54 protein-coding genes (2 of these 54 only partly in view) are annotated in these 56373 nt (G+C 64.1%); 23 read left to right on the plus strand and 31 right to left on the minus strand.

Annotated elements, in window-relative coordinates; translation table 11 throughout:
* The 7 genes from FURADRAFT_RS06670 to FURADRAFT_RS06695 all read left to right on the plus strand — a co-directional run.
* Positions 1-638, plus strand: the 3' portion of a protein-coding gene (locus FURADRAFT_RS06670) for an inositol monophosphatase family protein (protein ID WP_008953370.1). Its footprint begins 151 nt before the window's first position; the window shows 638 of its 789 coding nt (coding positions 152-789); the start codon falls outside the window, past its left edge; its stop codon occupies positions 636-638.
* Positions 639-932: 294 nt separating this feature from the next.
* Positions 933-1292, plus strand: coding sequence for a type 2 periplasmic-binding domain-containing protein (locus FURADRAFT_RS21000; RefSeq protein ID WP_008953371.1), 360 nt, complete (start codon positions 933-935; stop codon positions 1290-1292).
* An 11-nt stretch (positions 1293-1303) separates the two neighbouring features.
* Positions 1304-1900 (plus strand): ABC transporter substrate-binding protein, encoded by a 597-nt coding sequence (locus FURADRAFT_RS21005; RefSeq protein ID WP_008953372.1) that lies wholly within the window; start codon positions 1304-1306, stop codon positions 1898-1900.
* Between the two features lie 8 nt (positions 1901-1908).
* Complete coding sequence (locus FURADRAFT_RS06680; protein ID WP_008953373.1) at positions 1909-2676, plus strand: ABC transporter permease; 768 nt, start codon at positions 1909-1911, stop codon at positions 2674-2676.
* 11 nt (positions 2677-2687) lie between these two features.
* On the plus strand, positions 2688-3485 hold the full coding sequence (locus FURADRAFT_RS06685; RefSeq protein WP_008953374.1) for an ABC transporter ATP-binding protein: 798 nt from the start codon (positions 2688-2690) through the stop codon (positions 3483-3485).
* A gap of 19 nt (positions 3486-3504) precedes the next feature.
* On the plus strand, positions 3505-5379 hold the full coding sequence (locus FURADRAFT_RS06690) for a sensor histidine kinase (RefSeq protein ID WP_008953375.1): 1875 nt from the start codon (positions 3505-3507) through the stop codon (positions 5377-5379).
* Entirely contained in the window at positions 5376-6719 is a 1344-nt protein-coding gene (locus tag FURADRAFT_RS06695; protein ID WP_008953376.1) for a sigma-54-dependent transcriptional regulator, read from the plus strand. The genes FURADRAFT_RS06690 and FURADRAFT_RS06695 overlap by 4 nt, the downstream gene beginning before the upstream one ends.
* A 41-nt stretch (positions 6720-6760) precedes the next feature.
* Here the strand turns inward: FURADRAFT_RS06695 and FURADRAFT_RS06700 are convergent, their stop codons facing one another.
* Complete coding sequence (locus FURADRAFT_RS06700) at positions 6761-7660, minus strand: LysR family transcriptional regulator (protein ID WP_008953377.1); 900 nt, start codon at positions 7658-7660, stop codon at positions 6761-6763.
* A 185-nt stretch (positions 7661-7845) separates the two neighbouring features.
* Here FURADRAFT_RS06700 and FURADRAFT_RS06705 point away from each other — a divergent pair, with 185 nt between their 5' ends.
* Positions 7846-9066, plus strand: coding sequence for an alpha-hydroxy acid oxidase (locus FURADRAFT_RS06705; RefSeq protein WP_008953378.1), 1221 nt, complete (start codon positions 7846-7848; stop codon positions 9064-9066).
* Positions 9067-9320: 254 nt separating this feature from the next.
* Here FURADRAFT_RS06705 and FURADRAFT_RS06710 read toward each other — a convergent pair whose 3' ends face one another.
* From FURADRAFT_RS06710 to FURADRAFT_RS06740, 6 genes are all read right to left on the minus strand, one after another.
* Positions 9321-10814: a CoA-acylating methylmalonate-semialdehyde dehydrogenase gene (locus FURADRAFT_RS06710; RefSeq protein WP_008953379.1), complete on the minus strand. Its 1494-nt coding sequence runs from the start codon at positions 10812-10814 to the stop codon at positions 9321-9323.
* A gap of 118 nt (positions 10815-10932) precedes the next feature.
* Complete coding sequence (locus FURADRAFT_RS06715; RefSeq protein WP_008953380.1) at positions 10933-11226, minus strand: cupin domain-containing protein; 294 nt, start codon at positions 11224-11226, stop codon at positions 10933-10935.
* A gap of 1 nt (position 11227) precedes the next feature.
* Entirely contained in the window at positions 11228-12571 is a 1344-nt protein-coding gene (locus FURADRAFT_RS06720) for an aspartate aminotransferase family protein (protein WP_008953381.1), read from the minus strand.
* A gap of 313 nt (positions 12572-12884) precedes the next feature.
* Positions 12885-13895, minus strand: a complete 1011-nt coding sequence (locus FURADRAFT_RS06730) for a cytochrome d ubiquinol oxidase subunit II (protein ID WP_008953382.1) — start codon at positions 13893-13895, stop codon at positions 12885-12887.
* Positions 13892-15235 carry a cytochrome ubiquinol oxidase subunit I gene (locus FURADRAFT_RS06735; RefSeq protein WP_008953383.1) on the minus strand — a complete coding sequence of 448 codons (1344 nt, stop codon included), beginning with the start codon at positions 15233-15235 and terminating at the stop codon, positions 13892-13894. The genes FURADRAFT_RS06730 and FURADRAFT_RS06735 overlap by 4 nt, the downstream gene beginning before the upstream one ends.
* 3 nt (positions 15236-15238) lie before the next feature.
* Positions 15239-15808, minus strand: a complete 570-nt coding sequence (locus FURADRAFT_RS06740; RefSeq protein WP_008953384.1) for a GbsR/MarR family transcriptional regulator — start codon at positions 15806-15808, stop codon at positions 15239-15241.
* Between the two features lie 211 nt (positions 15809-16019).
* Here FURADRAFT_RS06740 and mutS point away from each other — a divergent pair, with 211 nt between their 5' ends.
* Both mutS and FURADRAFT_RS06750 read left to right on the plus strand, forming a co-directional pair.
* Positions 16020-18566, plus strand: coding sequence for a DNA mismatch repair protein MutS (mutS, locus tag FURADRAFT_RS06745; protein ID WP_008953385.1), 2547 nt, complete (start codon positions 16020-16022; stop codon positions 18564-18566).
* A gap of 68 nt (positions 18567-18634) precedes the next feature.
* Complete coding sequence (locus FURADRAFT_RS06750) at positions 18635-19069, plus strand: hypothetical protein (protein WP_008953386.1); 435 nt, start codon at positions 18635-18637, stop codon at positions 19067-19069.
* Between the two features lie 71 nt (positions 19070-19140).
* Here FURADRAFT_RS06750 and aceK read toward each other — a convergent pair whose 3' ends face one another.
* Both aceK and FURADRAFT_RS06760 read right to left on the minus strand, forming a co-directional pair.
* Positions 19141-20943 (minus strand): bifunctional isocitrate dehydrogenase kinase/phosphatase, encoded by a 1803-nt coding sequence (gene aceK, locus FURADRAFT_RS06755; RefSeq protein WP_008953387.1) that lies wholly within the window; start codon positions 20941-20943, stop codon positions 19141-19143.
* An 84-nt stretch (positions 20944-21027) separates the two neighbouring features.
* Positions 21028-21705 (minus strand): pseudouridine synthase, encoded by a 678-nt coding sequence (locus FURADRAFT_RS06760; protein ID WP_008953388.1) that lies wholly within the window; start codon positions 21703-21705, stop codon positions 21028-21030.
* A gap of 522 nt (positions 21706-22227) precedes the next feature.
* On the opposite strand from FURADRAFT_RS06760, the gene FURADRAFT_RS06765 reads away from it, so the two are divergent.
* Both FURADRAFT_RS06765 and icd read left to right on the plus strand, forming a co-directional pair.
* Entirely contained in the window at positions 22228-24465 is a 2238-nt protein-coding gene (locus tag FURADRAFT_RS06765; protein ID WP_008953389.1) for an NADP-dependent isocitrate dehydrogenase, read from the plus strand.
* Positions 24466-24751: 286 nt separating this feature from the next.
* The gene (gene icd, locus FURADRAFT_RS06770) at positions 24752-25996 is read left to right on the plus strand and encodes an NADP-dependent isocitrate dehydrogenase (RefSeq protein ID WP_008953390.1); all 1245 of its coding nucleotides are present in this window, start codon (positions 24752-24754) and stop codon (positions 25994-25996) included.
* Positions 25997-26217: 221 nt separating this feature from the next.
* On the opposite strand, the gene FURADRAFT_RS06775 is transcribed toward icd, so the two are convergent.
* Complete coding sequence (locus tag FURADRAFT_RS06775) at positions 26218-26421, minus strand: cold-shock protein (RefSeq protein ID WP_008953391.1); 204 nt, start codon at positions 26419-26421, stop codon at positions 26218-26220.
* Between the two features lie 231 nt (positions 26422-26652).
* On the opposite strand from FURADRAFT_RS06775, the gene clpS reads away from it, so the two are divergent.
* Together clpS and clpA are read left to right on the plus strand one after the other, a co-directional pair.
* Positions 26653-26961: an ATP-dependent Clp protease adapter ClpS gene (gene clpS / locus FURADRAFT_RS06780; protein ID WP_008953392.1), complete on the plus strand. Its 309-nt coding sequence runs from the start codon at positions 26653-26655 to the stop codon at positions 26959-26961.
* Positions 26961-29240, plus strand: coding sequence for an ATP-dependent Clp protease ATP-binding subunit ClpA (gene clpA, locus FURADRAFT_RS06785; RefSeq protein ID WP_008953393.1), 2280 nt, complete (start codon positions 26961-26963; stop codon positions 29238-29240). Before clpS ends, clpA begins: the two co-directional genes overlap by 1 nt.
* 55 nt (positions 29241-29295) lie before the next feature.
* On the opposite strand, the gene xerD is transcribed toward clpA, so the two are convergent.
* The 7 genes from xerD to FURADRAFT_RS06820 all read right to left on the minus strand — a co-directional run bounded on the left by xerD (position 29296) and on the right by FURADRAFT_RS06820 (position 35422).
* Positions 29296-30186, minus strand: coding sequence for a site-specific tyrosine recombinase XerD (xerD, locus tag FURADRAFT_RS06790; protein WP_008953394.1), 891 nt, complete (start codon positions 30184-30186; stop codon positions 29296-29298).
* Positions 30170-30637 carry a methylated-DNA--[protein]-cysteine S-methyltransferase gene (locus tag FURADRAFT_RS06795; RefSeq protein WP_008953395.1) on the minus strand — a complete coding sequence of 156 codons (468 nt, stop codon included), beginning with the start codon at positions 30635-30637 and terminating at the stop codon, positions 30170-30172. The genes xerD and FURADRAFT_RS06795 overlap by 17 nt, the downstream gene beginning before the upstream one ends.
* A gap of 67 nt (positions 30638-30704) precedes the next feature.
* The gene (rplS, locus tag FURADRAFT_RS06800; protein WP_008953396.1) at positions 30705-31073 is read right to left on the minus strand and encodes a 50S ribosomal protein L19; all 369 of its coding nucleotides are present in this window, start codon (positions 31071-31073) and stop codon (positions 30705-30707) included.
* Position 31074: 1 nt separating this feature from the next.
* Positions 31075-31845 (minus strand): tRNA (guanosine(37)-N1)-methyltransferase TrmD, encoded by a 771-nt coding sequence (trmD, locus tag FURADRAFT_RS06805; protein ID WP_008953397.1) that lies wholly within the window; start codon positions 31843-31845, stop codon positions 31075-31077.
* Positions 31845-32351, minus strand: coding sequence for a ribosome maturation factor RimM (gene rimM / locus FURADRAFT_RS06810; protein WP_008953398.1), 507 nt, complete (start codon positions 32349-32351; stop codon positions 31845-31847). The genes trmD and rimM overlap by 1 nt, the downstream gene beginning before the upstream one ends.
* A gap of 35 nt (positions 32352-32386) precedes the next feature.
* Entirely contained in the window at positions 32387-32635 is a 249-nt protein-coding gene (gene rpsP / locus FURADRAFT_RS06815) for a 30S ribosomal protein S16 (RefSeq protein ID WP_008953399.1), read from the minus strand.
* Between the two features lie 105 nt (positions 32636-32740).
* Positions 32741-35422 carry a bifunctional acetate--CoA ligase family protein/GNAT family N-acetyltransferase gene (locus FURADRAFT_RS06820; protein WP_008953400.1) on the minus strand — a complete coding sequence of 894 codons (2682 nt, stop codon included), beginning with the start codon at positions 35420-35422 and terminating at the stop codon, positions 32741-32743.
* Positions 35423-36027: 605 nt separating this feature from the next.
* Here FURADRAFT_RS06820 and nadA point away from each other — a divergent pair.
* The 5 genes from nadA to rpoS all read left to right on the plus strand — a co-directional run bounded on the left by nadA (position 36028) and on the right by rpoS (position 40607).
* Positions 36028-36945, plus strand: a complete 918-nt coding sequence (nadA, locus tag FURADRAFT_RS06825; RefSeq protein WP_008953401.1) for a quinolinate synthase NadA — start codon at positions 36028-36030, stop codon at positions 36943-36945.
* Positions 36946-37058: 113 nt separating this feature from the next.
* Complete coding sequence (surE, locus tag FURADRAFT_RS06830) at positions 37059-37802, plus strand: 5'/3'-nucleotidase SurE (RefSeq protein ID WP_008953402.1); 744 nt, start codon at positions 37059-37061, stop codon at positions 37800-37802.
* Positions 37787-38455 (plus strand): protein-L-isoaspartate(D-aspartate) O-methyltransferase, encoded by a 669-nt coding sequence (locus FURADRAFT_RS06835; protein WP_008953403.1) that lies wholly within the window; start codon positions 37787-37789, stop codon positions 38453-38455. Before surE ends, FURADRAFT_RS06835 begins: the two co-directional genes overlap by 16 nt.
* A 74-nt stretch (positions 38456-38529) precedes the next feature.
* Positions 38530-39615, plus strand: a complete 1086-nt coding sequence (locus FURADRAFT_RS06840; protein WP_008953404.1) for a peptidoglycan DD-metalloendopeptidase family protein — start codon at positions 38530-38532, stop codon at positions 39613-39615.
* A 41-nt stretch (positions 39616-39656) separates the two neighbouring features.
* Positions 39657-40607 carry an RNA polymerase sigma factor RpoS gene (gene rpoS, locus FURADRAFT_RS06845; RefSeq protein ID WP_008953405.1) on the plus strand — a complete coding sequence of 317 codons (951 nt, stop codon included), beginning with the start codon at positions 39657-39659 and terminating at the stop codon, positions 40605-40607.
* A 57-nt stretch (positions 40608-40664) separates the two neighbouring features.
* On the opposite strand, the gene FURADRAFT_RS06850 is transcribed toward rpoS, so the two are convergent.
* The 3 genes from FURADRAFT_RS06850 to FURADRAFT_RS06860 are packed head-to-tail and all read right to left on the minus strand — an operon-like array spanning position 40665 to position 44462.
* Positions 40665-42617 (minus strand): transglutaminase TgpA family protein, encoded by a 1953-nt coding sequence (locus FURADRAFT_RS06850; protein WP_008953406.1) that lies wholly within the window; start codon positions 42615-42617, stop codon positions 40665-40667.
* Complete coding sequence (locus FURADRAFT_RS06855; RefSeq protein ID WP_150105025.1) at positions 42614-43561, minus strand: DUF58 domain-containing protein; 948 nt, start codon at positions 43559-43561, stop codon at positions 42614-42616. The genes FURADRAFT_RS06850 and FURADRAFT_RS06855 overlap by 4 nt, the downstream gene beginning before the upstream one ends.
* Positions 43548-44462 (minus strand): AAA family ATPase, encoded by a 915-nt coding sequence (locus FURADRAFT_RS06860; protein WP_008953408.1) that lies wholly within the window; start codon positions 44460-44462, stop codon positions 43548-43550. Before FURADRAFT_RS06860 ends, FURADRAFT_RS06855 begins: the two co-directional genes overlap by 14 nt.
* Before the next feature lie 74 nt (positions 44463-44536).
* On the opposite strand from FURADRAFT_RS06860, the gene FURADRAFT_RS06865 reads away from it, so the two are divergent.
* The gene (locus FURADRAFT_RS06865) at positions 44537-45496 is read left to right on the plus strand and encodes a histone deacetylase family protein (protein ID WP_008953409.1); all 960 of its coding nucleotides are present in this window, start codon (positions 44537-44539) and stop codon (positions 45494-45496) included.
* 74 nt (positions 45497-45570) lie between these two features.
* On the opposite strand, the gene plsY is transcribed toward FURADRAFT_RS06865, so the two are convergent.
* Positions 45571-46215 (minus strand): glycerol-3-phosphate 1-O-acyltransferase PlsY, encoded by a 645-nt coding sequence (plsY, locus tag FURADRAFT_RS06870; protein ID WP_008953410.1) that lies wholly within the window; start codon positions 46213-46215, stop codon positions 45571-45573.
* Positions 46216-46286: 71 nt separating this feature from the next.
* On the opposite strand from plsY, the gene folB reads away from it, so the two are divergent.
* Positions 46287-46646, plus strand: a complete 360-nt coding sequence (gene folB / locus FURADRAFT_RS06875) for a dihydroneopterin aldolase (RefSeq protein WP_008953411.1) — start codon at positions 46287-46289, stop codon at positions 46644-46646.
* A 69-nt stretch (positions 46647-46715) separates the two neighbouring features.
* Here folB and FURADRAFT_RS06880 read toward each other — a convergent pair whose 3' ends face one another.
* The 10 genes from FURADRAFT_RS06880 to mutY form a co-directional block, all read right to left on the minus strand.
* On the minus strand, positions 46716-47024 hold the full coding sequence (locus tag FURADRAFT_RS06880) for a hypothetical protein (RefSeq protein WP_008953412.1): 309 nt from the start codon (positions 47022-47024) through the stop codon (positions 46716-46718).
* 98 nt (positions 47025-47122) lie between these two features.
* Positions 47123-47509: a group II truncated hemoglobin gene (locus FURADRAFT_RS06885; protein ID WP_008953413.1), complete on the minus strand. Its 387-nt coding sequence runs from the start codon at positions 47507-47509 to the stop codon at positions 47123-47125.
* 74 nt (positions 47510-47583) lie between these two features.
* Complete coding sequence (locus FURADRAFT_RS06890) at positions 47584-48843, minus strand: D-amino acid dehydrogenase (protein ID WP_008953414.1); 1260 nt, start codon at positions 48841-48843, stop codon at positions 47584-47586.
* Between the two features lie 82 nt (positions 48844-48925).
* Positions 48926-49792 carry a CheR family methyltransferase gene (locus FURADRAFT_RS06895; RefSeq protein ID WP_008953415.1) on the minus strand — a complete coding sequence of 289 codons (867 nt, stop codon included), beginning with the start codon at positions 49790-49792 and terminating at the stop codon, positions 48926-48928.
* Positions 49793-49849: 57 nt separating this feature from the next.
* Positions 49850-50200 (minus strand): iron-sulfur cluster insertion protein ErpA, encoded by a 351-nt coding sequence (erpA, locus tag FURADRAFT_RS06900; RefSeq protein ID WP_008953416.1) that lies wholly within the window; start codon positions 50198-50200, stop codon positions 49850-49852.
* Between the two features lie 179 nt (positions 50201-50379).
* Positions 50380-51423 (minus strand): N-acetyl-gamma-glutamyl-phosphate reductase, encoded by a 1044-nt coding sequence (gene argC / locus FURADRAFT_RS06905; protein ID WP_008953417.1) that lies wholly within the window; start codon positions 51421-51423, stop codon positions 50380-50382.
* 124 nt (positions 51424-51547) lie between these two features.
* Positions 51548-51940, minus strand: coding sequence for a 30S ribosomal protein S9 (gene rpsI / locus FURADRAFT_RS06910; RefSeq protein ID WP_008953418.1), 393 nt, complete (start codon positions 51938-51940; stop codon positions 51548-51550).
* Between the two features lie 14 nt (positions 51941-51954).
* The gene (rplM, locus tag FURADRAFT_RS06915) at positions 51955-52383 is read right to left on the minus strand and encodes a 50S ribosomal protein L13 (RefSeq protein ID WP_008953419.1); all 429 of its coding nucleotides are present in this window, start codon (positions 52381-52383) and stop codon (positions 51955-51957) included.
* A 353-nt stretch (positions 52384-52736) separates the two neighbouring features.
* Positions 52737-54938 carry a RelA/SpoT family protein gene (locus FURADRAFT_RS06920; RefSeq protein WP_008953420.1) on the minus strand — a complete coding sequence of 734 codons (2202 nt, stop codon included), beginning with the start codon at positions 54936-54938 and terminating at the stop codon, positions 52737-52739.
* A 62-nt stretch (positions 54939-55000) separates the two neighbouring features.
* Positions 55001-56041, minus strand: a complete 1041-nt coding sequence (mutY, locus tag FURADRAFT_RS06925) for an A/G-specific adenine glycosylase (protein WP_008953421.1) — start codon at positions 56039-56041, stop codon at positions 55001-55003.
* Here mutY and FURADRAFT_RS21230 point away from each other — a divergent pair.
* Both FURADRAFT_RS21230 and FURADRAFT_RS21295 read left to right on the plus strand, forming a co-directional pair.
* A complete protein-coding gene (locus FURADRAFT_RS21230) occupies positions 56040-56171 on the plus strand; it encodes a hypothetical protein (RefSeq protein ID WP_268869728.1) in 132 nt (43 codons plus the stop codon). The two genes, mutY and FURADRAFT_RS21230, sit on opposite strands and share 2 nt — an antisense overlap.
* 17 nt (positions 56172-56188) lie before the next feature.
* On the plus strand, positions 56189-56373 hold the start of the coding sequence (locus tag FURADRAFT_RS21295; RefSeq protein ID WP_008953422.1) for a THUMP domain-containing protein. It continues 2350 nt past the right edge of the window; the window shows 185 of its 2535 coding nt (coding positions 1-185); the start codon lies at positions 56189-56191; its stop codon lies beyond the right edge, outside the window.

Here is a 56373-nt window from a genome sequence, read left to right on the forward strand (position 1 = left end):
TCATCTCGACCATTCTCGACGCCTACCCCAAGCATGGGATTCTAGCAGAAGAGTCCGGCGCCCAAGGCCTGGGTAACGCCGAGTTCGAGTGGATCATCGATCCGCTGGACGGCACCACCAACTTCCTGCACGGCCACCCGCAGTACTCGATCTCGATCGGTCTGCTGCACAAGGGCCAGATCCAGCAGGCCGTAGTGTATGACCCCAACCGCAACGACCTGTTCACCGCCTCGCGCGGCGTCGGCGCCTTCCTCAACGACCGCCGCATCCGCGTCTCCAAGCGCATCGCCATGAACGAATGCGTCATCGCCACCGGCTTCCCGGTGACCGACCAGAGCTACATCGACCAGTATCTCGGCATGCTGAAGGACGTGCTGGCCAAGACCGCCGGCGTACGCCGCGAAGGCTCGGCGGCGCTCGACCTGTGCAACGTGGCCTGCGGCCGCGTCGACGGCTTCTGGGAGCTCAACCTCAAGCCGTGGGACATCGCGGCAGGCAGCCTGATCGTGCAGGAAGCCGGCGGCATCGTCACCGACCTGAAGGGCGAGGACGGCTGGCTGGAATCCGGCGATATCGTCGCCGGCAGCCCGAAAGTGCTGGCGCAGCTGCTGCACACCCTGGCCCCGCACGTCGGCTGATCGTTCTCCCGACACGGCCCTCCAACGCCCCGCCCGCCGGGGCGTTGTCGTTTCTGCCGGCTTCGGCCAACCTTTTCCCCTTCTCCCCGCCGACCGGTTCCCCTTTGTGCGAAAAACCGCACAACACTCCCGCCCTTGTCTGGGCTTTCGCCCTGCCCTCCGCTGAAACGAAAAACTTACCCCATAATATTCAATAGTTTACAAAACACCACGGCATGGCACGCTTCCTGCAAACCAGTACGGCAAGGGCGCCGCCGAGCGCTCTGTTCAGTTCGATAACTCAGGAGACAAACCATGCTGCGTCATTCCACCGCCATCGCCGTGTTCTGCGCCCTGGCCGCGAGCCAGGCCGCCAGCGCCCAGGACACCGTGCGCCTGGGCAACCTCAAGTTCGCCCACTACGGCGCCGTGTCGTACATGAAGGAAATCTGCGGCAAGTACAACATCAAGCTGGAAGAGCGCCTGTTCGCCAAGGGCACCGACATCATGCCGGCCATCATCGCCGACGAGGTCGACCTCGCCGCCTCCGGCGCCGACGCCTCGATTTCCGGCCGCGCCAACGGCGTACCCATCTACGTCGTCGCAGGCTTCGCCAAGGGCGGGACGCGCATCGTGGCCCAGGCCGAATCCGGCATCAAGACCCTGCGCGACTGAAGGGCAAGAAGGTGGGCGTCACCCGCGGCAGCCCGCAGGAACTACTGCTCTTGGCCGAACTGGAGAAGAACGGCCTGACCTGGTCGGACAAGCCGGGCAAGGACGTGCAGCTGGTCTATCTCTCCTACCCCGACCTCAACCAGGCGCTGGCAGGCAAGCAGATCGACGCCATGAGCCAGTCCGAACCGCAGTCGTCGCAGGCGATCCGGAAGCAGTTCGGCCGTGAGCTGATGAAACCCTACGACACCCCGATGGGCGAGCCGGTACGCACGCTGGTGATGAGCGAAAAGCTGTACAACAAGCGCGATGTCGCCACACGGCTGATGAAGTGCTTCGTCGAATCCACCAGCACCTTCAACAAGAACCCGCCGCTGGCCGAGAAGTACGTGCGCGAGAACCTGTTCAAGGGGCAGCTGAGCGCCGAGGACTTCCGCGACGCGATGGACAACGCCGACTACACCTACGACGTCACCCCGCTCCACCTCGACGTCACCACCCACTTCATGCAGAAGTTCGGCATCGGCCACTGGGCCAAGACGCCCAAGGCGGTGGACTGGGTCAAGCTCGACCTGCTGCAGCAGGCCAAGAACGAACTGAAAGTGAAGTGAGGGCCATCATGCAACAACACCTGAAATCCTTCGTGCGCGGGGCCATCGTCCCGGTGGTCGTGCTGCTGGTCTGGGAGGCCTGCGCCCGCACCGGGCTGGTTTCGCCCATCGTGCTGCCGGCGCCGTCGGCGGTGGCCGCCAAGTGGTGGGAGGCGCTGCTGTCCGGCGAGCTGGTGCACGACTCCATCGCCAGCCTGTACCGCGTGGTGGTGGGCTTCGTGGCCGGTGCCGCGCTGGCGCTGCCGCTGGGCCTGACCATGGGCTCGAGCCCGCGTCTCTACGGCCTGTTCAACCCCATGCTGCAGCTGTTGCGGCCGATCCCGCCGATCGCCTACATCCCGCTCGCCATCCTCTGGTTCGGCCTCGGCAACCCGCCGTCGGTGTTCCTGATCGCCATCGGCGCCTTTTTCCCGGTGTTGATGAACACCATCTCCGGGGTGCGCCACGTCGACGGCATCTACCTGCGTGCGGCGCGCAACCTCGGCGTGGGACGGCTGGCGCTGTTCACCCGCGTGATGCTGCCGGCGGCCACCCCCTACATCCTGACCGGGGTGCGCATCGGCATCGGCACCGCCTTCATCGTGGTCATCGTCTCCGAGATGATCGCGGTCAACGACGGCCTGGGCTATCGCATCCTGGAAGCACGCGAGTTCATGTGGTCGGACAAGATCATCGCCGGCATGATCACCATCGGCCTATTGGGCCTGGCGCTCGACAGCGCGATGAACGCGCTCAACAACCACCTGCTGCGCTGGCATCGCGGCCTGGAACACTGAGGAACAGCACCATGCAAAACCCGCAAATCGTCGTCAGCGACGTCCAGAAAGTCTTTCGCACCCAGGAACGCGACGTGGTGGCGCTGAAGGACATCAACCTCACCATCAAGCAGGGCGAGTTCGTCTGCCTCTTGGGGCCGTCCGGCTGCGGCAAGTCCACCCTGCTCAACGCCATCGCCGGCTTCTCGCTGCCCTCGTCCGGCTCCATCCAGGTGGACGGCCAGGCAGTCACCGCGCCGGGGCCGGAGCGCGGCATGGTGTTCCAGGAGTACGCGCTGTTCCCGTGGATGACCGTGGCGCAAAACGTCGCCTTCGGGCTGGAGGTCAAGGGCATGAGCAAGGGCGCCATGGCGGAGCGCGTCGACAGCCTGCTCGACAAGCTGCACCTGAAGGACTTCCGCAACCGCTTCCCCAAGGATCTGTCCGGCGGCATGCGCCAGCGCGTGGCGATCGCCCGGGTACTGGCGATGGATTCGCCGATCATGCTGATGGACGAGCCGTTCGGCGCGCTCGACGCGCTCACACGGCGCAACCTGCAGGACGAGCTCTTGCGCATCTGGGCCGAGTTCGGCAAGACCATCATCTTCGTCACCCACAGCATCGAGGAGTCGATCTACCTGGCCGACCGCATCGTGGTAATGACCTACCGCCCGGGCACGGTCAAGCGCGACCACCGCGTCGCCATTCCGCGCCATCGCGACCCGTCTTGCGCCGAGTTCAACGAGCTCAAGCGCGAGCTGGGGAGCCTGGTGATGGAGGAGCAGCAGCGCCACGCCGCGGCGGAGATGAAGCTGGCCGCCGTGGATTGATTGCCGCACAATCCACGGCATGCCAGCCCTGTCGCTTCCCTCCGTCCTGCCCATCCTGAACCGGCCCCGCCATCGCACCGTACTGGTGGCGCTGGCGGGACTGGCGCTGTGCGCGCTGGTGGCGCTGACGGCCTACACCCTGCTGCTGCGCGGCCAGCTGGCGGCGCAGCGCCAGGCCAACGCCCAGCGTCTCGGCGCCTACGCCCTCAGCCTGGACAACCTGCTCGCCCGCCACGAGGCGCTGCCCTACGTGCTGAGCCTGGACGGGCGGCTGGCCAGGCTGCTGGCGCAGCCCAGCGATGCGGCACTGACGGCGGAAGTGAACCATTACCTCGAAGGGGTGCAGCAGCGCGCCGGGGTGGCGCAGGCCTTTCTGCTAGACCGCAGCGGCCGCACCCTGGCCTCGTCCAACTGGCACTCACCACTGAGCCTGGTCGGTAATTCCTACGCCTACCGCCCCTACTTCCAGGGCGCCATCAACGGGAGGCCGAGCCGCTTTTACGGCATCGGCAGCACCACCCGCGAGCCCGGGGTGTTTCTGGCCGCCCCGCTGCCCAGCCCGACCGGGCCGATCGGCGTGGTGGTGGTCAAGGTCAAGCTCGACAGCATCGAACGCGCCTGGCAGGCCAGCGGCGACCACCTCGCCCTGGCCGACCGAGACGGTGTACTGTTTCTCGCCACCGAGTCCGCCTGGCAATATCACACCCTCGCCCCCTTGCCGCCCGCGGTACGCCACCGGCTACATGCCGAGCGCCAGTACGGCGACTACCCCCTGCCACCGCTCGCCGCCGACACCGCCCTGCGCGGCCACGGCGAGCAGCGGCGCCTGCCGCTGGGGAACGCCCGGCGCGAGCTGCTGGTGCAGTCCCACCCTGCCGGCCTGCTGGGCTGGCGCGTGCTGCTGTTCAGCGAGTTGGCCGAAGCGCGCCAGAACGCCGCCGGCGGCGCTGCCGCGCTGGGTTTCGCCACCGCCTTCGTGCTGGCGCTGACGGTGTATTGGCAGCAGCGCCGGCGCCGCCTGGCGGAACGGCGCGCGGCCCAGGCCGAGCTGCGCCGCGTCGAGGCCGGGCTCGAGGCGCGTATCGTCGAGCGCACCGCCGCGCTGCAGGCCGCCAACACCACGCTGGGACAGCGCGTGGACGAACTCAAGCGCACCGAAAGCATCCTGCGCGAGACGCGCGACAGCGCGGTACAGGCCGGCAAGCTGGCGGTGTTGGGGCAGATGGCCGCCGGCGTCACCCATGAACTGAACCAGCCGCTCGCCGCGCTCAACACCCTGTCCGACAACGCCGTGAAGCTGATCGAACTGGCGCGCTACGACGAGGCGCGCGACAACCTCACCCTGATCGGCCAGCTCACCGGCCGCCTCGGCCGCATCCTCGGCCAGCTCAAGTCGTTCGCGCGCCAGGCGCCGGCCGATACCGCCGCGGTGCACGTGGCGCAGGCGGTGGAGCACGCCTGCCTGATCGTCGAGCCGCGCCGGCGCGAACTCGATGCGGTGATCGCGACCGACATCGCCCCGGAACTGCAGGCCTGGGCCGACGTGGTGCGGCTGGAACAGGTGCTGGTGAACCTGCTGCGCAACGGCCTCGACGCCATGGCCGGGCAGGCTGCGCCGCGCCTCGAACTCCACGCCGTGCGTCACGGCACGCGGTTGCGGCTGACGGTGCGCGACCACGGCCCCGGCCTGCCGGCCGAGGCGCTGGAGCGGCTGTTCGAACCCTTCTACACCACCAAGCCGGCGGGCCAGGGGCTGGGTCTCGGCCTGGCCATTTCGCTGGCCATCGTCGAGAGCTTCGGCGGCACGCTCACCGCCGGCAACGCCGACGGTGCCGGCGCCGTGTTCCGGCTCGACCTGCCGGCGGCCCCCACTTCAGGAGAATCCCTCTCATGACCGACCTCTCGCTGCCGGTGTTCCTGGTCGAGGACGACCCGGTGGTGCGCCACGGCTGCGCCCAGGCGCTGCGGCTGGCGGGCTTTGCCGTGACCGACTTCGGCGACGCCGAGAGCGCGCTGGCAGCGCTCGAACAGGCCTCGCCCGGGGCGCTGGTGAGCGACGTGCGCTTGCCCGGACAAGACGGCCTGGCGCTGCTGCAACAGGCGCGCCGGCTCGATCCGGAATTGCCGGTGATCCTGATCACCGGCCACGGCGACGTCACGCTGGCGGTGCAGGCGATGCGCGAAGGCGCCTACGATTTCATCGAGAAGCCATTCCCATCCGAGCGGCTGGCCGACGTCACGGGGCGGGCGCAGGAAAAGCGCGCGCTGCAGTTGGAAAACCGCCGCCTGCGCGAGCAGTTGCAGGCCAGCGGCGATTCCCCGCTGATCGGCCAGACCCCGGCGATGCAGAACCTGCGCCGGCTGGTGACTGCGCTCGCCCCCACCGGGGTCGACATCCTGCTCAACGGCGAGACCGGCTGCGGCAAGGAGGTAGTGGCACGCTCCATCCATGCCGCCAGCGGCCGGCGCGGGCGCTTCGTCGCGCTCAACTGCGGCGCGCTGCCGGAGAGCGTGTTCGAAAGCGAGATCTTCGGCCACGAGAGCGGCGCCTTTACCGGTGCCGCCAAGCGCCGCATCGGCAAGTTCGAGCTGGCGCACGGCGGCACGCTGTTTCTCGACGAGATCGAGAGCATGCCGCTCACGCTGCAGATCAAGCTGCTGCGGGCGCTGCAGGAACGCACCATCGAGCGCCTGGGCGGCAACGAAGCGATCCCGGTGGAATGCCGGGTGATCGCCGCCAGCAAGGCCGACCTCAAGGCCGAATCCGACGCCGGACGGTTCCGCAGCGACATGTACTACCGCCTCAACGTGGCGCGCCTCGACCTGCCGCCGTTGCGCGAGCGCAAGGCCGACATCCCGCTCCTGATGGCGTATTTCCTGCAACAGGCCGCGACCCGCTTCAACCGCCCGCTGCCGGAGTGGAGCGCGGCCGATCTGGCGCGCTGGCAGCGCCACGATTGGCCGGGCAACGTACGCGAGTTGCGCAACGTCGCCGAACGCTACTGCCTGGGCCTGGGCGACGGCCTGGAGGCGGAGATGGCACCCGCTGCGGCTGGCGGCGAGGTCTCGCTCGCCGCCGTGGTGGAGGCGGCGGAGAAAGCCTGCATCGAGACCGCGCTCATCCGCAGCGGCGGCCAGGTGATCAAGGCCGCCGAGCTGTTGCAACTGCCGCGCAAGACGCTGTACGACAAGCTGCACCGCCACGGTCTCGACCCGGAGCGATATCGCCGCTGATCCAGCGTCATCCTCGAAACAGGCACCGCACCCGCCGCCACTCAGAACAGCCCGCTGGTCGCCGAGAAATCGGCGACGCGGCTTACCATGTCGCGCAGCTTCAGCACCACCAGGCGGGTGTCGTCCCGCCGCGACTGGAAGGTGTAGTGGAGTGGGGCCAGCGCCGGCTGACTCTCCACGATGCACAGCTGGCCACGCCGCGACAGGGCATGCGCCCACCCCTCCGGCAGAAAGCCGATCCCGACGCCGTCAACCAGCATCCCCGCCACCGCCCCCCAGCCATTGCAGGTCAGCCGTCGCTCAATCTCGACCGGCTGGGTGCCGAGCCAGTCGTCCAGCAAGCGCGTCGTGCCGGCGCCGAGGTGCAGGGTGATCAGCGGCAGCGCGCGCAGCAGCTCGGCACTCAGCACCCGGCTCGCCCCCACCAGGGCGGGAGACGCCACCCACAGGAAATGGGCCTGGCCCACCGGCTGCGACAGCACGGTGCTGCGCGACGAGCGTCCCGCCACCACCGCGAAGTCCAGCTCACCGTCGCTGACGCGTTGTTCCAGCACGGTGCCGATGTCGACGTAGGGCTCCAGCACCAGGCGGGGAAACGCCTCGCGGGCCTGCGTCAGCAGCTTGGGCAACCACGTCAGCGCTGCCAGCTCGCCCACACCAAAACGGCAGCGCCCGGTCAACCCGCTGTCCTTGCCCAGCGCAAGCACTAGCCGGTCGGCGGACTGCAGCACCTCGGCGGCATGAGGCAGCAGGCGGGCCCCGGCCGGGGTCAGCACGGCGCGATGGCCGCTACGATCGAACAGGCTCTCGCCAAGCGATTGCTCCAGCTCCGCGATACGTTTCGACAGCGAAGAGAGCGACAGATGCAGCCGTTCGGCCGCGACGGCGAAGCTGGTGCAGGTCGCGGCACAGAAGAAGGCGTCGAGTTGCTTCAGGGTCATGGAGGGGAAAGGCCGAGGGTTGGAGATGAAAAACTATATCAAAAAAGCGAACAAACAATCTGAAATTTATTCGCTTTATTGAATCAACAGGATTGTCTAGTCTGGCTCCTGACAACCTTGCCGCGTCAGGCCGGCGTCGCGCCGGAACGCGGCGCCACCGAGTGCAACCGGAGTCCCCGACCACCATGACACACACCCCTACCCTCTCCCTGCCCGAGTGCCGCGCGGCGACCAGCGCGCCCGCCCGGCTGCCACGCTCCTTGCGTGGCGTGCTGGCACTGGATGACTTCGAGGCGCTGGCCAGACAGCGTCTGCCACGTCCCATTTTCGGCTACGTCGCCGGCGCGGCGGAAGACAATGCCTCGCTGGCGGACAACCGCGCCGCCTTTGGCGATTACGGTTTCCAGACCCGGGTGCTGGTCGACGTGTCGCAACGCAATCAGAGCGTGGAACTGTTCGGCCGCCGCTATGCCGCGCCGTTCGGCATCGCCCCGATGGGGATCAGCGCGCTGTCGGCCTATCGCGGCGACATCGTGCTGGCCCGCGCCGCTCAGGCCGCCAACATCCCCGCCATCCTCAGCGGCACCTCCCTGATCCCGCTGGAGGAGGTCATCGAGCAGGCGCCGGGCACCTGGTTCCAGGCCTATCTGCCGGGCGATCCGGCACGCATCGACGCCCTGGTGCAACGCGTGGCCAGGGCCGGAGTGGAGACGCTGGTGCTGACCGTGGACATACCGGTGTCGGCCAACCGTGAAAACAACGTGCGCACCGGCTTCTCCACCCCCTTGCGCCCCAGTCTGGCGCTGGCGTACCAGGGGCTGACGCACCCGCGCTGGCTGCTGGGGGTGTTGTTGCGCACCCTGCTGAAGCACGGCATGCCGCACTTCGAAAACTCGTTTGCGACGCGCGGCGCGCCGATCATCTCCGCCAGCGTGCTGCGCGACTTCTCCGCGCGCGACCACCTGAGCTGGCCCCACTTCGACCGCATCCGCCGCCAGTGGAAGGGGCCGCTGATCATCAAGGGCATCCTGAGCGCGGAGGATGCGCGGCAAGCACGGCTGCACGGGGCTGACGGCATCATCGTCTCCAACCACGGCGGCCGGCAGCTGGACGGCGCCGTCTCCCCGCTGCGCGTGCTGCCGGACATCGTCGATGTGGCGCAGGACATGACCGTCATGATGGACAGCGGCGTGCGCCGCGGCAGCGACGTGCTGAAAGCCCTGGCGCTGGGCGCACGCTGCGTGTTCGTCGGCCGTCCGTTCAACTACGCGGCGGCCGTGGCCGGCGAGGCCGGGGTGGCACATGCCTGCCGCCTGCTCTACGACGAGGTCGATCGCAATATGGCGATGCTGGGTGTCAACAGCTGCGCGGAGCTGCACGCCGGCCTGCTGCACAGGAAGGCTTAGCCCCGCCTTCACCGCTCACACCGACCAAAAAAGAAGCCCAACCGAGGTTGGGCTTATCAAGTTCACACCGTGTGGGTCTTCAATCTGTTCAGGGTCTTGCTGCGCGTTCCTGATCGGGGCTCATGCGCTGTTCTGCGCGTGCAAATCTCCGATTTGCTCAGCCATGATCCTCATTCATGTACTCCAGTACGTTCCCGTTCCGTGCTGCTCTTCGCCCCACTGAGGGCCGCTCGCGACAGACCGAGAGCCGATTCTTACAAACTGGGGAAGGCGAACTGCGACGCCTCGTGGCTGGCGCGTTGCGGCCAGCGCTGGGTGATGGCCTTGCGACGGGTGTAGAAGCGCACGCCGTCCGGGCCGTAGGCGTGCAGGTCGCCGAACAGCGAACGCTTCCAGCCGCCGAAGCTGTGGTAGGCCACCGGCACCGGCAGCGGCACGTTGATGCCGACCATGCCGACTTCGATCTGGTCGGCGAACAGCCGCGCCGCCTCGCCGTCGCGGGTGAAGATGCAGGTGCCGTTGCCGTATTCGTGGGCGTTGATCAGGGCGATGGCCTCTTCCAGGCTGTTGACGCGTACCACGCACAGTACTGGCCCGAAGATCTCTTCCTTGTAGATGCGCATGTCCGGGGTAACGCGGTCGAACAGCGTGCCGCCCACGAAGTAGCCATTGTCGTGGCCGGCCACGCGGTAGTCGCGACCATCCACCACCAGCTCTGCACCGGCAGCCACGCCGTCATCGATATAGCCCACCACCTTGTCGCGGGCGGCAGCGGTCACCAGCGGGCCCATGTCGAGGCCGCAGGTGGTGCCGGCGCCGATCTTCAGCGCCTGGATTTGCGGGGTGAGCTTGGCGATCAGCGCGTCGGCCACCTGGTCGCCGACGCACACCGCCACCGAGATCGCCATGCAGCGCTCGCCGCAGGAGCCGTAGGCGGCACCCATCAGCGCGTTCACCGCATTGTTCAGGTCGGCATCCGGCATCAGTACGGCGTGGTTCTTGGCGCCGCCCAGAGCCTGCACGCGCTTGCCGCGCTTGGTGCCTTCGGCATAGATGTACTCGGCGATCGGGGTGGAGCCGACGAAGCTCAGCGCCTTCACTTCCGGCGCTTCGATCAGCGCGTCCACCGCTTCCTTGTCGCCGTGCACCACGTTCATCACGCCCTTCGGCAGACCGGCTTCGTGCAGCAGCTGCGCGATCAGCAGGGTGGAGCTGGGGTCGCGCTCGGACGGCTTGAGGATGAAGGTGTTGCCGCAGGCGATGGCGAGCGGGTACATCCACAGCGGCACCATGGCCGGGAAGTTGAACGGGGTGATGCCGGCCACCACGCCGAGCGGCTGGAAATCGCTCCAGGCGTCGATGTTGGGGCCGACGTTGCGGTTGTACTCGCCCTTGAGCAGTTCCGGCACGCCGCAGGCGTACTCGACGTTCTCGATGCCGCGCTTGAGTTCGCCGGCGGCGTCTTCCAGGGTCTTGCCGTGTTCCTCGCTGATGAGCTGGGCGATGCGTGCTTCGTTAGCTTCCAACAGTTGCTTGAAGCGGAACATCACCTGCGCGCGCTTGGCGGGAGGGGTGTTGCGCCAGGCCGGGTAGGCGGCCTGGGCGGCGGCGATGGCCTGCTGCACGGTGGCGACGTCGGCCAGCGGCAACTGGCGGATGGCCTCGCCGGTAGAGGGGTTGAATACCGCTGCGGTGCGGCTGCCGCCCGCGCTCAGTTCGCCGTTGATCAGATGATTGAGGATGCTCATGGTCGGTTTCTATCTCGCTAAATAGGGTCGGGACGGGGCGTGCGCAGCCCCCCCCCTTTGGCCTCTCGCTTCCCGAGAGGACGTTGTTCCATGCTGGCCCTGCTGCCAGCCGACGCGCTCACCGTGGCTTGAGTTCGATCTCGATGAACGCGACTTCGTGCGCGCAGGGGTTGATCACGTTGTGCTCGGTGCCGATCAGGCGGGTATAGCTCTGGCCTGGAACCAGCGCCGCACGCCGTTCGCCGTCAGGGGTTTGCAGCAGCAGCTCGCCGTGAGTGATCGGCACCACGACGTATTCCATGCCGTGGCGGTGGTAGCCGGTTTCGGCACCGGGGGCAAAGCGCCACTCGGTCACCACCACCTTGTCGTTGTCGATCTGCACCGTGGGGACGGCCTGGGGACGTTCCGTCATCTCAGGCCACCTCGTTGAGGGCTTCGCCCACGGCGTCGAACAGGCGGTCGAGCTCGGCCGGGGTGCTGGTGAACGGAGGGCCGAACTGCAGGCAGTCGCCGCCGTAGCGCACGTAGAAGCCTTTTTTCCACAACTTCATCGCCGCCTCGAACGGACGCACGATGGCGTCGCCGTCGCGCGGGGCGAGCTGGATCGCGCCCGCCAGGCCGCAGTTGCGGATGTCCACCACGTGCTGGCTGCCCTTGACGCCGTGGATGGCGTTCTCGAAGTGCGGCGCCAGCTCGGCGACGCGCGCCACCAGGTTTTCGCGCTCCAGGATGTCGAGCGCGGCCAGCCCGGCGGCGCAGGCCACCGGGTGCGCCGAGTAGGTGTAGCCCTGGGTGAACTCCACCGCGTACTCGGGGATGTTCTGGTTCATGAAGGTGTTGTAGATCTCGTTGCTCGCCACCACCGCGCCCATCGGCACGGCGCCGTTGGTGAGCTGCTTGGCGAGGTTCATGATGTCCGGCACCACGCCGAAATAGTCCGCCCCGAACAGCGAACCGGTGCGGCCGAAACCGGTGATCACCTCGTCGAAGATCAGCAGGATGTTGTGCTGGTCGCAGATCTGGCGCAGGCGCTGCAGGTAGCCCGCCGGCGGCACGATCACGCCGGCCGAGCCCGCCATCGGCTCGACGATGACGGCGGCGATGTTGGAAGCGTCGTGCAGCTCGATCAGGCGCAGCAGGTCGTCGGCCAGTTCGATGCCGTGCTCGGGCAGGCCGCGGCTGAAGGCGTTCTGCGGCAGCAGCGTGTGCGGCAGGTGGTCGACGTCGAGCAGCTGGCCGTAGGCCTTGCGGTTGCCGTTGATGCCGCCGAGGCTGGTGCCGGCGATGTTGACGCCGTGGTAGCCACGGGCGCGGCCGATCAGCTTGGTCTTGCTGGCCTGCCCTTTCAGGCGCCAGTAGGCGCGCGCCATCTTCACCGCGGTGTCGGCGCACTCCGAGCCGGAGTTGGTGAAGAACACGTGGTCGAGGCCCGCTGGAGTCATGCTGGCGACTTTTTCGGCCAACCTGAACGACAGCGGGTGGCCGAACTGGAACGCAGGGGAGTAGTCCAGCGTGCCGAGCTGCTGGTACACCGCCTCGGCGATCTCCTTGCGGGCATGGCCGGCGCCGCAGCACCACAGGCTCGACAGGCTGTCGAAGATCTGGCGGCCATCGGCATCGGTCAGGTAGTTGCCGCTGGCGGCGACGATCAGGCGCGGGTCGCGTTGGAAATTGCGGTTGGCGGTGAATGGCATCCAGTGCGCACGCAGATCGAGACCGGCGGCGACAGGCGGAACGGCAGGCTGGGGGGAATTCATGGCACGGCTCCCGAAACGGTAAAGTGGCACAGGAAGTGGAAGAAGCGGTGCCTAGCTTGCACCAAGCCGCAAGGCGAGTTAAATCACATTCTTCTTATGTTCAGTTTTGACTTTACTCACCCATCAGCAAGACACACTCCCTCGCCCGGGTCAGCGATGCCGACCTCCGCCTGTTGCGCCTGTTCAAGACCGTGCTGGAATGCGGCAGATTCTCCGCTGTCGTGCCACGCCTGGGACGCCGCCCCAACCTGATCCTGGAGCGATTGCTCGAGGAGCTGGCGGGGACATCCCAAGCCCCCGCCCGCGACCCCGTTCACGAGTAGCTCAAGCCCTCCGCCTTGCCCCAGAACACGCGATAGGCGTACACGGTGTAGCCGACGATGGTAGGCAGCACCACCGCCGCGCCCCACAGGATCACGGAGAGCGCCTCGGGGCTGGAGGCCGCCTGCCAGATGGTGAGGCGGCCGATGACGATATCGGGGAACACGCTGTAGGCCAGCCCCCAGAACGACAGCAGCACGATGCCGACGGTGGCGGCAAACGGCAGCCAGCACAGCGTGTCGTTGCCGGCGGCCTGGCGCCGCGCCAGCCGCGGCAGGCTCAGGGCGAGCAGCACGAACAGCGCCAGCGAACCCAGCGGCAACGGCAACAGCAGCAGGAAATCGGGCAGCACGAACCACTTGGCGGCGATGTGCGAGCTCGCCAGCGGTGTGGCGATGGACACCGCCAGCACCGCCAGCCCGGTACCGTACAGCGCGCGGCGCGCCCAGCCGATGGCGCGCGCCTGCAGCGCCCCGCGTGTTTTCATGATCAGCCAGCCGGCGCCGAGCAAGGCGTAGGCCGCCGCCAGCCCAACCCCGGCCAGGAGCGCGAAGCCCCACGCCGCCGCGCCCGGCGCGAAGCCGGTGAGGTAGCGCCCCAGCATCACGCCCTGGCTCAGCGCCGCCAGCAGCGAACCGGCGGCGAAGGCCGCATTCCACCACGGCTGGTGCGGGTCGCGCGCCTTGACGCGGAAGTCGAACGCCACGCCGCGCAGGATCAGCCCGAGCAGCATCAGCGCCACCGGCAGGTAGAGTTCGCCCAGGATGATGCCGTGCGCCAGCGGGAAGGCCACCAGCAACAGCCCCACGCCCAACACCAGCCAGGTCTCGTTGGCATCCCAGAACGGGCCGATGCTGGCGATCATGGTGTCGCGCTCGGCCTTGGCACCCAGCGGCAGCAGGATGCCCACCCCCAGGTCGTAACCGTCCAGGATCACGTAGGCCAGCAGCGAGATCGCCATCAGGCCGGCGAATACCACCGGCAACCACAGTTCCGCGTTCATGCTTGTTCTCCTGCCAGGTTGGCCGAAAGCGGGAGCTCATCGTGCTTGCCCGCCTTGCGCGCCAGATAGAACACCACCGAGACGTAGCTCGCCAGCAGTACCAGGTACAGCGCCAGGTACATCAGCAAGGTGGAGAGGATCATGCCGCCCGGCACCGTCGAGGCGGCGTCGGCTGTGCTGAGCACCCCGGTCACCAGCCAGGGCTGGCGACCGATCTCGGTGACGTACCAGCCCGCCAGCGTCGCCAGCCAGCCGGAAAAGGTCATGGCGGTGAGCAGCGAGACAGTCCAGCCCGCCGGCTCCCCACGGCGCAGCTGCCACGCCGCGAGCCACGCCGTCGCCAGCATCAGCACGCCGACCGCCACCATCGCGCGGAAGCTCCAGAACACCTTGCCCACCGGCGGGTGCCGGCCGGCGAACTCGTTCAGACCGCGGATCTCGCCGTCCGGCTGGTGCGTGATGATCAGGCTCGCCAACCTGGGAATGCCGATCTGGTAACGGTTGGACTGGCTCGCCTCGTCCGGTAGCGCGAACAGCAACAGCGGCGCGCCGCGCTCGGTGTGCCACACCCCTTCCATCGCCGCGAGCTTGGCCGGCTGGTGATGGAAGGTGTTCAGGCCGTGGGCGTCGCCGGCGAGGATCTGCAGCGGAATCAGCAGCGCCGCCAGATAGACGCCGGTCTTCAGGCTGTGGCGCACCGCCAGCCCCCGATCACCGCGCCCCCAGCGGTAGGCCGACAGCCCCGCCACCAGGAACGCCACGGTCAGGCCCGAGGCCAGCAGCATGTGGATCAGGCGGTACGGCATCGACGGGTTGAAGATCACCTCCAGCCAGCTGGTGACGTGGGCCTGGCCGTTCACCATGGTGAAGCCGGCCGGGGTCTGCATCCAGGAATTGAGCGCGATGATCCAGAACGCCGACACCGTGGTGCCGAACGCCACCAGGAAGGTGGCCAGGGTGTGCATGCGGTTGGAGACGCGCGAGCGGCCGAACAGCATGATGCCGAGGAAGGTCGCCTCCAGAAAGAACGCGGTCAGCACCTCGTAGGCCAAGAGCGGCCCGGCGATATTGCCGACGGTGCGCATGTAGCCCGGCCAGTTGGTGCCGAACTGGAAGCTCATGGTGATACCGGACACCACCCCGACCGCGAAGGTCAGCGCGAACACCTTGACCCAGAAGCCGTAGGCCTCCATCCACGCCTCGTCGCGCGTGGCGTTGAAGCGCCATTTGAAGAACAGCAGCACCCAGCCCATGGCGATGCTGATGGTCGGAAACAGGATGTGGAAACTGATGTTGGCGCCGAACTGGATCCGGGCCAGGGTAACGGGATCGAACTCCATGACTCACTCCTCCTTGGCGCCGTCGCGGCCGGCCAGCCGGCCTAGGCTCTGGGTGAACTGCAGCACCTTCTGCACCTGCGCCCCCAGCTTCATCAGCCGTTGCAGGGTCTCGACGTCCATGTCGCGGATGTCGGCGAACCATTTCGTCACCAGCTCGATGAGCTGGTACATCTCCTTCATGCGCGCCTGGGCGTGGCGTTCTTCCTCGCTGCCCGGCCGCTCCAGGATCGCCCCGCGCAGCATGGTCAGGGTCGGCTCCACCTCGCGCTTCTGGCGTTCTTCGGCCAAGGTCTTGAAGATCGCCCAGACGTCGTCCGGCGTGGAAAAGTACTCGCGCCGGTCACCGGGCAGGTGCTGCAGTTTGACCAGGCGCCAGGCCTGCAACTCCTTCAGCGCCATGCTGGTATTGGAGCGGGAGCAGCCGATGGCCTCGACGATGTCGTCGGCGTTGAGCGGCTTGGGCGAGACGTACAGCAGGGCATAGATCTGACCGACGGTGCGGTTGATGCCCCAGTGGCTGCCCATCTCGCCGAAATGCAGCACGAAGGATTGGGTCAGGGGTGGCAGGTTCATCTTTCTCCAATTTTCAGTAATTTCTGAAAGTTTGATATGGATCATAGACCCGCGCTATTTTTCTTGCAAGCCGCCCTGCCTGCGGCTAGATGTCGCACCCGACCAGCCGGGCCATCTCCCTTCGGAGCGCCGCGGCAACTGCGGTAGAATGCCCGCTTTTACCCGTCGGACGGCCCCCACGCCGTCTGCTCCTGATTTCCACGGACTCGGCATGACCACACCCCAGCACACCCCGATGATGCAGCAGTACCTCGCTATCAAGCGCGAACACCAGGACAAACTGGTGTTCTACCGCATGGGCGACTTCTACGAACTGTTCTTCGAGGACGCCGAAAAGGCGGCGCGGCTGCTGGACATCACCCTGACCACGCGCGGCGCCACGGCCGGCATCCCGATCAAGATGGCGGGCGTGCCCTACCACGCCGCCGAGGGCTACCTGGCGCGGCTGGTGAAACTCGGCGAATCGGTGGCCATCGCCGAGCAGATCGGCGACCCGGCGCTCGCCAAGGGCCCGGTGGAGCGCAAGGTGGTGCGCATCGTCACTCCGGGCACGCTGACCGACTCGGCGCTGCTCGACGACAAACGCGACAACCTGGTGCTGGCGCTTAACAGCGTGCGCGGCAAGCTGGGGCTCGCCTGGCTGTCGCTGGCGAGCGGCGAATTCAAGGTGATGGAAACCAGCGTCGACGAGCTGGCGAGCGAACTGGAGCGCTTGAAGCCGGCCGAACTGCTGCTGCCGGACGAAAGCCAGGTCGGGCTGCTGGAGCAGCTCTCGATCCCGAAGAAGAAGCTGCCGACCTGGCAGTTCGATCAGCAGTCCGGGCTGGAGACGCTGATCCGCCACTTCGGCACGCGCGACCTGGCCGGCTTCGGCGCCGAAGAGCTGACCGTGGCGATCGGCGCCGCCGGCGCCCTGCTGGGCTACGTCAAGGCCACCCAGGGGGTGAACCCGGCGCACATCGCCAGCCTGGCGGTGGAAGACGAGAGCGACCTGATCCGCATGGACGCCGCCACGCGACGCAACCTGGAACTGACCGAAACCATCCGCGGCGAGCCCTCGCCCACCCTGGGCTCGCTGCTCGACTGCTGCGCCACCAGCATGGGCAGCCGGCAGCTAGCGCACTGGCTGCACCACCCGCTGCGCCGCCACGGCAAGATCCGCGAGCGCCTCGGCGCGGTGCGCGCGCTGCTGGCGCGCCATGGCGAGGTCGCCGAGCAACTCGCCGAGGTGGCCGACATCGAGCGCATCACCGCGCGCGTGGCGCTGCGCTCGGCGCGCCCGCGCGACCTCGCCGCCTTGCGCGACTCGCTCAAGGCGCTGACCGGGGTGAAAGGGTTGGCCGAACAACTCGACAGCCCGCTGCTACGCCAATTGGCCGTGCTGCTGCCGGCCGACAGCCCGGTGGCCACGCTGCTGGCGAGCGCCATCCTGCCCGAACCCGCCACCTTCCTGCGCGACGGCGGTGTCATCAACCACGGCTTTTCGGCCAACCTGGACGAACTGCGCGCGATCCAGACCAACTGCGGCGAATTCCTGCTGCAACTGGAAGCGCGCGAGAAGGAGCGCACCGGCATCCCCTCGCTGAAAGTCGAATTCAACCGCGTGCACGGCTTCTACATCGAGGTCAGCAAGGCGCAGGGCGACAAGGTGCCGGACGACTACCGCCGGCGCCAGACGCTGAAGAACGCCGAGCGCTACATCACGCCGGAACTGAAGGAATTCGAGGACAAGGCGCTGTCGGCCAACGACCGCGCGCTGGCGCTGGAAAAACAGCTCTATGAGACGCTGCTCGACGAGTTGGCGCCGCACATCGCCGAGCTGCAGCTGATCGCCCAGGCGGTGGCCACGCTCGACGTGCTGGCCGCCTTCGCCCGTCATGCCGAAACGCGCAATTACGTCGAACCGGAATTCGTCGACGAGGTGCGCCTCGAGATCATCGAGGGTCGCCACCCGGTGGTCGAGGCCGAGGTCGAGCGCTTCATCGCCAACGACTCCTGCCTGTCCGATAGCCGCAAGCTGCTGCTGATCACCGGCCCCAACATGGGCGGTAAATCGACCTACATGCGCCAGACCGCGCTGATCACGCTCTTGGCCCATGTCGGCTCGTTCGTGCCGGCCGACTCCGCCGTGCTCGGCCCGATCGACCGCATCTTCACCCGCATCGGCGCCTCCGACGACCTCGCCGGCGGCCGCTCCACCTTCATGGTGGAAATGACCGAGACCGCCAACATCCTCAACAACGCCAGCGACAAGTCGCTGGTGCTGATGGACGAAGTCGGCCGCGGCACCTCCACCTTCGACGGGCTGGCGCTGGCCTGGGCCATCGCCAAGGCGCTGATCGAGAAGAACCGCGCCTACACCCTGTTCGCCACCCACTACTTCGAGCTGACGCGGCTCGCCAGCGACTACCCCGGCGTCGCCAACGTCCACCTCTCCGCCATCGAGCACAAGGACAAGATCGTGTTCCTGCACCACGTCGAGGACGGCCCGGCGAGCCAGAGCTACGGCCTCGCCGTGGCGCAGCTCGCCGGCGTGCCGGGCAAGGTGATCCGCGAGGCGCGGCGGCGTCTCTCCGAGCTGGAAAACCAATCCGCCGCGGCCCAGCAGCCGGACCTGTTCGCGGCGCCGCTGCCCGCCGCTGCCGCCGAACCGGAACCGCACCCGGCGCTGGAACGGCTGGCCGAGCTGCAGCCCGACGAGCTGACGCCGCGCCAGGCACTCGACCTGCTCTACGCCCTGAAAAAAATGGTCAGCTGAGCGAGCAAAATCGGGGACCTTGCCTACAATGGGAAATGGATACACCACTTGTAAAGGAGAGCGACATAATGCAGTCGGAAAGTGCTGTGGCAAACCCGGGGTTGGCCAGACTGTTCGGCGAGGCGGACTCAGGCTCGGCGGTTTCGCTGGCCGGTATCCGTGAACGGGCCAACAAACAATTATCCCGATTTGTCGCCCTGGCACAGCAGCAGCTGGCCCAACGAACCATTACCATCCCGCCTGCGCTCAGTCTGGTAGGGCAGGACGGCGAACTGGTGCTGGAAAGTCAGCACCCGCAAGCCGAGGCGATCCGGGAATGGCTCAAGGGCAATAGCGAGATCGTCAAGAAGTTCAAAGAAGTGGAAGTACTGTTTGAAATCGTGCGGGCGGCAGAACACCCGGGGGTGGTCTTCCCGGAAACGTCGCGCTTCCATGTCGGCCTCACCAGCGCCGGGCCGGTTGCCTACTTCGAAGACAGCAGCGCTCCCCTCTTGAATCACTAAGCCATTCGACCACCCACAGCCAGCGAGGGGACGGCACGCCGCCCCCTTCGCTCTTTCCGCTCACCCAACGCTCACACCGCGGCAGCCTGGCGCGGGTCGGCACGCTCGCGGCGCGGCGCCAAGCCCGCGGCAAAGCGGTTGACGAAGCGCATCTCCAGCGGGTACGGGTAGAAGTCCTCGATGTAGCCGTCGCGGATGCGCTGCTGGCGGGTCTGCCAGAAGCCGGCGTCGAGCAGATCCCGGTGATACTGCAGGAACACCTTCCTGACCTCGGCGTCGCCCAGTAGGAAGGTGGCGAACTCCTCCGGGAACACGTCGCCCTTGGCCACCGGGTACCACACCTCGCCCGACATCTCCATCTCGGGATTGGGCGCCTCCGGGATGCGGCGGAAGTGGCAGTCGGTCATGTACTCGATCTCGTCGTAATCGTAGAAGATCACCCGGCCGTAGCGCGTCACGCCGAAGTTCTTGAACAGCATGTCGCCGGGGAAGATGTTGGCCGAAGCCAGCTCGCGGATGGCGTTGCCGTAGTCGCGCACCGCCTCGGCCTTCTCCTCCGGCGAGGCGTTCTGCAGGTAGAGGTTGAGCGGCTTCATGCGGCGCTCGATGTACAGGTGCTTGATGACGATGCTCTGCTCGTCCTCCTCGATCTGCGATGGCGCCAGCTGGCGCAACTCGCGCAGCAGTTCCTCGGTGAAGCGCGCCTTGGGAAACGCCACGTTGGAAAATTCCAGGGTATCCGCCATGCGCCCGACCCGGTCGTGGCGCTTCACCAGTCGGTACTTGGCGCGCACCGTGTCGTGGTCGACTTCCTTGGTAATCCCGAACACGTCCTTGATCAGCTTGAACACGTAAGGGTAGGACGGCAGCGTGAACACCAGCATCACCAGGCCGCGGATGCCCGGCGCCACGATGAACTGGTCGTTGGAATGCTGCAGGTGCTGGATGAAGTCGCGGTAGAAGATGTTCTTGCCCTGCTTCTGCAAGCCCAGCATGGTATAGAGCTCGGCCTTGCTCTTGGTCGGCAGCATCGAGCGCAGGAACTGCACGTAGCCCGACGGCACCGCCATGTCGACCAGGAAGTAGGCCCGGCTGAACGAGAACAGCACGCCGATGCGCCACGGCTCGAGCAGCACGGTATCGAGGTAGAGCTTACCATCGGCATCGTGCAGCACCGGCACCGCGAACGGATAGTTGGAATTACCGTTCACCACCTTGCCGAAGATGTAGGCGGTCTTGTTGCGGTAGAACGCCGACGACAGGACCTGGATCTGGAAATTGGCCTCGGGCTTCGGCCAACCTCCCTGCAGCTCATCGCGCGCCATGCGCAGCACGTAGCCCAGGTCGCGACGCAGGCTGGCGAACGGCCGCTTCCAGCCGAAATCCCGCACGATCTGGCGCAGCACCGGGCGCAGGCCGTACTGCAGCGGATAGTAGCTGCGGTAGGATGGCGGGTCGGCCTCGATGTACTCGGTGGAAATCGCCGGCCGCACGAAGATGAAATCGTTGTTGAAGTAGTCGCGGTGCAGAATGCGCGTGAACACCGAGTTGAAGAAGGTCTCGGCGCACTCCGGCTGCTTGTGGTTGGTCAACAGGCCGATGAAGTACAGCTTGGCCTGCTGCCAGATCTCGTCGTCCAGCAACTCGGCGTGGAAAACCGTATGCAGCCGCGCCACCGTCTCGCTGACGCGCTCGTCGTAGAACTGGATACGGTCGCGGATGGCCTGCTGCACCCCCTGCCAGTCCCCCTCCTCGAACAGCACCTTGGCCTGGTGGTTGCACTCGCTGAACAGCCGGTAGTGCTTGTCGAAACCCTCGATCAGCGCCAGGGCAATGTCACGCGCGACGGGGTTGTAGTATTCGGGTATCTGCATACGCTCGCCTTTTACTGCGCAGGCCGCGCCTCGTGCGGCCAACGTCAATCACCAGTCTCCGGCCATGGCGAACGTACGGGAGCCCTAGGACTTCTTGGCAAACCGGAAGCGCGGCGCCGCACGGCGGGCAGGCGCCGGTTCGGCGGCCTGCCGCCCCGGCTGCTGCACGGGCGCCTTGCCGACGGGTTTAGCATGCCCCGCACGCGGCAAATCGGCAAGCGACACCTCCAGCCGGCGGAACTCACCCGGCTGCAGTCCATCGAGGCGCCACGGCCCGACCGCCACCCGCACCAGCCGCAGCGTCGGCAACCCCACCTTGGCGGTCATGCGCCGCACCTGCCGGTTTTTGCCCTCGCTGATGATGATTTCCAGCCACGCGTCGGGCACCGTCTTGCGAAAACGCACCGGCGGCTTGCGTTCCCACAGCTGCGGGGGCTCGGAGAGCAGGCGCACCTCGGCCGGCTGAGTGATGAAATCGCCCAGGTTCACCCCGGCGCGCAACGCCTCGAGCTGCTCCTCGACCGGCGTCCCCTCCACCTGCACCCAGTACGTCTTGGACTGCTTCCAGCGCGGGTCGCTGATGCGGTGCTGCAGCTCGCCATCGCCAGTCAGCAGCAACAAGCCCTCGCTGTCGGTATCCAGCCGCCCGGCCGGGTACACCCCGGGAATGTCGATATGGTCTTTCAGCGTGGGATGCAACTCGTGCTGCGAGAACTGGCAAATCACGCCGTAAGGCTTGTTGAACAGGATCAGTTGGGGCATGGCGGCACACCGGTAAAAACACAGGAATGCGCGAATGATAACAAGCGCGGCAGGTGCCGGGCAGTGACTGTTCGCACCCGAACCGGAGCACCGCGCCCGAATGGGTGAGCTGACGGCACACCCCTGTTTTCGTTTATTCACATTCCGGCGAGTCGACGCGCACCAGACGCCCCACCCTGTTTACAGCGCAAAACGAGGCCTCTTAACAGAAAATTGCCGCGAATTAATGAAAATTCCTGCCATTTTTCTAAAGACGACATTTTCAATTTTGTGCCGAATACGGGACAGCTTCCACCCAAACAACCGTTTGAACACCGAATCCACACAGAAAGCGACATCAAAGTTCGGATACGCAACAGAACAGAGCGCTATAATTCGCTTTTGAAAAGCCCCCGAGAGTCTACGGACGACCACCGCAAGCCGGCACCGCGTCCGCCTTTCCGCTGCCTTTCGTCGCGCCGGCACCCTCACCCGCCCGGCCGCGCTACGCTCTGACGTCGTAATAATCATGGAGATAGAGTAATGCCTTCGGAACGCCCGACCATCATCTACACACTCACCGACGAAGCGCCCGCGCTGGCAACCAGCGCCTTCCTGCCGATCATCCAAACCTTTACCGGGCCGGCCGGCATCAATATCGATACCGCTGACATCTCGGTGGCCGCGCGCGTTCTGGCCGAGTTTCCCGATTATCTGACCGACGAACAAAAGGTGCCGGACACGCTGGCCGAACTCGGCCGCCTCACGCAGGATCCCGACACCAACATCATCAAGCTGCCCAACATCAGCGCCTCCGTGTCCCAGCTGATGGCCTGCATCAAGGAACTGCAATCCAAGGGCTACGCCATCCCCGACTACCCGGAAAACCCGAGCAGCGAGGAAGAAAAGGCGCTCAAGGCCCGCTACGCCAAGTGCCTGGGCTCCGCCGTGAACCCGGTGTTGCGCGAAGGCAACTCCGACCGCCGCGCCCCGGCCGCGGTCAAGAACTACGCCAAGAAGCACCCGCACTCGATGGGCGAATGGAAGCAGTGGTCGCAGACCCACGTATCGCACATGGAGCACGGCGACTTCTACCACGGCGAAAAATCCATCACCCTAGATCGCGCCCGTGACGTGAAGATGGAGCTCGTCACCAAGAGCGGCCAGAGCATCGTCTTGAAGCCGAAGGTTGCGCTGCAGGACGGCGAAATCATCGACTCCATGTTCATGAGTAAGAAGGCGCTGTGCGAGTTCTACGAGAAGGAATTGGAAGACTGCCGTCAGTCCGGCATCCTGTTCTCGCTGCACGTAAAGGCCACCATGATGAAGGTGTCGCACCCGATCGTGTTCGGCCACTGCGTGAAGATCTACTACAAGGAAGCCTTCGAGAAGCACGGCAAGCTGTTCGACGAGCTGGGCATCAACGTCAACAACGGCATGGCGACCCTGTACGAGAAGATCGAGACCCTGCCGGCCTCCAAGCGCGAAGAGATCATCCGCGACCTGCACGCCTGCCAGGAACACCGTCCGCGCCTGGCCATGGTGGACTCCGCCAAGGGCATCACCAACTTCCACTCGCCGAACGACATCATCGTCGACGCCTCCATGCCCGCCATGATCCGTAATGGCGGCAAGATGTGGGGCGCTGACGGCAAACCGTACGACGCCAAGGCCGTGATGCCGGAATCGACCTTCGCCCGCATCTACCAAGAGATGATCAACTTCTGCAAGTGGCACGGCAACTTCGATCCGAAGACCATGGGCACCGTGCCGAACGTCGGCCTGATGGCGCAGAAGGCCGAAGAGTACGGCTCGCACGACAAGACCTTCGAAATCGCCGAAGACGGCGTGGCCAACATCGTCGACCTCGCCACCGGCGAAGTGCTGCTGTCGCAGAACGTGGAAGCCGGCGACATCTGGCGCATGTGCCAGGTGAAGGACGCGCCGATCCGCGACTGGGTCAAGCTCGCCGTCACCCGCGCCCGCAACTCCGGCATGCCGGCGGTGTTCTGGCTCGACCCGTACCGTCCGCACGAAGCCGAGCTGATCAAGAAGGTTGAAACCTACCTGAAGGATTACGACCTCACCGGCCTCGAAATCCACCACATGTCGCAAGTGCGCGCCATGCGCTTCACCCTCGAACGCGTCGCTCGCGGCCTCGACACCATCTCGGTCACCGGCAACATCCTGCGCGACTACCTGACCGACCTGTTCCCGATCATGGAACTGGGCACCTCGGCCAAGATGCTGTCCATCGTGCCGCTGATGGCGGGCGGCGGCATGTACGAAACCGGCGCCGGCGGCTCCGCGCCGAAGCACGTACAGCAGCTGCTGGAAGAAAACCACCTGCGTTGGGATTCGCTGGGCGAGTTCCTCGCCCTGGCCGTATCGCTGGAAGAGCTGGGCATCAAGACCGGCAACGACAAGGCCAAGATCCTCGCCAAGACGCTGGACGAGGCCACCGGCAAGCTGCTTGACAACGACAAGTCGCCGTCGCGCCGCACCGGTGAACTCGACAACCGTGGCAGCCAGTTCTACCTCGCCATGTACTGGGCGCAGGCGCTGGCCGAGCAGACCGCCGACAAGGAACTGCAGGCCCACTTCGCACCGCTCGCCAAGGCACTGGCCGACAACGAGCAGGCCATCCTCGACGAGCTCAAGGCAGTGCAGGGCAAGCCCGCCGACATCGGCGGCTACTACCTGGCCGACGCCGAGAAGTGCAAGGCGGTGATGCGCCCGAGCGCCACACTCAACGCCGCCCTGGCCGCCACGCGCGCCTGAGCACCATGACCAGGAAGCTCGCTTCGCGAGCCTTCCGCCAAGACCAAACGCCAGGGCTCCCCTGGCGTTTTTTTCATGCCGCTCAATTGAGGACAATCATGTTCCGCCAAGCGTGTGCTCGGCTACAATAAGCGCTACATACATCGGGAAATCGGGTAGTTGTCCCGGCGTGCAACTCCGTTGAGCTAACCAGCAAGAGTAGCCAGCACCGCTCCCGCAGTGCAGAACGGCGAAGGCACCGGGAAATGGCAGACAACAGGTCAATACAGAAGGAGAAGGAGAAACAATGAGTGCATCCCACATCAAGGTTCCCGCCGCTGGCCAGAAGATCATTCCGGGTCAGCCGATTCCGAACAACCCCATCATCCCATTCATCGAAGGCGACGGCATCGGCATCGACATCACCCCGGTCATGATCAAGGTCATCGACGCGGCAGTGGACAAGGCCTACGACGGCCAGAAGAAGATCCACTGGATGGAAGTGTACGCCGGCGAGAAATCGACCAAGCTGTATGGCCCGGACGAGTGGCTGCCCAAAGAAACCTTCGACGCACTGAAAGAATACTCGGTATCGATCAAGGGCCCGATGACCACCCCGGTCGGCGGCGGCATCCGCTCGCTGAACGTGGCCCTGCGCCAGGAACTGGATCTGTACCAGTGCGTGCGGCCGGTGCAGTACTTCCAGGGCGTGCCGTCGCCGCTGAAGCAGCCGGAACTGGTCAACATGGTGATCTTCCGTGAAAACACCGAGGACATCTACGCCGGCATCGAGTGGGCCGCCCAGTCCGAAGCCGCCAAGAAAGTCATCAAGTTCCTGCAAGACGAAATGGGCGTCAAGAAGATTCGCTTCCCGGAAACCTCCGGCATCGGCATCAAGCCCGTTTCCATCGAAGGCACCCAGCGCCTGGTTCGCGCCGCAATCAAATACGCCATCGAAAACGACCGCAAATCCCTCACCATCGTGCACAAGGGCAACATCATGAAGTTCACGGAAGGGCTGTTCCGTGACGTCGCCTACAAGCTGGCCCAGGAAGAATTCGGTGCCGAACTGATCGATGGCGGCCCGTGGTGCAAGTTCAAGAACCCGAATACCGGCCGGGAAATCATCGTCAAGGACGCCATCGCCGACGCCTTCTTGCAGCAGATTCTGCTGCGCCCGGCCGAGTACGACGTCATCGCTTGCTGCAACCTGAACGGCGATTACATCTCCGACGCGCTGGCCGCTCAGGTTGGGGGTATCGGCATCGCCCCGGGCGCCAATATTTCCGACCAGTATGCCTGCTTCGAAGCCACCCACGGCACCGCACCCAAATACGCCGGCCAGGACAAGGTGAACCCAGGCTCGCTGATCCTGTCCGCCGAAATGATGCTGCGCCACCTGGGCTGGAAAGAAGCCGCCGATCTGGTCATCCATTCCATGGAAGCCGCTATCGCCGACAAGATCGTGACCTACGACTTCGCCCGCCTGATGGATGGCGCTACCGAGGTAAGCTGCTCCGCCTTCGGCGATGCGATGATTGCACGCATGTAATCCCCCCGCTATAGCGGGAGCAAAGGGCTTGCCAAGCGCAAGCCCTTTTCCATTGACTAATGACAAAAAATAGCAGCCTATTCGCCGCCAATTAGTGCAAGCACAGACACGTAAATTAGTCTAAATTAAATGTGCTGCCACCAAAATAAAAAACCCGCTTATAGCGGGTTTTTTCATCCAGCGCCGGCCTCATTAACCAAGACCGGCGATAACCATGGCGGTTACTGCGGCTGGATATTGGATGCTTGCTTGCCCTTCGGACCGTTCACCACGTCGAAGCTCACGCGCTGACCCTCTTTCAGGGACTTGAAGCCTTGCGTGTTGATGGCCGAGAAATGCGCGAACAGGTCTTCACCGCCCTCGTCCGGGGTGATGAAACCGAAGCCTTTAGCATCATTGAACCACTTGACAATACCAGTTGCCATTTTACTTCCTTGCATTTAACAGGCTGGTGAGGCCGACCAACAAAAGCTTAAAAGCGCTTCGGTTTTACCTAGGGCAAACCTCATTCATTTCAATTAAGCCAAGCACCAGACTCATTTCTACGCAACCGCGGCCCCAGCGTCAAGTCCAAGGTGAAAAGAATTCTCCCCCCCTTGAAAAAAATCCCGGCGGAACCAAAATAAAAGTGAAATGCCTCATTGCTGAAAGCCGCCATGTCCACGCAGTACAAGGACGACGCCCAACTGGAGGCGTCGCGGGCGAAGACACGCCCACCGTCGATGTATAAGGTCTTGTTATTGAACGACGATTACACGCCGATGGATTTTGTGGTACAGATACTGCAACACTTCTTCCACAAGAACCGGGAGCAGGCCACAAGCATCATGCTGCAAGTGCACACCCAGGGCCGCGGGGTGTGTGGTGTTTATACCAAAGATGTCGCCGCGACCAAAGTTGAGCAGGTGTTGCAGTTTGCGAAAGCTCACCAGCATCCGCTCCAGTGCGTAATGGAGGAAAACTGATGATTGCCCAAGAGCTCGAAGTAAGCCTGCACATGGCGTTCATGGACGCTCGACGCAAACGGCACGAATTCATCAGTGTCGAGCACCTGCTGTTGGCGATGACGGACAACCCGTCCGCCGCAGAAGTGTTGCGTGCGTGTGGAGCGAATCTCGATCAGCTGAAAAAACAGCTGACCGATTTCATCGACGAACATACCCCGACCGTGCCCGGCGAGACCGAGGTGGAAACCCAGCCCACGCTGGGCTTCCAGCGCGTGATCCAGCGCGCCATCCTGCACGTGCAGTCGTCTGGCAAGAAGGAAGTAACGGGGGCCAACATCCTGGTCGCCATTTTCGGTGAGAAAGACTCCCACGCCGTGTACTACCTGCATCAGCAAGGTATTTCCCGGCTGGACGTGGTCAACTTCATCTCCCACGGCATCACCAAGCAGCGCTCGCAGCCGACGCCCAACGAACAGCGCGACAACAGCGAGAGCGAAACCGAGGATGCTTCGGCCAACGTCGGCGGGGCGCTGGAGAACTACACCCAGAACCTCAACGCACTGGCACGTGAAGGCAAGATCGACCCGCTGATCGGCCGTGAGCACGAGCTGGAGCGCACGGTGCAGATCCTGTGCCGGCGCCGCAAGAACAACCCGCTGCTGGTGGGCGAGGCCGGTGTCGGCAAGACCGCCATCGCCGAGGGCCTGGCACGCCGTATCGTCAACGGCGAGGTCCCCGAGGTGCTCGACCGCGCAACCGTCTACTCGCTGGACATGGGAGCGCTGCTGGCCGGCACCAAGTACCGTGGCGATTTCGAGCAGCGCCTCAAGGCCGTCATCAAGCAGCTCACCGAAGACCCGCACGCGATCCTGTTCATCGACGAGATCCACACCCTGATCGGCGCGGGAGCAGCTTCGGGCGGCACGCTGGATGCTTCCAACCTACTCAAGCCGGCCCTGTCGAACGGTTCGCTGCGCTGCATCGGTGCCACCACCTACAACGAGTTCCGTGGCATCTTCGAGAAGGACAATGCCCTGTCGCGGCGCTTCCAGAAGATCGACATCAACGAGCCGACCGTGGAACAGACGGTAGAAATCCTCAAGGGACTCAAATCGCGCTTCGAATCGCACCATGGCGTGAAATACACCCAAGGCGCACTGGTGACGGCGGCCGAGCTGGCGGCACGCTACATCAACGACCGCCATCTGCCGGACAAGGCCATCGACGTCATCGACGAAGCCGGCGCGGCGCAGAAGATCCTGCCCAAGTCGCGCCAGCGCAAGGTCATCAACAAGGCCGAGATCGAGGACATCGTCGCCAAGATCGCACGCATTCCGGCCAAGACCGTCTCGTCCAACGACAAGAACGTGCTGAAGAACCTCGATCGCGATTTGCGCAGCGTGGTGTTTGGCCAGGACAAGGCCATCGAGGCCCTGGCGACCGCCATCAAGATGGCGCGTTCCGGGCTGGGCAACCCGCAGAAACCGATCGGCTCGTTCCTGTTCAGCGGCCCCACCGGTGTCGGCAAGACCGAAGTCGCCAAGCAGTTGGCCTACTTCCTCGGTGTCGAGATGCTGCGCTTTGACATGTCGGAATACATGGAGCGCCACGCGGTGTCACGCCTGATCGGTGCCCCACCGGGATACGTCGGCTTCGAACAAGGCGGTCTCTTGACCGAAGCCATCAACAAGCACCCCTACGCGGTGCTGTTGCTGGACGAGATCGAGAAGGCGCACCCGGACATCTACAACATCCTGCTGCAGGTGATGGACCATGGCACCCTGACCGACAACAACGGACGCAAGGCGGACTTCCGCAACGTGATCATCATCATGACCACCAACGCCGGGGCCGAGTCGCTGTCCAAGCCGAGCATGGGCTTTACCAACGCCAAGCAGACCGGCGACGAGATGGCCGACATCAAGCGCCTGTTCAGCCCCGAGTTCCGCAACCGGCTGGATGCCACCATCCCGTTCCGCATGCTCGACGAGAACATCATCCTGCAGGTGGTAGACAAGTTCCTGATGCAACTGGAACACCAGCTGGCCGAGAAGAAGGTGGATATCCACTTCACCGACATGCTGCGTCAGTACCTGGCCAAGAACGGCTTCGACCCGCTGATGGGCGCGCGTCCGATGGCCCGCCTGATCCAGGACACCATCCGCAAGGCTCTCGCCGACGAGTTGCTGTTCGGCCGTCTGGTGGATGGAGGCGAAGTGACGGTCACCATCGACGCCAACGACAAGGTCGAGTTGCAATTCGACGAAAAGACACCCTTGGCGGCGGAACCGGCCTGATTCCAAGGGCCAACCCGTCTCGATCACGCCCGCTCTTGCGGGCGTTTTTCTTGGCTCAACCGCGGGGATGGTGCTGTTCGTGCAGCCGGCGCAAGCGCTCCCGGGCGACATGGGTGTAGATCTGGGTGGTGGAAATATCAGAATGCCCCAACAGCAGCTGCACCACGCGCAAGTCGGCGCCATGGTTGACCAGATGAGTGGCAAAAGCGTGGCGTAGCGTGTGCGGACTGACCGGCGGCAGCCCCTGCCGGCGTGCGTACCCTGAAATCAGGTGCCACGCCATCTGGCGCGTCATACCCGCCTTGAGACGAGTGACGAACACCTGTTCGCAAGGCACCCCCGTCAGCAAAGCCGGCCGCCCTGTAGCCAGATACCGCCCCAGCCAGTCCTGCGCCACCTCACCCATCGGCACCAGCCGCTCCTTGCCGCCCTTGCCCAGCGTCATCACAACGCCGCTAGTGAGATCGACCTGCTGTAGCGTCAAGCCAACCAGTTCCGACACCCGCAAGCCCGTCGCGTACAAAACCTCCAGCATGGCACGGTCGCGCAAGCCCAGCGGCGTAGCCACATCAGGAGCCTCCAACAGCGCGACCACGTGCTTCTCCGACAGACTCTTGGGTAAGGGCTGCCCGTGCTTGGGACGCTCGAGCGCGGCAGACGGATCGTCAGGGCGTTGGCCGCTGGCGTGCAGATACTGGTAGAACCGACGCATGGCACTCACCAGTCGCGCCCGAGTGGTGGCCTTCTCCTGTTCGACCCCCAGCAACAAGGCGCGCTGCAAATCCGCCACGCCCGCCTCGACCAAATGCACCCCTCCCTCTTCGTCCAGACGCGCCCCCAGCTTGAGCAGGTCGCGACGATACGCTGACAGGGTATTGCGCGACAGACCATCGCTCAGCCACAGCTGGTCGAGGAACAGGTCGATCTGTTCAGCGTTGCTGCTCATGCCTCAACAGCCAGAACTTGATCGACAGGGTCTGCTCCGCACTCGAATGATTGAAGCCCCCCAAGCCGGAGCGCGCCAGCACACGGTGGCACGGAATCACGATCGGCAACGGGTTGTTCCCGCACGCCTGCCCTACCGCACGGGCTGAGCTGCCGAGCTGTTGGGCGATGGCACCGTAACTGACGGTAGCGCCAGAAGGAAGCGAGGCAATTGCCTGCCATACCCGTTGCTGGAACGGAGTACCCTGCGGCCGACACGGCAGGTCGAAGTGGAAACCGGGATGCCGGAAGTACTCCTGCAACTGGCGCTCCACCTCCTCGGCGAGCGAACCCGGCTCAGGTGACAAAAGCGGGACCGAGGCATCCAGAAACTCGATGCGGCTGACGACCTGGAACGGTGCCACGATGCCCAAGTGGCCAAACGGCGCAGCGATCACAGCGGTATAAGACATGACTGAGCCCGAAAAAAAAGCGCAAGGCGGATGCCTTGCGCTCTCATCATAGCCAACGGCCAGGCGATTAGCCTTGCTTGCGGGCCGGCAGCTTTTCCTTGATGCGTGCCGACTTGCCGGTACGACCACGCAGGTAGTACAGCTTGGCGCGACGCACGTCACCACGGCGCTTCACTTCGATCGAAGCAACCAGCGGGGAGTAGGTCTGGAAAGTACGCTCAACGCCTTCGCCGGCGGAGATCTTGCGCACGATGAAGGAGCTGTTCAGGCCACGGTTACGCTTGGCGATCACGACGCCTTCGTAAGCCTGCAGACGCTCGCGGTTGCCTTCCTTTACCTTCACCTGAACGATGACGGTGTCGCCCGGGGCGAAAGCCGGAACGGTTTTGCCGATGCGGGCAATTTCTTCTTGCTCGAGTTGCTGGATCAGATCCATGTCAATGCTCCTGGTTTTTCGGGAGATCTTGTTCCTGCTGGTACTCTGCCAGCAGCCGAGACTCCTGTTTTGTCAAAGGGCGGTTTTGCAGCAGGTCGGGACGACGCTTCCACGTTCTTCCCAGCGACTGTTTCAACCGCCATTTTGCGATCAAGGCATGATTACCTGACATCAGGATGTCCGGCACCCGCATGCCTTGATATTCTTCGGGTCGGGTATAGTGCGGGCAATCCAGCAGGCCGTCCACGAAGGAATCCTCATAAGCCGACTGGGCATCGTTGAGCACCCCCGGCAACAGCCTGACGACGGCGTCCATCAACACCATGGCGGGCAGTTCGCCACCGGACAACACGTAGTCGCCGATGGAGATTTCCTCGTCGACACGGCGCTCGATCAGACGCTCATCGATCCCTTCGTAACGCCCGCACAGCAGGATGAGACCGGGTCGCTGCGACAGCTCGACCGCCTTGGTGTGGCTTAACGGCCGCCCCTGAGGAGACAGGTAGACCACATGGCTCTGCGCCACGCCAGCCTCACGCTGTCGCTCTTCGGCCGCAGCTATGGCGGCCTCCAAGGGCTCGATCAGCATCACCATGCCGGGACCGCCTCCGTAGGGGCGGTCATCGACGGTGCGGTAATTGTCCGTGGTGAAATCGCGCGGATTCCAGGCACGAAAACCCCAGATGTTCTGCTCCAGCGCGCGTCGGCTAACGCCGAAGCGGGAAACAGCGTCGAACATCTCGGGGAACAGCGAGATAGCGTCGATCTGCATCAGTCGTCGAGGTTCCAGTCCACCGTGATGCGCTTGTCAGTCAGGTTGACATCAAGCACAAACTGGCCAACGAAAGGAATGAGCCACTCTCGCTTGCCCTCCCGGACCACCAGCACGTCGTTGGCGCCGGTTTCCATCAATTCGGCAACCTGACCGAACCGCTGACCGTCCTTGTTGACGACATCCAGGCCGATCAAATCGGACCAGTAGTACTCGTCGTCGGCGGTCTCCGGGAATTCGCTGCGCGGTATGGCAATCTGCATGCCGCGCATGGCTTCTGCCGCCTCGCGACTGCCGACGCCTTCGAGCTTGGCGGCCAGCGCCTTGGGCTGGACCAGCCCGTCTTCGAAACGATAGGATGACCATTGGCCATCCCGCCCCAGCCACCAGACCGGGTAGTCGAACAGGCTGTCTGCGGACCCGGTGTCGGCATGGATTTTCACCCAGCCACGAACACCAAAGGCGCCGCGCACATACCCCATCAAGACGAGATCATCGTTGCGCATGCGCCTCAAACCCTGCGTGTATCAGCAGACTGCAATCAGGCAGCTACTTTTTGCTCTTTAACCAGCTTGGCAACGGCGTCGCTCAGTTGAGCACCAACGTTGATCCAGTGGTTCAGACGGTCAGCGGCGAGGCGAACGCGTTCTTCTTTGTCGTTGGCAACCGGGTTGTAGAAGCCCAGGCGCTCGATGAAGCGACCGTCGCGACGGTTGCGGGAGTCGGTCACCACGATGTTGTAGAACGGACGGTTCTTGGAGCCGCCGCGGGCCAGACGAATCACTACCATTGTCGATTGTCCTTGAATAAAAACGGTATCGTAGAAAAGCCCACGATTTTAGGGCAGTTTTCCCTTATCTTGCAAGCGCTTATTCCGGCCGTGTGTCGGGGCCGGCTACGCCTGCAACACCTTGGTGACCAGCATCAGTGCCCGGTCTTCCGGATGGTACTCGCTGGAGAAGCCCAGTTTGTGCATCAGCTTGAGCATGCCCTTGTTGCCGGAGAGCACCTCGCCACGCATCACTTTCAGCCCCTGGTCACGGGCGGCGTCGAACAACGCGCTCATCAGGATGAAGCCGATCCCTTTGCCCTGCCACTGGTCGGCTACCTCCAGAGCGAACTCGCAGCTCTCGTTATCAGGGTCGGTAACGTAACGAGCCACGGCCAGTTGCTCTTCCCCTTGCGCCGTCTCGCGGGTCATGGCCAGCGCCATCTCGCGGTCGTAGTCGAGCTGGGTAAAGCGCACCAGCATGCTTTGCGACAGTTGCTTGATGCTGGACATATAGCGGTTGTAGCGGCTTTCCTCGGAAAGGTTGCGCACGAACTCCTGCTGCATCTGCGCATCCTCCGGGCGCACCGGACGGATGGTCACCTGGGTCTGATCCTTGAGGCGGGAGCACACCACCATGTGCGAGGGATACGGCATGATCGCCATGTGACGGTACGGCTTGCCGCCCGCGCCCCCCTTCTGCACGATGATGCGTGCGTCCAGCGCCATCACCCCCTGCTCGTCGGCCAGCAAGGGGTTGATGTCCATCTCGCGAATTTCGGGCAATTCGCAGATCATTTCCGACACCCGCAACAGCACCTCTTTCAGCTGGTCGATATCGATCGCCGGCAGGTTCTTGAAGGGGCCGAGAATCTGCCCGATGCGTGTCTTGCCGATCAGGCTCTCGACCAGGTAGTGGTTGAGCGGCGGCAGAGCCAGCGCACGGTCGTTCATGACCTCGACGGCGATGCCGCCGGCGCCGAAGGTGATGACCGGGCCGAAAGCGTTGTCGTGCGTCACGCCGACCATCACCTCGCGCGCGAATCGTCGGCTGCGCATCGGCTGCACCGACACCCCCGAGATGGCCGCCTCGGGGCGGGCCTGGCGGCAGCGTTCGACGATGGAGGCAAATGCCTCTCGCAGTGCCGCCGCACTACTGATGTTGAGTTCGACGCCGCCGACATCGGACTTGTAGATGATGTCCGGCGAATCGATCTTCAGCACCACCGGGTAGCCGGTTTCTTCGGCCAACCTCACGGCCTCGTCGGAGTCGCGCGCCAGCCGGGTCGGGTTGACCGGGATGTTGAAGGCCGACAGCACCTCCTTCGACTCGCGCTCCGACAGGATGACCCGCCCTTCCGCCAGGGCGGCATTGATCAGCGTGCGCGCGCGCGCCACGTCGGGAGACACCTGCTTGCCCTCGAGCGGCCCCGGCGTCTGCAGCAGCAAGCGCTGGTTGTGATGGTAGGCCGCCAGGTTGCGGAACACTTCCACGGCATACTCCGGGGCGCGGAAATGGGCACACTTGGCCTTACTGAACAGTTCCCGGCTCTCCGAAACCTTGGCGTCGCCCAGCCAGGACAGCAGGATCGGCTTGGTCGACTCGCGCTGCAGCCCCACCATCAGCTGCGCGGTGGTCAGATGATCGGTACCGGCCTGCGGCGTGAAGATGACCAGCACGCCGTCCACGTTGGCGTCATCAAGGCAGGCCTTGACCGCCGTGCGAAAACGCACCGGGCTGGCATCGCCGATGATGTCGACCGGGTTACCGTGCGACCAGTTGCGCGGCAGCGCGTCGTTGAGCAACTCCATGGTCGGCTCCGACAGCTTCGCCAGCTCCACACCGTTGAGATAGGCACTGTCCGCCGCCAACACGCCTGGGCCGATGCCGTTGGTGACGATGGCCAGACGCCGCCCCTGCACCCGGAAACTGGCGGCCAATACCTTGGCGGCCGTGAATAGCTGGGAGATCGAGCCCACCCGCAGCACACCGGCGCGCGACAGCGCGGCGTCGAACACGTCAGCGCTCTCGACCAGATTGCTGGAATGGGTCAGGCCGGTCACATCATCCTCGTAGCGGCCGGACTTGATCACCACCACCGGCTTGGTACGGGCGGCGGCACGCAACGCGCTGATGAAGCGACGCGCATCATGGATGTGGTGGACGTGCAACAGTATGCCCTGGGTGAAGGTATCGGCCACCAGGTAATCGAGGATTTCGCCGAAATCGACGTCCAGCCCCTCCCCCACCGAAATCACGCTGGAAAACCCGATGCCCTTGCTATCGGCCCAGTCCAGCATCGCGGTGCACAGGGCGCTGGATTGCGATACCAGCGCCAGGTTGCCGGGGCGTACCTTGCTGGAGTAGTTGGAAGCGTTGAAGCCCGCCACCGGGCGCATCAGTCCCAGCACGTTGGGGCCCAGCACGCGGATGCCGAAGTGCCGGGCGATCGACAACGACTCCTTGAGAATTTCACGCTCCAGCTGCTCGCTGTCGGCGAACTCCTTGGCCAGCAGCACCGCCTTCACGCCCTTCTTGCCGCAATCGCGCAGGATGGCCGGCAAGGCTCTCAGCGCCGTGGTCACCACGGCCAGTTCCACCTCGCCCTCGATCAGCCGTACCGATGGCACCGCCCGCATCCCCCCGACCACCTTGTGGTTGAGGTTGACGGGGAACAGCTTGCCCTGGAAATTGCCCGCCAGCAGGCTCGCAAATACCGCCTGGCCAATCGAGCCAGGGGTATCGCTGGCGCCGACGACGGCGACGGCGCGAGGAGAAAACAGGGGAGTGAGATAGTGCGGTTTCATGGCAACCCATCCGATGTGCTGATCTGAACCGGAACCCGGCCTCCCACAGAGGCGTCAGAGACCATTCGGCCTGCAAGGTAACGTGATCGATGTGAAAGCAATACGTCAAACGGCGCTGAGACTCGGCCAGCCGGACCGTCCCTGCCTGCAACGCGGTGATGCCAATGAGGCGCAGGACACGGCGCGCCACTCTATCGACATATACCACACCAGCCCGACATGCGCAGAGCCTACACCCTTCACTACCCTGCTTCGACCACGACAAAAGCGGCATAAGACGATTGAGGGCCTGCGCACAGCCAACCCCACAATCGGGCATCGGCCGGACTGTCAGCCCAGGTGGTGACCGAACCGCGATACCCCGGCACCCTTCTCCTCGGCCCCTCAGACCGACGAGCGAGCCAGAACCCGCCACCATGCGGGACATGGCCTGACAAGGACCATCCTGTGCCACAACCTGGCTTGCCTTTGGCATCAAGCGCACGTAGCGGCTGGTAAGCCGGGCTCAATATTGTTAATCTTTACCCTTTAGATACAAACCTTCATTGCGCCGTGTCAAAGGAAGATGCCGAAGCTTCCCCAGCGCGGCCGGAGCCAAGGTCATCATGACGAAACGCGTCGTCACACTCGCACACTATTACACCCAGCCTGAAATTCAGCAGATGGCGGACAAGGTAGGGGACAGCCTGGAATTGTCGCTCTACGCCCGTGAAGCCGAGGCTGACATCATCGTGTTCGCCGGCGTCCGCTTCATGGCGGAAACGGCCAAAATCCTCAACCCGCAGGCCGAGGTGATCCTGCCGGATGCAGGGTCGACCTGCTCGCTGGTCACCCAGACCGACGTCGCCGCGCTGAAAGCCTGGCGCGAAGAGCACGCCGATTACGTCCATGTGTCGTACATCAACTCCAGCGCCGAGCACAAGGCACTGTCGGACTGGATCGTCACCAGCCGCAACGTCGATGACATTATCGCGCATCTCTACGAGCAGGGTAAGAAAGTCATCTTCTCGCCCGACCGCAACATGGGCGCCTACCTGAACTACCAGTACGGCTACGACATGCCGCTGTGGTCGGCGGTATGCGAGGTGCACGACAAGTTCAACGAGGCCGCCCTCAACGAAGCGCTGAATGCCGTCACCGGCGAAGCCCACCTCATCGCCCACCCGGAAAGCCCGCTGCCGGTGCTCAAACGCGCCGATTACGTCGGCTCGACCTCGGGCATGCTGAACTGGGTCAAGCAGTTCAAGGGAGGTCCGGACGCCGTGATCTTCGTCGCCACCGAAGACGGCATCCTGTACAACATGAGCCAGGCCCGGCCGGATCTGGACCTGCGCCAGGCGCCGATCTATGCCGGCTGCCAGTGCAACTCCTGTCCTTACATGAAGATGAACACCATCGAGGCCGTCAAGCACGCCCAGCAAGGCGGTGGTACGCACATCGACTACCTCAGCACAGAACAGATGGACGCCGCACGGGTGCCCATCGAGCGCATGCTGGAATTCAGCCGACGCTACTACGCCTGACCCAGAAACCCGCCTTTCGGCGGGTTTCTTGTTTCGACCCGGTGCCATGACAGGAAGGTTTTCAGCAGGCTCCACGCAGCGATACAATCACCGGGGTTCCCCAGGAAGACGGCATGAAGTTTCTCATCAGCAACGACGACGGTTACTTTGCCCCCGGCATCGCCACCTTGGCCGAAGCCCTCTCGCGGCATGGCGAGGTGGTGGTCGTGGCCCCCGAGCGCGACCGCAGCGGCTCGAGCAACTCCCTCACCCTTGATCGCCCGCTGAGCGTACGCAAGGCCGCCAACGGCTTCTTCTACGTCAACGGCACCCCGACCGACTGCGTACACGTCGCCGTGACGGGGCTGTTGGATTTTCGTCCCGACATGGTGTTTTCCGGCATCAACCACGGCCCCAACATGGGCGACGACACCATCTACTCCGGTACGGTCGCAGCCGCGACGGAGGGCTTTTTGCTCGGCATTCCCTCGGTGGCGGTATCGCTGGCCGGCAAGAGCGGGGCGCACTTCGCCACCGCCGCCGCGGTGGTCGATCAACTGATGCAACGCCTCCAGGCGTCGCCGTTTCAGGCCCCGGTACTACTCAATGTCAACGTCCCCGACATTCCGCTTGACCGGCTTGCGGGCATGACAGTCACCCGCCTGGGACGACGCCACTATGCCGAACCGGTTATTAAGGCGAAAAATCCGCGCGGCGATACCGTATACTGGGTCGGCCCGGTCGGTCCGGCGCAGGACGCGGGGGAAGGTACCGACTTCTGGGCACTTGCCAACAACCAAGCCTCGGTCACACCGCTGATGCTCGATCTGACCGCCTACGGCCAACTGGACGGAATCAAGACATGGCTTCACAGCTGACACCGACGCGCCAGAATTACGGCATGCTGTCCGACCGGACCCGCATGCGCATGGTCGACCGGCTACGCCAGGCCGGGATTCGCGATGAACGGGTGCTGGCAGCGATGTACGAGGTCCCGCGCCACCTGTTTGTCGACCAGGCCCTGGCAACCCGCGCCTATGACGACGTGTCGCTGCCAATAGGTCATGCCCAGACCATCTCGCAGCCGCTGACGGTGGCACGAATGACCGAACTGCTGATCGTGGGCCGCACTCCCGGCAAAATTCTCGAAATTGGCACCGGCTGCGGTTATCAGACTGCCGTGCTACTGAAAACCGGCGCACAGGTCTTCTCGATGGAACGCTTGGCGCCGCTATTGGACAAAGCTAGACAACATCTGCGAAACGCACGCCTGGTGCACGCACGTCTGGTACATGGCGACGGCCATCTTGGCCTGCCAGAGGCGGCGCCCTTTGACGGCATCATCATGACCGCCGCAGCGAAGAGCATCCCGGATGCCCTCGTCAGCCAGTTGGCCGAGGGCGGCAAGCTGGTGATGCCGATGGGGGACGGCGAACAATTCCTCTGGCTGATCGAGAAAACCGCCCAGGGCCTGCAGAAAACCAAGCTCGACCCGGTAAAATTCGTTCCTCTTCTACCCGGTCGTGGCTGACCGGGTGAAAACGCCACAGGGCTGCCGGTCGGCGATTTACAAACTTTAACTTATTGACATATAACATCACCAGCATGCGAATCCAGCTTGACCGAAAAGTTCCGACCCTGATCACCTTGCTGACGGCCGCGCTGCTCACCGGTTGCAGTACTCTGGTCCAGGAGGCGGCCCCGGTGGAAAGCGGGGTGACGAGAACACCGGCCGGCGCGACAAGTGCGCCGCTTCCTGCGGTCTCCACCCCTGCTCCAAGCGGTAATGGCGCCGTTACCACGCCGTATCGGCAGGGTGGCAGCATTAAACCCGTGCAAACCGGGACGGAAGCGGCCAAGACGCATATCGTACAACCCGGCGAGAACCTGTTTCGTATCTCGCTGAATAACGGGCTCAAGTATCAGGACGTCGCAGCCTGGAACAACCTGCCTGACAATCAGATCAAGGTAGGCCAGGTGCTGCGGCTGACGCCGCCGGATAGCGAGCCGGCGACAAAAACCAACACTGCCCCAGCCAAACAGCCTGCAAGGGCGGCTGGCGCAGGCCCGGTAACGCCGGCTACACCGGCAGCGGCGCCGAACGGGCAAACAACGCTCAAGGCCTACCCCAAGGCGCTGAAGTTGCCCTATTCGGAGGCAGCAGCCAAGTCTCTGGTGACACAAAGCGAGGGTAGCAGCGCCCCGGCAGCGGCCAAGCCGGCAGCGCCCGCCATCGTGCCGGCGACGCCGAAGGCCGAGCCCCAAGGAACGGCCAAGCCCGAAAACGGGGCCAAGGCAGAGCCGCAGGACAAAGGCGGCGATGGCGATATCGCCTGGGCCTGGCCGGTGAAAGGGAAGGTGTTGCACGGCTACTCGGACACCAACAAGGGAGTGGATATCTCGGGGCGGATGGGCCAGCCTGTTCTCGCCGCCTCGGATGGCAGGGTGGTATATAGTGGTAATGGCCTGAGGGGCTATGGCAAGCTGATCATCATCAAACACAATAAGACGTTCCTCTCAGCGTACGCACACAACAGCCAGCTACTGGTCAAGGAAGGACAGGCAGTAAAGAAAGGTCAGCCCATTGCCGAAATGGGAAATACGGATGCGGACCAAGTGAAACTGCACTTTGAAATCCGCCGCTTCGGCAAACCGGTCGACCCGTTGCAATATCTTGACAGCACATCCTGACAGGGACGCGTCCCCGTCGGATCACAGCGAAGGGGGTAGAAATGAGCAACGACCTGGACATTCTCGACGACGACGACATTGCCGCGGATGAAGAGGCTAGCGACGACACTGTCGCGGAAACCGACAGTGAAGAAGTGCAGGAAGCCGCATCCGCCTATGACGACATTGCCGACGTCACCCAGATCTACCTGAACGATATCGGCAACAATGCCCTGCTCAGCCCTCAGGAGGAGCAGTCCTTGGCGCGACTGGTGGTGCAAGGCGACTTCGAAGCGCGCCAGAAAATGATCGAGCACAATCTGCGCTTGGTCGTGAACATTGCCAAACGCTATATCAACCGCGGCCTAGCCCTGCTCGACCTGATCGAGGAGGGCAATATCGGGCTGATGCATGCGCTGGAAAAATTCGACCCCGAGCGCGGCTTCCGTTTTTCCACCTACGCTACGTGGTGGATACGCCAGAGCATCGAACGCGCCATCATGAACCAGTCGCGCACCATCCGGCTGCCGGTGCACGTCATCAAGGAACTCAACGTTTACCTGCGCGCCTCGCGCCACCTGGAAAGCCAGATAGGGCGCGAGCCCAGCGTCGAGGAAATCGCACAACTGGTCGACAAGCCGGTGGAAGACGTGCGCCGGGTAATGAACCTCAACGAGCGCATGGCCTCGCTGGATGCGCCACTGGACATCGACCCCATGCTGTCGATCGGGGAGTCAATTCCGGACGACCAGCACGACGAGCCGGAAATCCAGTTGCACAATACCCAGCTGGAAAACTTCGTCCACGAGTGGATGGCCCAGCTCAACGACAAGCAGCGCATGGTGATCGAGCGTCGCTACGGCCTGAACGGCCATGAAATCTGCACGCTGGAGGAACTGGCCAGCACCCTCAGCCTGACGCGCGAGCGGGTGCGCCAGATCCAGATCGAAGGACTCGAGCAACTGCGCCGCATCCTGCGTCGCAAGGGCATTGGCAAAGACCTGCTGCTGTAATCAGGTTCCCCAGCAGCAGCAACAGATAAAAACCCCGGGGCGCCGGGGTTTTGCCATTCAGCGCCTCGCCGACGGGCGAAAACGCCTCACCCCTCTGAGCCAGCGCCGTGCAGCCAGCGGTGCAGCCTCTTCCCGGGTACGGTAGCGCAAGCCGACGTAGGCATCCAGCAGGGCCGCCAATTGCTCGCGATCGGCCTCGCCCAGCGACGTCCCGCGCTGCAGCAGCTCGGCCGGCGTATCTGCCGACGTCACCGCCACCCCTGCCCGCCGCAGGCGCTGCGCCAGCAGCAGCCACCCCACCAGCAAGGGCTCGCGTGGCGGCAGGCTACGCCACCACCACCAGAGCGGCAGCAACGCCAGCACGGCGCCGAGCAACAACCCCTTGAGTACGGCAGCAGTGTCGACCTCGGGCCCCAAGCCCAACGAGCGGAACAGTGAGCGTTGCCGGCCGGCATCATAGCCGACCACCCATTGCTGCCACACAAAGTTGGCAGCCAGCCAGTGCTGACGCAGGGCCATGATCCAGGCGGGAGGCCGCCCACCCAGTATCGGTACTGCGGCGCGCACCGCCGGTACCGCCTGTTCTACGCCTTGCTCGATGCGGTCCGGCGATACCGCTGCGGTTGGATCGACACGCCACCAGCTCTGGCGCGAGGCCAGCCAGACCTCGACCCAGGCATGGGCATCGGAAGAACGAATCTGCCAGTAGCCCCCCGCAGGATTGTATTCTCCTCCTTGGTACCCCACCACCACGCGGCTGGGAATGCCTGCCGCACGAGCCAGGAATGCGAACGCCGAGGCGTAATGCTCGCAAAACCCCTGCCGCGTCTGGAACAGGAACTGGTCGACGATGTCCCCCCCCTCCAGCAGAGGCGGGGACAGGGTATAGCGGAAGTTCTCCAGGCGGAAATGCTCCAGTAGGCTCCGGATATAGCCCTCATCGCCCTGACTGCGCGCCCGTATCGACGCCGCCAGGGCACGCGTGCGTTCATTGCCTGCCGGCAGATGGCGGTAGTAGGCGAGATGGCTGGCATCCAGGGGTTCTGCCAACAGGGCACCGGTGTGGCTGCCCGCCCGGTAGCGAATGCGGGTGTCGCTGGGACGCGGCTGCCGCCAGACCATGCCGGCACGCTCGCGCAGCCCTTCCGCCACCTCACCCGGCAGGTCGAGTACCGGCACCCGCCCTTTGTCCGGCACCACCGTCAGGGTGTAACTGACAGAATTTCCCCCCAGCACCTGGCCGCCAGGTTCGTCTACCACCCCGGCATTGAACCAGCGGCGGCCATCGAACTGGTCGAACAGCATCACCCGCCAGTAGAAATCGCGCCTCGGCGGCGCCGCCCCGGCAAAGACGGCAGTAAAAACCGGTTCATTGCTGGGGATCAGCTGGCTGAGGCTGCCCGGAGCCATGTCTTCGGCCAACCCGCTGCTGGCCGTAGCGCTCGCAGCCGGAATGCTCCACAACGGCCCAGGCAGACGTGGCATCACCACGAACAGCACCAGCATCAGGGGCAGAGAAAGCAGCAAGGCCTGCAACGTGGCCCGCAAACTGGCGAGTATCGGCTGCTTGCCGTGCAGCGCCGCCATTGCCCAGGTCAGGCTGAACAGACTCAGCACCAGCCAGCCGGCCGCCAAGGGCGACTGGTCGAACAGCAAGGGCGTCGCTGCCAGGAAAAAACCCAACGCCAGCAACACCCTCCAGTCGCGCAGGCTGAAGGTCTCGAAGGCCTTGAAGCCAACCAGCAACAACAGCAGAGCGCTGCCGCCTTCACGCCCGATCAGGGTGCGCAGGGTCAGCCACAGCAGTACCAGCGGCACCGCCACGGCCAGTGCCACCAGCCAGCGCGGCGGCAACTGGCGTTGCTGCCACAGCAGTATGCCCCGTGCCAGCAGCATTGCCGCCGACAAGCCCACCACCCAGCCCGGCAGGTAGCGCGCCAGGGGTGCGGCGGTGACCGCCAGAGCGAGCAACACCGGCAACACCCGGCGCAGCGCATCGCTCCCGGTCATGGCGTCTCTCCATAGCGAGCCAACAACGCCAAGGCCTGTTCCCGTTGATGGGGCTGGGGACCAACCTCCGCGCCCGGCACACGCAGCCGGTAGCAGTGCTGTTCACGCTCGCACTCCAACACACGCCAGGCCAGCCGCGACAGCCGCGACTCGGCATCGTCCCCTGGCGGATAGTCGTGCCAATCCAGCACGCGACAGCCACCCGCCACCGCGCCGGCAAAGCGCTTGCTCGTCAAGACATCGCGTCGGGCGAGGACTTTCCAGGCGATCTGGCGCGGCGTATCGCCGTCACGATAGGCGGCCAGATGGGAAAACTCGTCGTCTCCCGCCGTCGATAGCGCCTCGCCCTCCCCGCTCACACCCTGCCGGTGGCCGGACACATCAGCCTGTGGCACCGGATAAACCAGAGCCTGCTGCCGCAAACGGACATAAGCAAACGCCCGAATCAGACCGAACGGGACGTCGCAGCTAAGAGCCAGCGCCGGCATCGCGAGCAGGCCACGTTGCGTGGTCGCCAGTGGCAACGACAGCCAAACACTGGAGTGAGGGGACAACTGGCAAGCCGAGGTGCGCCCGGTACTTCCGGCCAGGTGGCCCTGCAAGGTACGCGACCAGCCCGAGGGATTATCGAGCCGTATCGAAAAGTGCGTCACCTCCCCGGCAAACACCGGGTCGGCCGTCCCGGCCTGTAGCGTCAGCCCCGCCAGCTGCCGATACGCCATCAGTACCGACACCAACAACAGGCCGATGATCCAGAATGACAAGGCATAGGCCAGACTGACCGCGTAATTGAGCGCGCCGACCCAGATTGCCAATGCCACCCCCAGCAGCATCCAGCCGAATGAGGTCGGCAGCAGGTAGATGCGCTGATGGCGCAGCGTCCACTGCGCGGAAGGCGGCAGGCGGCGTACCAGCCAGGCCTGCAGGTGGCTACGGAATCGCAACGCCCGCCACCAACGCGGCCAGCTCATCGTCCGACACCGGCCCTCCCCCCGGCGGCGCGGTCGTCAGGCGATGGCCGGCGACGGCCGGAAACACTGCCTTGACGTCATCCGGCAATACGTAATCGCGCCCCTCCAGCAAAGCCCAGGCCCGCGCGGCAGCCACCAAGGCCAGCCCGGCGCGCGGGCTCAGCCCCTGGGCGAAACGGCGCCCCTGCCGGGTGGCCTGGAGCAGCGCCAGGACATAATCGGCCAGTGCCGGACTCACGGTCAGCCGGCTGGCCTGCGCCTGCAATTGCAGCAACGGCAGCGGCTCCAGGGCCGGAACCAGTTCCTCCATTACCCGGCGCCGCTCCTCACCGAGTAGCAAGGCCCGCTCCGCCTGTGGGGGCGGGTAACCCAATCCGATACGCATCAGGAAGCGGTCCATTTGCGACTCGGGCAAGGGGAACGTGCCAACCTGCTCGAGCGGGTTCTGGGTAGCGATGACGAAAAACGGCTGCGGTAAAGGATGTGTCTCGCCGTCCACCGATACCTGACGCTCCTCCATCGCCTCCAGCAAGGCCGACTGCACCTTGGGCGAGGCCCGGTTGATTTCGTCGGCGAGCAGCACCTGGGCGAAGACCGGGCCGCGGTGAAAGCGGAAGGTGCCGGTTTCGCGCTCGAAGATGTTGACGCCGACGATATCGGCCGGCAACAGGTCGCTGGTGAATTGGACGCGCCGGTAGTCTAGCCCGAGCACATGCGCCAGCCCCTGCGCCAGCGTGGTCTTGCCAACCCCCGGCACATCCTCGATCAGCAGGTGGCCGCGGGCGACCAGGCAGGCCAGCGCCAGCTTGATGGCATCGCTCTTGCCGAGCAACAACGCATTTAGTTGACGATAAGCAAAGGCGAGAGATTGCATTTCCGGGAGGTTCCGAGCACTATTTATCAAAAAGTCATAGATTGCGTCCCATTCTACGCAACAAGGAAACGCTCGTGTTCAACTGGCTGAAAAACCGCCTGCCGCACAACGGACTGACCGCCTACATCACCCATTCCGACTGCCTGCTGCACAATATGGGGGTCGGCCATCCGGAATGTCCGGAGAGGCTTACCGCCATTCGCGACCAACTGATGGCGTCGCAGCTATTCGATTTCCTGCAGGAGGTGGAGGCGCCGCTGGTCACCGACCAGCAGCTGGCGCGCATCCATCCGCCCCGCTACGTCGAATACATCGAATCCTGCGCGCCCGCGGTCGGCACTTTCCGTATCGACCCCGACACCGCGATGTCGGCGGGCACGCTGCCGGCTGCGCTCCGTGCTGCCGGCGCCGTGGTCAAGGCGGTGGACCTGCTGTGCGAGGGCAAGGCGCCCAACGCCTTCTGCGCCGTGCGCCCGCCCGGCCACCATGCCGAGAGCGACCGCTCCATGGGCTTCTGCTTCTTCAACAACCTGGCCGTCGGCGTGGCCCATGCTTTGTCTTACTACAAGCTGGAGCGGGTCGCCATCATCGACTTCGACGTGCACCATGGCAACGGCACCGAGCAGATCTTCCGTGACGATCCACGGGTGATGATGGTGTCGACGTTCCAGCATCCGTTCTACCCCTACTGCGGCGACCAGCCGCTCGGCCCCAACATGCACAACGTGCCGCTCAAGGCCGGGAGCGGCGGGCGCGAATTCCGCGAGGCGGTGGAAAACGTCTGGCTGCCGGCACTGCACCAGTTCCAGCCGCAGATGCTGTTCATCTCGGCCGGCTTCGACGCGCACCGCGAGGACGACATGGGATCGCTGGGACTGGTGGAGGCGGATTACGAGTGGGTGACGCGGCAGTTGATGGCGGTGGCCGCACAACACGCCGAGGGCCGCATCGTCTCGGTGCTGGAAGGCGGCTACGACCTGTCGGCACTGGCGCGCAGCGTGGTGGCGCACCTGCGGGTGCTGTCGGAGGGATAGGCGCCGGACCGGACCCTCTACGCGTTGCAGACATGAAAAAGCCGACATTACGTCGGCTTTTTTCATCCTGACAGTTACTGTCCGCCGAATCCGTTGCCGGCTGAGCCGTCGGCCTTCTCGCCGATCTTGCCCTCCTGCCCGGTCAGCAGCTTGATCAGGTTGGACTTGTGACGATGCACCACCAGAATGGCGATGATGATGGAACTGCCGAAGTAGACGCTGTGCGGCCCGACGATGAAGAAAGCGTAGACCGGGGCCAATACCGCTGCAGTCAGCGCCGACAGCGAGGAAATCTTCACTACGACGGCCATGAACAGCCAGGTGGCCACGGCGGCCAGCGCCAGCCACAGGTTGAAACCAAACAGCACGCCCACGGCGGTGGCAACCCCCTTGCCGCCTTTGAAGCCGAAGAATACCGGCCACATGTGACCAACCAGTACCGCGATGGCGGCCATGCCCACCGCCTGCTCGCCCAGGCCATAACGCGGGCCGAGCCACTGCGTCAGCGCCACCGCCACCCAGCCCTTGATGCCGTCGCCCAGCAGGGTCAGCACGGCGGCCAGCTTCTTGCCGCTGCGCAACACGTTGGTGGCCCCCGGGTTGCCGGAGCCGTAGGAGCGCGGGTCGGCCATGCCCATCAGGCGGCTGACGATCACGGCGAAAGACAGCGAACCGATAAGGTAGGCCGCCACGAGAAAAGCAAAAGCTGTCGTGGTCATCGTATATCCACTAAAATGCAAGACTTCGAATTTTACGGTATCAGGCGGCAATCCCCAACTGCCGCGCTCCAATGGACATCATCTTCTTGCGCGAGGTGCGCGCCGACACCGTCATCGGCGTCTACGAATGGGAGCGGCAAGCCCCGCAAGTCATCGAAATCGATCTGGAAATCGGCATCCCGAGCGAAGTGCCGTGCCATAGCGACGATATCGGCGATACCATTCATTACGGCGTGGTGGTCGAACGCCTGCGCAAGGCGCTAGCCGAGCAGCATTTCCTGCTGATCGAGGCGCTGGCGGAATACATCGCCAAGGTCATCCGCGAGGATTTCGGCGCGCCATGGGTCAAGGTTTCGGTAACCAAGCTCGGCATTTTGCCGGGAGTAAAACAGGTCGGGGTCATGATAGAGCGCGGCCACCGGCCGCACTGATCCCGGCAAAGGCAACGGCCCGCATGCGGGCCGTTTTTTGTTGGCACAAGGTGTTGTGCTGATCATTCGTTACCACTGCCACTTCAAGCGCAACTCTGTCTGGTGCTTGGTGACCTTGAGCGACAGGCGGGTATCCTCGTCGAGACGCCAGCTAGGCCGCAGATCGAGACTTTGCCCGCCAGGCGAATCGATCCGCTCCAGGGCAAACGCGCCCGAGCGCAGCACCACCGTCTCGGTGGCGGCAACCCGGCTTTCGCTCTTGCCGGCATAGGCCGCTCCCGGCGTTGCGCACATCCACGCGCCCTCGGGACATTTCGCCAGTGCCGGCATGGCAAAACAGCCGCACAGCACAGAGATCCAGCACAACGAGTATTTCATGGCGATCGTCCTGCAAGGTCGACGGAAAGCCGCTACTCATATCAGCATGGATCATCCCTAAATTCATTCAAGAAGTTATTTCATCTTCAATTATTCGTTTATTCTTGCTGATTGCGCATGAAGTCGGCGGTATTGAAAAAGGCCTCCAGCAGCTTCTCTTTCAGCGCTTCCTCCACCACCAGGTCGGCAATGGCACGACTCATGCAGGACATCCACTGATCACGAGCGACGCTGTCGACCGGAAATGGCATGTGCCGGGCACGCAGACGCGGATGGCCATACTTTTCGATGTACAACGAGGGGCCGCCGAGCCAGCCCGACAGAAACATGTAGAGTTTGTCGCGCGACTCGGTCAGGTCGGCCGGATGCATGTCGCGCAGCGCTTTCACGGAGGGGTCGCTGTCCATGATGTCGTAGAAGCGGTCGGTCAGCCAGCGCACCACGCCGGCTCCGCCCAACAGTTGAAAGGGGGTCATGTCCTGCATCGTTCTATCCTGCCAAGTTGCGCTGCCATGGCAATCGACCTCGCCTGTGCGTCACAAGCCAGGCCAGTGCCTCATCAGCAGCCGGTAAAAGGAAAATCCAGTGGCGGGCGGCGCCCACCGATGATGTCGGCCAGCGCCCGCCCCGAGCCCGGACCTTCAGTCCAGCCCAGCGTGCCATGGCCGGTGTTCAGATAAAGACTGGGGTAGCGGGTACGCCCGATCAGCGGCACATTGCCCGGCGAGGCGGGCCGCAGACCGGTCCAGTACTGAACCTCCCCTTCCCAGTCGCACGCATCAGGAAACAACGCCCGCGCGCGTTGCACCAGTAGGCCGCAGCGTACCGGGTTGAGTGTTGAGGAGTAACCGGCGAGTTCGGCGGTGCCGGCCACGCGCAAGCGGTCTCCCAGCCGTGACATGAAGACCTTGTAGCTTTCCTCTGTGAGCGCCACCGTGGGCGCCGCCGCGGGCTCGCGGATGGGCAGTGTGACCGAATAGCCCTTGGCGGGATACACCGGCAGCGCGAGACCGACGCTGCGCGCAATCGGTGTGCTGTAACTGCCCAGCGCTAGCACGTAGGCATCGGCGCGCACCGTCTCGAAGTAGCCATCCGGGCGAGTCACCGACACCCCGGCGACGTCGCCGCCTTCGGCCAACAAGGCGTTGATGCGGGTGGAAAAGCGAAACTCCACGCCCAAGGCCGCTGCGGCCGCAGCCAGCCCCGACGTGAATTTGTGGATATCGCCGGACTGATCGCTGTCGCAGTAGCAGGCCGCCGCAATGCGGTCGGCACTGGCGGCCAGGGCAGGCTCGATCCGCAGCAGCTCGGTGCGCGAAATCTCCCGTTTGTCGACGCCGAACTCGCGCATGGTTTCGGCCGCGCGCAAGGCTTGTTCCAGATCCCGGCGGGACTCGAACAGCGTCACGATACCGCGCGCCAGGTGATCGAAGGCGATGCCGGTTTCCTCGCGGATCAGCGCGAAGGTGTCGCGGCTGAAGCGCCCCAGCGCCAGCATGCACAGCATGTTGCGATGCGCGCGTTGCGGCAGGCATTCGCGCAGAAAGCGTAGCGCAAAGGCCCACTGGGCGCTGTCGAAGCGCGGCCGGTACAGCAGCGGAGCATCTTCCCGCAGCAACCACTTGAACACTTTCCATGGGGTGGACGGCTGCGCCCACGGCTCGGAGTGGCTTACCGAGATCTGTCCGCCATTGGCGAAACTGGTCTCGCGCGCCGGACCGGTCGCCCGCTCCAGCACCACCACCTCGTGCCCGTCACGCGCCAGGAACCAGGCCGTCGAGACGCCGATGATGCCCGCCCCCAACACCACCACCTTCATCGTAGAACCCCGTTCACGATAGCAAAGAGGGTGGCATGTCCGCCGGGTACGGCCCGGGCCCTAGGGCGGCGCGGGCACATGTTCAAGCCGAACGGCCGGCGCCATTGGCGGCCAGCTCGTACACGGTCTTGCCGCGCAACTTGAACAGGTCGGCGGCAAAATAGAAGTTTTCGGAATGACCGACGAACAGCAGGCCATCCGGCTTCAGCAACGGCGCGAACTTTTTCAGTACGGCGAGCTGGGTATCGCGATCGAAATAGATCATCACGTTGCGGCAGAAGATGGCATCGTACTGCTTGCGCAGGGGCCAGGTGCTGTCGATCAGGTTGAGGCGCGAGAAGCTGATCATGCTGCGCAAGGCGGCCTTGGCCTGGTAGCTGCCGTCGCCCTGCTTGTCAAAAAAACGCGTGGCATGCCCAGCCGGCAGACGTGCAATTTTGTCAGCGGGGTAAATGCCCTTGCGGCCGGTTTCCAGCACCGTGGTATCGAGATCGGTGGCGGTGATCGACACGCGCGCGCCCGGCACGCTCTCCAGCGCCGTCATCGCGATCGAGTACGGCTCCTCGCCGGTCGAGGCCGCGGCGCACCAGATGGCGAGTTCCCCCCCCTGCTGTGCCTTCTTTTTCAGGTGCTCGGAGAGAATGGGAAAATGGTGTTCTTCACGAAAGAAGAACGTCAGGTTGGTCGTCAGCGCATTGACGAACTGCTCGAACTCCCGGCGTCCGGAGGCGGACTCGAGTTGGTCGAGGTAAGCGGCAAAGCTGGAGAGCTTCAGTTCACGGATGCGCCGCACCAGGCGACCGTACACCATGTCCTTCTTGGAAGGATTCAGGGCAATGCCGGCTTCGCGGTAGATCAGCTTGCGGATGCGTTCGAAATCGGCATCATTGAAGGCGAATTCACGCGTGTACTCGACCTTGGGCAGGGCAATCGATGGCAGCTTGATCATGAAATCCACATAAAAAAACCCGGGCGGAAGCCCGGGTCTTATCTTAGCGTGGATTGCTTATACCGAGAAGGACGAGCCACAGCCGCAGGTGGTCTCGGCGTTCGGATTGCGAATCACGAACTGCGAGCCTTCCAGGCTTTCCTGGTAGTCGATCTCGGCGCCGACCAGATACTGGTAGCTCATCGGGTCGACCAGAAAGGTGACGCCTTCGCGCTCGATGGCGGTATCGTCTTCGTTGACGATTTCATCGAAGGTGAAGCCGTACTGGAAACCGGAACAGCCACCGCCGGTCACGAAGACGCGCAGTTTCAGGTCCGGATTGCCTTCTTCCGCCACCAGGTCGCGCACCTTGGAGCAGGCGCTGTCGGTGAACGCGATCGGGCTCGGCATTTCGGTCGTAGCAGTCATTTTTTACCTCACAAAACAAACAAATGCCGTCAGCACGGCTTTCATCCTACTATTTTAGTCGGATATTAGGCCGGCTGGCCAGTTTTCAATACGGCAGGTGGGTGCAAAAGCCGCACCCCATATCCACGGCGGCGAAAAAGCCTCCGACTGCTGACGTGTCCCTGCCCTGTCAGCCGTACTTACGGCAACAAGGGGACGATATCGAGACCGGCGTTTTCCGGCTGGCCAAACATCAGGTTCATCACCTGCACCGCCTGGCCGGAAGCCCCCTTGACCAGGTTGTCCTCGACCACCAACACGATCAGCAGGTCGCCGTTACCCGGGCGATGCAGCGCGATGCGTGCGGTGTTGGAGCCGCGTACCGAGCGCGTCTCGGGATGGCTGCCGGCCGGCAGCACGTCGACGAACGGTTCAGCGGCGAAACGCTGCTCGAACAAGGCCTGGAAGTCGGTAGCGCTGGCTTCGGGGCGGATGCGCGCGTAGATCGTGGAATGGATGCCGCGGATCATCGGGGTCAGATGCGGCACGAAGGTCAGCTTGACCGGTGCGCCGTGGATCGCCGACAGACCCTGCATGATCTCAGGCGAGTGGCGGTGCCCCTTGACGGCGTAGGCCTTGAAGTTGTCGCCGGCCTCGGCCAGCAGCGTGCCGACCTCGGCCTTGCGGCCGGCCCCAGACACGCCGGACTTGCAGTCGGCGATGAGGGTCTCGACGTCGATCAGTTGCTTGCCGCCTTCCAGGAGCGGCAGCAGGCCGAGCTGTACCGAGGTCGGGTAGCAGCCGGCCATGCCGACCAGGCGCGCGGCCTTGATCGCCTCGCGGTTGACTTCCGGCAGCCCGTACACGGCTTCGGCCAACAGGTCGGTACAGCTGTGCTCCATGGCGTACCACTGCTGGAACACGGCAGGATCCTTCAGACGGAAGTCGGCGGCCAGGTCGATCACCTTGACGCCCGCCTCCAGCAGCTCGCGCGCCTGCGCCATGGCAACACCGTGCGGGGTGGCGAAAAACACCACGTCGCACTCGGTCAGCTTGGCCTCCTCGGGAGTGGAGAAGGCAACATCGACACGACCGCGCAGGCTCGGGAACATCTCGGCCACCGGCATGCCGGCTTCCTTGCGCGAGGTTACCGCGGTGACGTGTGCCGCCGGATGCCCGGCCAGCAGACGCAGCAGTTCCACCCCGGTGTACCCAGTGCCACCGACAATACCCACCTTGATCATGCCCAACTCCTCGTAGCTGTAAAACAATGTCGCAAAGACGACAGTCTAAGTAGAGTAACCAGCCAACGCAACAAAACAAAAAAGCCACCTCGCGGTGGCTTTTTCGATCCAGTCCAGCAGCGGATTAACGCTTGGAGAACTGCTTGGCGCGGCGTGCTTTACGCAGACCGACTTTCTTACGCTCGACTTCACGGGCATCGCGGGTAACGAAGCCTGCGTGGGACAGAGCGGGCTTCAGCTCGGCGCTGAAGTCGATCAGGGCACGGGTGATGCCGTGACGGATGGCGCCGGCCTGGCCGGTTTCGCCGCCACCAAGCACGTTCACCTTGATGTCGAACGACTCGAGGTGCTCGGTCAGAGCCAGCGGCTGGCGGATCACCATGCGGCCGGTTTCACGGGCGAAGTACTCGTCAACCGGCTTGCCGTTGACGATGATCTGGCCGGAACCCTTTTGCATGAATACACGCGCTACCGAGCTCTTGCGACGGCCGGTACCGTAATAATATTTACCGTTCATCTTTTGCCTCTAAATCAGAATTCCAGCACTTTCGGCTGCTGAGCAGTGTGCGGATGTTCGCTACCGGCGTATACCTTGAGCTTCTTGATCATGGCGTAACCCAGCGGACCCTTCGGCAGCATACCCTTGACGGCTTTTTCCAGAACACGTTCCGGGAACTGGTTTTGCAGTTCGGTGAAGGAACGCTCTTTGATACCGCCCGGATAGCCGGTGTGACGGTAGTATTTCTTGTCGAGTGCCTTGGCACCGGTAACACGCAGCTTGTCGACGTTAACGACTACGATGTAGTCGCCGGTATCAACGTGCGGGGTGAATTCCGGCTTGTGCTTGCCACGCAGACGGCGGGCAACTTCGGCCGCGAGGCGACCCAGCACCTTGTCCGAGGCATCGACCACGTACCACTCGCGCTTTACTTCATGCGGCTTGGCAGAAAAGGTCTTCATGGAGCTCTTCCATCGTAAATTCTTGAAAGTTCCGGATTCTATTACAGTGCCCGGGCACTGTCAAACCCTTGTGCGGCAACAGAAAAGGCGAGGTGAGGCGAGCTCGGAAAAGTGTTGTAACGGGTGTCTCAAAGCACCAGAAATGCCACCTGGGGCTTGTGCAAAAGGCAAAAAAAAAAAGCGCAACCGTTAGATTGCGCCAAGTTCCACCTAAGAAGGAGGATGGAGGAGACAACACCAAAACGCACACGTTGCATGTAACGTCCTGATGCAGTACCGATTATCGGCACATGTGATCGATTACGCAAGTATTTTTTGTGCAGTGCAGTATAAATTTGCAACTGACGTCTGAATCACACTCGCCTCGCCTCAAGAATTCCTTGCAAATCAAGCACATGAGACAGGACACGGTTGATGTCGTTGACCTGCCGCACCTCGACAGTGAAACGCATCCGCGCCTTGAGATCCTTGGAGAGCGTGTTCACGGCAATGACATTGAGCTTTTCCCGCGATAAGACGTCGGAAATATCGCGCAACAGGCCGTTGCGATCGTGCGCGATCACTTCTATGTCGATCGGGAACACGCTGGTCTTCTGCTCGCCCCAGTCGGCGGCGATCAGGCGCTCGGGGGCGTCCGCCGACAGCCGCTTGAGCGTGAGGCAATTGGCGCGATGGATGGAGATGCCGCGCCCCTTGGTGACGAAGCCGACCACGGCGTCGGGCGGCGCCGGCTTGCAGCAGCGCGCCAGTTGCGTCATCAGGTTGTCGATGCCTTCGATCAGGATGCCGCCGGCGTTGTGCCCGCCCTTGCTGCGCTTGACCAGGTCTTCCGGGGCGATGTCCGGCGGTGGCGGCGGGGCGAAGCTCTCGATCGCCTGGGCGACCGAGCGGATCGACAGCTCGCCGTGGCCGAGCGCGCCGTAGAGCTCGTCCATGCGCGCAAAACCGAGTTTTTCGGCGAGCGCGGCCAGGTTGGGTTGCAGGTTGGGGTGGCGCGCCAGCTCTTTCTCGAACAGCTGTCGCCCGCTCTCGCGCACCGCGTCGGCGTTCTGCAACCGGATGTGCTGGCGGATCTTGGCGATGGCGCGATGGCTCTTGACCCAGCCTTCGTGCAGCCAGTTGACGCTGGGGCCGCCTTCCTTGGCCGCCAGGATCTCGACGCGCTGGCCGTTCTGCAGCGGCGTGGACAGCGGCACGATCTGCCCTTCCACCTTGGCGCCGCGGCAGCGATGGCCGAGGTCGGTATGGATGGCGTAGGCGAAGTCGATCGCGGTGGCACCGCTGGGCAGCGCCAGCACCCGTCCGTTGGGAGTCAGCACGTAGATGGTGTCGGAGAACAGCTCGGTCTTGAAGGCGTCGGTCAGGCCGGAGCGGTCGGAAACCTCCTCGCGCCAGTCGAGCAGTTGCCGCAGCCAGGAGATTTTTTCCTCGTAGGCGGCATCGCCCTTGCCTCCCTCCTTGTAGCGCCAGTGCGCCGCCACGCCGAATTCGGCGTGTTCGTGCATGTCGAAAGTGCGGATCTGCACTTCGATGACGCGGTCTTCCGGGCCGATGACGGCGGTGTGCAGGCTGCGGTAGTCGTTGGCCTTGGGGTGCGAGATGTAGTCGTCGAACTCGCCCGGCACCGGTTGCCACATGCTGTGGATCAGGCCCAGCACGGTGTAGCAGTCCTTGACCGATTCGACCAGCACGCGCACGGCGCGGATGTCGTACAGCTCGGAGAAGTCGAGGTTTTTCTTGCGCATCTTTTTCCAGATGGAATAGATGTGCTTGGGCCGGCCGGCCACCTCGCCGTTGACGCCGGCAGCGCGCAGTTCACCACGCAGGGTGTCGAGCACGCGCGCGATGTAGTCGATGCGGCCGAGGCGGCGCTCATCGAGCAGTTTGGCGATTTTCTTGTAATTTTCCGGCTCGATATGGCGGAATGCCAGATCTTCCAGTTCCCACTTGATCTGCCACACGCCGAGACGGTTGGCCAGCGGGGCGAACACGTCCATGGTTTCCTGGGCGATGGCGCGGCGCACCGGTTCGGGGCACTCGGTCAGGTAGTGCATGGTCTGAGTGCGCCAGGCCAGCTTGATCAGCACCACGCGGATATCGGCCACCATGGCGAGCAGCATCTTGCGCATGGTCTCGGCCTGGCGCGCGCGCTCCTCCGGGGTGTCGAGCTTGTCGATGCGGGCGATCTCGGTGAGCCTGCGCACGCGGTTGACGCCATCCACCAGCACCACAACGGTGGGGTTGAACTCGTTCGTCATCCATTCGTGCCAGTCTTCGCGGAAATCCGGCACGGCGAACAGCAGCGTGGCGACCACGGCGTCGGTCAGCAGGTCGAGATCGGCGACGATGGCAGCGGCCGATACGGCGTGACTGAACACGTCCTCGCCGGTCTGGGTCAGGCGCTTGCCGGCGTACAGCTCGCGCGCGCAGTTGAAGGCGCGGGCCAGCGCACTGCGGTCGGCCTCGTTTTGCGAGGCGGAAAGGTGCTCGAGCCAGCGCTGCGGATCGGCGGCACCAGCCAGGGTATCGGCTACGGAACGGACTACGGAAACCATGATTCTCTATTCTCGTGACGGCCGCTTGGCCGTCCTCTTCGTCAACATCGCACGCTGAAGGTTCAGCGCTCTTCGGCCAACCTGTGCAGCAGCCGGCGCACCGGGGCCGGCACCCCGGCATCGGGAGCCTCGTCCAGCGCCAGCCAGCTGCCGTTTTCTTCCTTCGCCACGCGTCCGTCCAGAGCCTCCAGCCGCAACGGCTGCGGGGTGATGATCAGCCGGAAATGCGAAAATACGTGTTCCAACTCGGGCCAGGCCGGCAACAGGTCGCCCGGGCCGCGCTCGCGCCGCCATGCCTCGACGGCCTCGGAAGTCTCGAACTCCGGCAGCGACAGCAAGCCGCCCCAGATGCCGCTGGGCGGACGCCGCTCCAGCCAGACGCGGTTCTGGTGCACGGCCAGCAGCATCACGGTACGCCGCGTCGGCACCACTTTCTTCGGCCGGCGCGCCGGCAGCTCGGCGCAGCGCCCGTCGCGCGCGGCGACGCAGCGATCGACCATCGGACAGACGGTACAGGCCGGCTTGCTGCGGGTACAGACGGTAGCGCCCAGATCCATCATGCCTTGGGTATAGGCGGTCATGCCTTGATTTGGCAGCAGCGATTCGGCCAGGACCCACAACTGCTGTTCGACCTTCTTCTCTCCGGGAAAGCCCTCGACGCCAAAGCAGCGCGTCAGTACGCGCTTGACGTTGCCGTCGAGGATGGCCTCGCGCTGGCCGAAAGCGAAGGCGGCGACCGCCGCCGCGGTGGAGCGGCCGATACCGGGCAGACGCTCGATCTGGTTGCGCTCCTGCGGGAATTGCCCGCCGAACTCGCTCATCACCATGCCCGCGGCCTTATGCAGATTCCGTGCCCGGGTGTAGTAGCCGAGGCCGCTCCACAGGGTCAGCACGTCGTCGAGCGGCGCAACAGCCAAACTGGCGACGTCGGGAAAACGCGCGAGAAAACGTGCGTAATACCCCAGCACCGTGCTCACCTGGGTCTGCTGCAGCATGATTTCCGACAGCCATACCCGGTAGGGATCGCTCACCTGCCACGGCAGTCCGTGCCGTCCGTGAGTTTGCTGCCAGGCGATCAGGCGCTCGGCGAAGGCGCTTTCCATGCTGCTTTTCCTGCTGAGAAACGAACCGGACATGGTACTGCAAAGCCCTGACGCGACCAAGACGCCGCGCGGCATTGGGCATGGGAATTCCAAGCGCCGCCGGGCGATCTGGCTTAAAATAGGGGATTGATTTTCACGAGATGTTCCATGTCCAGCTTCCGCTCCCGCCAACGCGCCAACGTACGCCGCGACCAGACCCACCGCGACCGCCAGGCTCAAGCCGCTCCCACGACCGGCAATGACGCCCCGGCCGGCAAGCCGCCGCGCCAGGAAGAGCGCCGGCATTTCGACCGGAAGCCGGACAGCCGGCCGCATGGCCAGGGCAAGCCGCC

The sequence above is a fragment of the Pseudogulbenkiania ferrooxidans 2002 genome (assembly GCF_000174355.1).
GTDB lineage: Bacteria > Pseudomonadota > Gammaproteobacteria > Burkholderiales > Chromobacteriaceae > Pseudogulbenkiania > Pseudogulbenkiania ferrooxidans.

Excerpts from the sequence above, each read along its gene's own strand:
- clpS (WP_008953392.1), top strand. The coding sequence starts at position 26,653 with ATGTCCACGCAGTACAAGGACGACGCCCAACTGGAGGCGTCGCGGGCG.
- FURADRAFT_RS06795 (WP_008953395.1), bottom strand. The coding sequence starts at position 30,637 with ATGTCTTATACCGCTGTGATCGCTGCGCCGTTTGGCCACTTGGGCATC.
- surE (WP_008953402.1), top strand. The coding sequence starts at position 37,059 with ATGAAGTTTCTCATCAGCAACGACGACGGTTACTTTGCCCCCGGCATC.
- FURADRAFT_RS06700 (WP_008953377.1), bottom strand. The coding sequence starts at position 7,660 with ATGACCCTGAAGCAACTCGACGCCTTCTTCTGTGCCGCGACCTGCACC.
- FURADRAFT_RS06705 (WP_008953378.1), top strand. The coding sequence starts at position 7,846 with ATGACACACACCCCTACCCTCTCCCTGCCCGAGTGCCGCGCGGCGACC.
- FURADRAFT_RS06850 (WP_008953406.1), bottom strand. The coding sequence starts at position 42,617 with ATGACCGGGAGCGATGCGCTGCGCCGGGTGTTGCCGGTGTTGCTCGCT.
- FURADRAFT_RS06765 (WP_008953389.1), top strand. The coding sequence starts at position 22,228 with ATGCCTTCGGAACGCCCGACCATCATCTACACACTCACCGACGAAGCG.
- FURADRAFT_RS06690 (WP_008953375.1), top strand. The coding sequence starts at position 3,505 with ATGCCAGCCCTGTCGCTTCCCTCCGTCCTGCCCATCCTGAACCGGCCC.
- xerD (WP_008953394.1), bottom strand. The coding sequence starts at position 30,186 with ATGAGCAGCAACGCTGAACAGATCGACCTGTTCCTCGACCAGCTGTGG.
- mutS (WP_008953385.1), top strand. The coding sequence starts at position 16,020 with ATGACCACACCCCAGCACACCCCGATGATGCAGCAGTACCTCGCTATC.
- rimM (WP_008953398.1), bottom strand. The coding sequence starts at position 32,351 with ATGCGCAACGATGATCTCGTCTTGATGGGGTATGTGCGCGGCGCCTTT.
- FURADRAFT_RS06880 (WP_008953412.1), bottom strand. The coding sequence starts at position 47,024 with ATGAAATACTCGTTGTGCTGGATCTCTGTGCTGTGCGGCTGTTTTGCC.
- aceK (WP_008953387.1), bottom strand. The coding sequence starts at position 20,943 with ATGCAGATACCCGAATACTACAACCCCGTCGCGCGTGACATTGCCCTG.
- erpA (WP_008953416.1), bottom strand. The coding sequence starts at position 50,200 with ATGACTGCTACGACCGAAATGCCGAGCCCGATCGCGTTCACCGACAGC.
- FURADRAFT_RS06835 (WP_008953403.1), top strand. The coding sequence starts at position 37,787 with ATGGCTTCACAGCTGACACCGACGCGCCAGAATTACGGCATGCTGTCC.
- FURADRAFT_RS06740 (WP_008953384.1), bottom strand. The coding sequence starts at position 15,808 with ATGAACCTGCCACCCCTGACCCAATCCTTCGTGCTGCATTTCGGCGAG.
- FURADRAFT_RS06920 (WP_008953420.1), bottom strand. The coding sequence starts at position 54,938 with ATGGTTTCCGTAGTCCGTTCCGTAGCCGATACCCTGGCTGGTGCCGCC.
- FURADRAFT_RS06895 (WP_008953415.1), bottom strand. The coding sequence starts at position 49,792 with ATGATCAAGCTGCCATCGATTGCCCTGCCCAAGGTCGAGTACACGCGT.
- FURADRAFT_RS21000 (WP_008953371.1), top strand. The coding sequence starts at position 933 with ATGCTGCGTCATTCCACCGCCATCGCCGTGTTCTGCGCCCTGGCCGCG.
- mutY (WP_008953421.1), bottom strand. The coding sequence starts at position 56,041 with ATGGAAAGCGCCTTCGCCGAGCGCCTGATCGCCTGGCAGCAAACTCAC.
- FURADRAFT_RS06750 (WP_008953386.1), top strand. The coding sequence starts at position 18,635 with ATGCAGTCGGAAAGTGCTGTGGCAAACCCGGGGTTGGCCAGACTGTTC.
- FURADRAFT_RS06735 (WP_008953383.1), bottom strand. The coding sequence starts at position 15,235 with ATGGAGTTCGATCCCGTTACCCTGGCCCGGATCCAGTTCGGCGCCAAC.
- FURADRAFT_RS06715 (WP_008953380.1), bottom strand. The coding sequence starts at position 11,226 with ATGACGGAACGTCCCCAGGCCGTCCCCACGGTGCAGATCGACAACGAC.
- nadA (WP_008953401.1), top strand. The coding sequence starts at position 36,028 with ATGACGAAACGCGTCGTCACACTCGCACACTATTACACCCAGCCTGAA.
- folB (WP_008953411.1), top strand. The coding sequence starts at position 46,287 with ATGGACATCATCTTCTTGCGCGAGGTGCGCGCCGACACCGTCATCGGC.
- clpA (WP_008953393.1), top strand. The coding sequence starts at position 26,961 with ATGATTGCCCAAGAGCTCGAAGTAAGCCTGCACATGGCGTTCATGGAC.
- FURADRAFT_RS06685 (WP_008953374.1), top strand. The coding sequence starts at position 2,688 with ATGCAAAACCCGCAAATCGTCGTCAGCGACGTCCAGAAAGTCTTTCGC.
- FURADRAFT_RS06680 (WP_008953373.1), top strand. The coding sequence starts at position 1,909 with ATGCAACAACACCTGAAATCCTTCGTGCGCGGGGCCATCGTCCCGGTG.
- FURADRAFT_RS06890 (WP_008953414.1), bottom strand. The coding sequence starts at position 48,843 with ATGAAGGTGGTGGTGTTGGGGGCGGGCATCATCGGCGTCTCGACGGCC.
- FURADRAFT_RS06760 (WP_008953388.1), bottom strand. The coding sequence starts at position 21,705 with ATGCCCCAACTGATCCTGTTCAACAAGCCTTACGGCGTGATTTGCCAG.
- FURADRAFT_RS06820 (WP_008953400.1), bottom strand. The coding sequence starts at position 35,422 with ATGAAACCGCACTATCTCACTCCCCTGTTTTCTCCTCGCGCCGTCGCC.
- FURADRAFT_RS06885 (WP_008953413.1), bottom strand. The coding sequence starts at position 47,509 with ATGCAGGACATGACCCCCTTTCAACTGTTGGGCGGAGCCGGCGTGGTG.
- FURADRAFT_RS06720 (WP_008953381.1), bottom strand. The coding sequence starts at position 12,571 with ATGAATTCCCCCCAGCCTGCCGTTCCGCCTGTCGCCGCCGGTCTCGAT.
- FURADRAFT_RS06775 (WP_008953391.1), bottom strand. The coding sequence starts at position 26,421 with ATGGCAACTGGTATTGTCAAGTGGTTCAATGATGCTAAAGGCTTCGGT.
- icd (WP_008953390.1), top strand. The coding sequence starts at position 24,752 with ATGAGTGCATCCCACATCAAGGTTCCCGCCGCTGGCCAGAAGATCATT.
- argC (WP_008953417.1), bottom strand. The coding sequence starts at position 51,423 with ATGATCAAGGTGGGTATTGTCGGTGGCACTGGGTACACCGGGGTGGAA.
- rpoS (WP_008953405.1), top strand. The coding sequence starts at position 39,657 with ATGAGCAACGACCTGGACATTCTCGACGACGACGACATTGCCGCGGAT.
- rpsI (WP_008953418.1), bottom strand. The coding sequence starts at position 51,940 with ATGAACGGTAAATATTATTACGGTACCGGCCGTCGCAAGAGCTCGGTA.
- plsY (WP_008953410.1), bottom strand. The coding sequence starts at position 46,215 with ATGACCACGACAGCTTTTGCTTTTCTCGTGGCGGCCTACCTTATCGGT.
- FURADRAFT_RS06730 (WP_008953382.1), bottom strand. The coding sequence starts at position 13,895 with ATGAACGCGGAACTGTGGTTGCCGGTGGTATTCGCCGGCCTGATGGCG.
- FURADRAFT_RS06710 (WP_008953379.1), bottom strand. The coding sequence starts at position 10,814 with ATGAGCATCCTCAATCATCTGATCAACGGCGAACTGAGCGCGGGCGGC.
- FURADRAFT_RS06840 (WP_008953404.1), top strand. The coding sequence starts at position 38,530 with ATGCGAATCCAGCTTGACCGAAAAGTTCCGACCCTGATCACCTTGCTG.
- trmD (WP_008953397.1), bottom strand. The coding sequence starts at position 31,845 with ATGCAGATCGACGCTATCTCGCTGTTCCCCGAGATGTTCGACGCTGTT.
- rplS (WP_008953396.1), bottom strand. The coding sequence starts at position 31,073 with ATGGATCTGATCCAGCAACTCGAGCAAGAAGAAATTGCCCGCATCGGC.
- rpsP (WP_008953399.1), bottom strand. The coding sequence starts at position 32,635 with ATGGTAGTGATTCGTCTGGCCCGCGGCGGCTCCAAGAACCGTCCGTTC.
- rplM (WP_008953419.1), bottom strand. The coding sequence starts at position 52,383 with ATGAAGACCTTTTCTGCCAAGCCGCATGAAGTAAAGCGCGAGTGGTAC.
- FURADRAFT_RS06860 (WP_008953408.1), bottom strand. The coding sequence starts at position 44,462 with ATGCAATCTCTCGCCTTTGCTTATCGTCAACTAAATGCGTTGTTGCTC.
- FURADRAFT_RS06695 (WP_008953376.1), top strand. The coding sequence starts at position 5,376 with ATGACCGACCTCTCGCTGCCGGTGTTCCTGGTCGAGGACGACCCGGTG.
- FURADRAFT_RS21230 (WP_268869728.1), top strand. The coding sequence starts at position 56,040 with ATGCTGCTTTTCCTGCTGAGAAACGAACCGGACATGGTACTGCAAAGC.